Source organism: Janthinobacterium sp. JF4 (assembly GCF_059617925.1).
This window is the reverse complement of sequence record NZ_JCAQAV010000005.1, coordinates 229,465-273,036: the sequence shown is the minus strand read 5'-3', so window position 1 is coordinate 273,036 and position 43,572 is coordinate 229,465. Positions and strand designations below refer to the sequence as shown.

38 protein-coding genes and 1 tRNA gene (1 of these 39 only partly in view) are annotated in these 43,572 nt (G+C 65.0%); 21 read left to right on the top strand and 18 right to left on the bottom strand.

Annotated elements, in window-relative coordinates; all coding sequences use genetic code 11:
- Nucleotides 1-114: 114 nt before the first annotated feature.
- From AC54AF_RS07980 to AC54AF_RS07965, 4 genes are all read right to left on the bottom strand, one after another.
- Nucleotides 115-191, bottom strand: a tRNA-Met gene (locus AC54AF_RS07980).
- Nucleotides 192-282: 91 nt separating this feature from the next.
- The gene (gene miaA / locus AC54AF_RS07975; RefSeq protein WP_496636120.1) at nt 283-1,230 is read right to left on the bottom strand and encodes a tRNA (adenosine(37)-N6)-dimethylallyltransferase MiaA; all 948 of its coding nucleotides are present in this window, start codon (nt 1,228-1,230) and stop codon (nt 283-285) included.
- Nucleotides 1,231-1,328: 98 nt separating this feature from the next.
- Nucleotides 1,329-3,236: a DNA mismatch repair endonuclease MutL gene (mutL, locus tag AC54AF_RS07970; RefSeq protein ID WP_496636119.1), complete on the bottom strand. Its 1,908-nt coding sequence runs from the start codon at nt 3,234-3,236 to the stop codon at nt 1,329-1,331.
- Nucleotides 3,237-3,344: 108 nt separating this feature from the next.
- The gene (locus tag AC54AF_RS07965) at nt 3,345-4,283 is read right to left on the bottom strand and encodes a peptidylprolyl isomerase (protein ID WP_496636118.1); all 939 of its coding nucleotides are present in this window, start codon (nt 4,281-4,283) and stop codon (nt 3,345-3,347) included.
- Between the two features lie 248 nt (nt 4,284-4,531).
- On the opposite strand from AC54AF_RS07965, the gene AC54AF_RS07960 reads away from it, so the two are divergent.
- A complete protein-coding gene (locus AC54AF_RS07960) occupies nt 4,532-5,182 on the top strand; it encodes a VTT domain-containing protein (protein WP_496636117.1) in 651 nt (216 codons plus the stop codon).
- A gap of 99 nt (nt 5,183-5,281) precedes the next feature.
- Here AC54AF_RS07960 and AC54AF_RS07955 read toward each other — a convergent pair whose 3' ends face one another.
- Nucleotides 5,282-5,485, bottom strand: coding sequence for a hypothetical protein (locus AC54AF_RS07955; protein WP_496636116.1), 204 nt, complete (start codon nt 5,483-5,485; stop codon nt 5,282-5,284).
- Between AC54AF_RS07955 and AC54AF_RS07950 the strand changes: the two genes are divergently transcribed.
- The gene (locus tag AC54AF_RS07950; RefSeq protein ID WP_496636115.1) at nt 5,484-6,383 is read left to right on the top strand and encodes a carbonic anhydrase; all 900 of its coding nucleotides are present in this window, start codon (nt 5,484-5,486) and stop codon (nt 6,381-6,383) included. The genes AC54AF_RS07955 and AC54AF_RS07950 overlap by 2 nt on opposite strands.
- A gap of 98 nt (nt 6,384-6,481) precedes the next feature.
- Here the strand turns inward: AC54AF_RS07950 and AC54AF_RS07945 are convergent, their stop codons facing one another.
- From AC54AF_RS07945 to tsaE, 3 genes are read right to left on the bottom strand one after another with little or no spacing between them, the layout of a single operon-like run.
- Complete coding sequence (locus AC54AF_RS07945; RefSeq protein ID WP_496636114.1) at nt 6,482-7,318, bottom strand: D-hexose-6-phosphate mutarotase; 837 nt, start codon at nt 7,316-7,318, stop codon at nt 6,482-6,484.
- A gap of 14 nt (nt 7,319-7,332) precedes the next feature.
- On the bottom strand, nt 7,333-8,730 hold the full coding sequence (locus AC54AF_RS07940; protein WP_496636113.1) for an N-acetylmuramoyl-L-alanine amidase: 1,398 nt from the start codon (nt 8,728-8,730) through the stop codon (nt 7,333-7,335).
- A complete protein-coding gene (gene tsaE / locus AC54AF_RS07935; RefSeq protein WP_496636112.1) occupies nt 8,694-9,182 on the bottom strand; it encodes a tRNA (adenosine(37)-N6)-threonylcarbamoyltransferase complex ATPase subunit type 1 TsaE in 489 nt (162 codons plus the stop codon). The genes AC54AF_RS07940 and tsaE overlap by 37 nt, the downstream gene beginning before the upstream one ends.
- A gap of 78 nt (nt 9,183-9,260) precedes the next feature.
- Between tsaE and queG the strand changes: the two genes are divergently transcribed.
- From queG to AC54AF_RS07920, 3 genes are all read left to right on the top strand, one after another.
- Entirely contained in the window at nt 9,261-10,352 is a 1,092-nt protein-coding gene (gene queG, locus AC54AF_RS07930) for a tRNA epoxyqueuosine(34) reductase QueG (RefSeq protein WP_496636111.1), read from the top strand.
- A 176-nt stretch (nt 10,353-10,528) separates the two neighbouring features.
- Entirely contained in the window at nt 10,529-11,206 is a 678-nt protein-coding gene (locus AC54AF_RS07925) for a PadR family transcriptional regulator (RefSeq protein WP_496636110.1), read from the top strand.
- 22 nt (nt 11,207-11,228) lie between these two features.
- Nucleotides 11,229-12,056, top strand: coding sequence for a siderophore-interacting protein (locus tag AC54AF_RS07920; protein ID WP_496636109.1), 828 nt, complete (start codon nt 11,229-11,231; stop codon nt 12,054-12,056).
- 128 nt (nt 12,057-12,184) lie between these two features.
- Here AC54AF_RS07920 and AC54AF_RS07915 read toward each other — a convergent pair whose 3' ends face one another.
- The gene (locus AC54AF_RS07915; RefSeq protein WP_131685441.1) at nt 12,185-12,769 is read right to left on the bottom strand and encodes a response regulator; all 585 of its coding nucleotides are present in this window, start codon (nt 12,767-12,769) and stop codon (nt 12,185-12,187) included.
- Between the two features lie 32 nt (nt 12,770-12,801).
- Nucleotides 12,802-14,820 carry a sensor histidine kinase gene (locus AC54AF_RS07910; RefSeq protein ID WP_496636108.1) on the bottom strand — a complete coding sequence of 673 codons (2,019 nt, stop codon included), beginning with the start codon at nt 14,818-14,820 and terminating at the stop codon, nt 12,802-12,804.
- A gap of 137 nt (nt 14,821-14,957) precedes the next feature.
- On the opposite strand from AC54AF_RS07910, the gene AC54AF_RS07905 reads away from it, so the two are divergent.
- The 6 genes from AC54AF_RS07905 (at nt 14,958) to AC54AF_RS07880 (ending at nt 20,055) form a co-directional block, all read left to right on the top strand.
- The gene (locus AC54AF_RS07905) at nt 14,958-15,950 is read left to right on the top strand and encodes a TRAP transporter substrate-binding protein (protein WP_436509096.1); all 993 of its coding nucleotides are present in this window, start codon (nt 14,958-14,960) and stop codon (nt 15,948-15,950) included.
- A gap of 116 nt (nt 15,951-16,066) precedes the next feature.
- Nucleotides 16,067-16,639 carry a TRAP transporter small permease gene (locus AC54AF_RS07900; protein ID WP_496636107.1) on the top strand — a complete coding sequence of 191 codons (573 nt, stop codon included), beginning with the start codon at nt 16,067-16,069 and terminating at the stop codon, nt 16,637-16,639.
- Nucleotides 16,636-17,916: a TRAP transporter large permease gene (locus AC54AF_RS07895; protein ID WP_496636106.1), complete on the top strand. Its 1,281-nt coding sequence runs from the start codon at nt 16,636-16,638 to the stop codon at nt 17,914-17,916. The genes AC54AF_RS07900 and AC54AF_RS07895 overlap by 4 nt, the downstream gene beginning before the upstream one ends.
- A gap of 425 nt (nt 17,917-18,341) precedes the next feature.
- Nucleotides 18,342-18,854 (top strand): methylated-DNA--[protein]-cysteine S-methyltransferase, encoded by a 513-nt coding sequence (locus AC54AF_RS07890; protein ID WP_496636105.1) that lies wholly within the window; start codon nt 18,342-18,344, stop codon nt 18,852-18,854.
- Nucleotides 18,851-19,768, top strand: a complete 918-nt coding sequence (gene xerD / locus AC54AF_RS07885) for a site-specific tyrosine recombinase XerD (protein WP_496636104.1) — start codon at nt 18,851-18,853, stop codon at nt 19,766-19,768. Before AC54AF_RS07890 ends, xerD begins: the two co-directional genes overlap by 4 nt.
- A gap of 80 nt (nt 19,769-19,848) precedes the next feature.
- Entirely contained in the window at nt 19,849-20,055 is a 207-nt protein-coding gene (locus AC54AF_RS07880; protein WP_496636103.1) for a hypothetical protein, read from the top strand.
- A gap of 76 nt (nt 20,056-20,131) precedes the next feature.
- Here AC54AF_RS07880 and AC54AF_RS07875 read toward each other — a convergent pair whose 3' ends face one another.
- From AC54AF_RS07875 to AC54AF_RS07865, 3 genes are read right to left on the bottom strand one after another with little or no spacing between them, the layout of a single operon-like run.
- Nucleotides 20,132-21,409, bottom strand: a complete 1,278-nt coding sequence (locus tag AC54AF_RS07875) for a TolC family protein (protein WP_496636102.1) — start codon at nt 21,407-21,409, stop codon at nt 20,132-20,134.
- Nucleotides 21,396-24,497 (bottom strand): efflux RND transporter permease subunit, encoded by a 3,102-nt coding sequence (locus AC54AF_RS07870; RefSeq protein ID WP_496636101.1) that lies wholly within the window; start codon nt 24,495-24,497, stop codon nt 21,396-21,398. The genes AC54AF_RS07875 and AC54AF_RS07870 overlap by 14 nt, the downstream gene beginning before the upstream one ends.
- The gene (locus AC54AF_RS07865; protein ID WP_496636100.1) at nt 24,490-25,614 is read right to left on the bottom strand and encodes an efflux RND transporter periplasmic adaptor subunit; all 1,125 of its coding nucleotides are present in this window, start codon (nt 25,612-25,614) and stop codon (nt 24,490-24,492) included. Before AC54AF_RS07865 ends, AC54AF_RS07870 begins: the two co-directional genes overlap by 8 nt.
- 237 nt (nt 25,615-25,851) lie before the next feature.
- On the opposite strand from AC54AF_RS07865, the gene AC54AF_RS07860 reads away from it, so the two are divergent.
- Nucleotides 25,852-26,532, top strand: coding sequence for a response regulator transcription factor (locus tag AC54AF_RS07860; protein ID WP_496636099.1), 681 nt, complete (start codon nt 25,852-25,854; stop codon nt 26,530-26,532).
- Nucleotides 26,525-27,922, top strand: a complete 1,398-nt coding sequence (locus AC54AF_RS07855; RefSeq protein WP_496636098.1) for a sensor histidine kinase — start codon at nt 26,525-26,527, stop codon at nt 27,920-27,922. Before AC54AF_RS07860 ends, AC54AF_RS07855 begins: the two co-directional genes overlap by 8 nt.
- Here the strand turns inward: AC54AF_RS07855 and AC54AF_RS07850 are convergent.
- The 4 genes from AC54AF_RS07850 to AC54AF_RS07835 form a co-directional block, all read right to left on the bottom strand.
- Nucleotides 27,914-28,234 carry a hypothetical protein gene (locus AC54AF_RS07850; protein ID WP_496636097.1) on the bottom strand — a complete coding sequence of 107 codons (321 nt, stop codon included), beginning with the start codon at nt 28,232-28,234 and terminating at the stop codon, nt 27,914-27,916. The two genes, AC54AF_RS07855 and AC54AF_RS07850, sit on opposite strands and share 9 nt — an antisense overlap.
- Entirely contained in the window at nt 28,234-28,953 is a 720-nt protein-coding gene (locus tag AC54AF_RS07845) for an MgtC/SapB family protein (protein WP_496636122.1), read from the bottom strand. Before AC54AF_RS07845 ends, AC54AF_RS07850 begins: the two co-directional genes overlap by 1 nt.
- 365 nt (nt 28,954-29,318) lie before the next feature.
- Nucleotides 29,319-32,432, bottom strand: a complete 3,114-nt coding sequence (locus tag AC54AF_RS07840) for an efflux RND transporter permease subunit (RefSeq protein ID WP_496636096.1) — start codon at nt 32,430-32,432, stop codon at nt 29,319-29,321.
- Between the two features lie 3 nt (nt 32,433-32,435).
- Nucleotides 32,436-33,668 carry an efflux RND transporter periplasmic adaptor subunit gene (locus AC54AF_RS07835; protein ID WP_496636095.1) on the bottom strand — a complete coding sequence of 411 codons (1,233 nt, stop codon included), beginning with the start codon at nt 33,666-33,668 and terminating at the stop codon, nt 32,436-32,438.
- 394 nt (nt 33,669-34,062) lie between these two features.
- Between AC54AF_RS07835 and AC54AF_RS07830 the strand changes: the two genes are divergently transcribed.
- On the top strand, nt 34,063-36,597 hold the full coding sequence (locus tag AC54AF_RS07830) for a sensor domain-containing protein (RefSeq protein ID WP_496636094.1): 2,535 nt from the start codon (nt 34,063-34,065) through the stop codon (nt 36,595-36,597).
- On the opposite strand, the gene AC54AF_RS07825 is transcribed toward AC54AF_RS07830, so the two are convergent.
- Nucleotides 36,594-37,556 (bottom strand): endonuclease/exonuclease/phosphatase family protein, encoded by a 963-nt coding sequence (locus tag AC54AF_RS07825; RefSeq protein WP_496636093.1) that lies wholly within the window; start codon nt 37,554-37,556, stop codon nt 36,594-36,596. The genes AC54AF_RS07830 and AC54AF_RS07825 overlap by 4 nt on opposite strands.
- A gap of 37 nt (nt 37,557-37,593) precedes the next feature.
- Between AC54AF_RS07825 and ybaK the strand changes: the two genes are divergently transcribed.
- From ybaK to AC54AF_RS07790, 7 genes are all read left to right on the top strand, one after another.
- On the top strand, nt 37,594-38,085 hold the full coding sequence (gene ybaK, locus AC54AF_RS07820) for a Cys-tRNA(Pro) deacylase (RefSeq protein WP_496636092.1): 492 nt from the start codon (nt 37,594-37,596) through the stop codon (nt 38,083-38,085).
- Nucleotides 38,086-38,190: 105 nt separating this feature from the next.
- Nucleotides 38,191-38,835, top strand: coding sequence for a glycerol-3-phosphate 1-O-acyltransferase PlsY (gene plsY / locus AC54AF_RS07815; protein WP_496636091.1), 645 nt, complete (start codon nt 38,191-38,193; stop codon nt 38,833-38,835).
- Between the two features lie 128 nt (nt 38,836-38,963).
- The gene (locus AC54AF_RS07810; protein ID WP_496636090.1) at nt 38,964-39,626 is read left to right on the top strand and encodes a DsbA family oxidoreductase; all 663 of its coding nucleotides are present in this window, start codon (nt 38,964-38,966) and stop codon (nt 39,624-39,626) included.
- Between the two features lie 70 nt (nt 39,627-39,696).
- Nucleotides 39,697-39,987 (top strand): DUF427 domain-containing protein, encoded by a 291-nt coding sequence (locus AC54AF_RS07805; RefSeq protein ID WP_496636089.1) that lies wholly within the window; start codon nt 39,697-39,699, stop codon nt 39,985-39,987.
- Between the two features lie 33 nt (nt 39,988-40,020).
- The gene (locus AC54AF_RS07800) at nt 40,021-40,986 is read left to right on the top strand and encodes a DUF2157 domain-containing protein (RefSeq protein ID WP_496636088.1); all 966 of its coding nucleotides are present in this window, start codon (nt 40,021-40,023) and stop codon (nt 40,984-40,986) included.
- Nucleotides 40,983-42,638: a GDYXXLXY domain-containing protein gene (locus AC54AF_RS07795; protein ID WP_496636087.1), complete on the top strand. Its 1,656-nt coding sequence runs from the start codon at nt 40,983-40,985 to the stop codon at nt 42,636-42,638. The genes AC54AF_RS07800 and AC54AF_RS07795 overlap by 4 nt, the downstream gene beginning before the upstream one ends.
- 41 nt (nt 42,639-42,679) lie before the next feature.
- Nucleotides 42,680-43,572 carry the 5' portion of a metal-dependent hydrolase gene (locus tag AC54AF_RS07790; RefSeq protein ID WP_496636086.1) on the top strand. 352 nt of this gene lie beyond the right edge of the window, so the window shows 893 of its 1,245 coding nt (coding positions 1-893); it begins with the start codon at nt 42,680-42,682; the stop codon falls past the right edge of the window.

The window sequence follows — 43,572 nt, the reverse complement described above, 5'->3', positions numbered from 1 at the left end:
ACCACCGACCCCAGCATTATGAATGCTGTGCTCTAACCAACTGAGCTATATCACCAAACAGACCGGTCAGACCGGATGCTCGTTTTGACCAGGGGAAACCTGATCCATGTTCTTTGGTGGTGATAGGTGGACTTGAACCACCGACCCCAGCATTATGAATGCTGTGCTCTAACCAACTGAGCTATATCACCCAACAGCCGAGCATTATCCAGTCTTCGCATTTCCTTGTCAATGTCGGCGCAAAAAAATGTGCGGATTTTTTGCGTGCTGCAGCGTTCATGATTATTTCAGCAACGGCCGGATCTGCGCCAGCATGGCCGAGGCCGGATCGGCACCGAGGCAATCGATGACGCTGCGTTCCGGCATGGCACGCAGCCAGGTCAGCTGCCGTTTCGCCAGCTGGCGCGTGGCGATGATGCCCGTCTCGCGCAAGGTGGCGCGGTCGATGCGGCCATCGAGGTATTCCCAGGCCTGGCGGTAGCCCACGCAGCGCATCGAGGGCAAGCCCGGATGCAGGTCGCCGCGCCGGCGCAGCTGCTCCACTTCATCGAGCAGGGCATCGTCTTTCAGCATGAGGTCGAAGCGCGTGGCGATGCGCGCGTGCAGCACGGCGCGGTCCGACGGCTCCAGCGCGAACGATTGCAACTGGAACGGCAGCACGGTTTTTTCGCGCCGCGCCAGCAGGGCCGACATGGGCTGGCCGGACAGGGCGATGATTTCCAGCGCGCGGCCGATGCGCTGCGCGTCCTGCGGCGCCAAGCGCGCGGCCGTGATCGGGTCCTGCTGCGCCAGGCGCGCATGCATGGCGGGCCAGCCGATGGCGGCCGCGTCCTCTTCCAGCTGGGCGCGCAAGGCAGGATCGGCGCCGGGCAAGTCGTCGAGGCCGTCGGCCAGACCCTTGAAGTACAGCATGGTGCCGCCGACCAGCAGCGGCAGCTTGCCGCGCGCCGAGATCTCCGCCACCAGGCGCAGGGTATCGTTGCGGAACTGTGCCACGGAATACGCGTCGAGCGGGTCGATGATGTCGATCAAATGATGCGGTACCTGGGCCAGTTCTTCTTGCGACGGCTTGGCCGTGCCGATATCCATGCCGCGGTAAACGAGGGCGGAATCGACGGAGATGATCTCGGACGGAATGGCTTGCGCGATGGCCAGCGCACTGGCCGTCTTGCCGCTGGCCGTGGGGCCCATGATGGCGACGGCCAGGGGGAGGTGTGGGGTGTTTTGCATGTTGACTCTTGTAAGGTGGTGCGTAGGTCGGCTTAGCGCAAGCGTAAGCCGACGTGATGCCGCCGCTGCAGTGTCGGATTACGCTGCGCTAATCCGACCTACTGGCCGCGCAGGAACAGTTTATCGAGCGCGTTGATCTCGACCTGCACCCACGTGGGCCGGCCATGGTTGCACTGGTCGGCGCGTTCCGTGCTCTCCATCTGGCGCAGCAGGGCGTTCATTTCCTGCACCGACAAAATCCGGTTGGCGCGCACGGCCGTGTGGCAGGCCAGGGTGCCCAGCAATTCGTTCTGGCGCTCGATCAGCACGCGCGAGCCGCCATATTCGCGCACGTCGCGCAGCACGTCGCGGGCCAGCGTCTGCGCGTCCGCGTTTTTCAGCAGGGTCGGCACGCAGCGCACGGCCAGGGTGGTGGGCGACAGGGCGGCGATGTCGAAGCCCAGCGCTTTTAACGTGTCCTGGTTTTCATTTGCCGTCGACACTTCGATGGCGTCCGCGTAGAACGTCACGGGAATCAGCAGCGATTGCACCTGCATGTCCTGGCCTGACACTTGCGCCTGCAGCGCGTTTTTCAGCTGCTCGTACAGGATGCGCTCGTGCGCCGCGTGCATGTCGACCAGCACCAGGCCTTTGGTGTTTTGCGCCAGGATGTAGATGCCGTGCAGCTGGGCCAGGGCAAAGCCCAGCGGATATTCTTCGCGCGCCATCGCTTCGGGCGAGGCGATATACGGTTCGGCCTGCGTGATCGGCGAGGATGCGGTACCACCGCCGAACAGGGCGCCGTAGGCCGCCGTGTCTTGCCCCACGCCTGGCGCGTCGGCAAAGAAGGGGCGGGCCGCGCCGGGCGAAGCGGGCGCGAAGGTATTCGTGAATTGCGCGCCGAACGACGTCTGCGTCTGTTCGCGGCGCCAGATGCCTGGGCCACCGGAGGCGGCGCCAGCGTCGCCACTACCGAGGCTGGAAGCGGCCGGCAGGGGCGCGGGCACGCTGCCAAACGCCGTGGCCGACGTCTGCGCCAGCGCGCGCTGCACGGCGTGGAAGACGAACTGGTGCACGGAGCGGCTGTCGCGGAAGCGCACTTCGATCTTCGACGGGTGCACGTTGACGTCGACCAGGGCCGGGTCGAGGTCGAGCGCCAGCACATACGAGGGAAAGCGGTCGCCGTGCAGCACGTCCTGGTAGGCCATGCGCACGGCGTGCACCAGCAATTTGTCGCGCACGAAGCGCCCGTTGACATAAAAGAACTGGCCATCGGCGCGTGCCTTCGACGCCGTCGGCAAGCCGGCAAAGCCGTGAATGCGCAAGGTGCCGGCCGACTCATCCAGCGCCAGGCGCGCCTCGGCAAAGTCATTGCCGAGGATGTGGGCGCTGCGCTTGGCCAGTTCGCTGATATTCCACTGGTCGATGGTGCGCCCATTGTGCGACAGCGAGAACGACACGTCCGGCCGCGCCAGCGCGATGCGGCGCACGACTTCGGCGCAATGGCCGTATTCCGTCTGTTCGGACTTGAGGAATTTGCGCCGCGCGGGCGTGTTGAAGTACAGGTCTTGCACGTCGACCGTGGTGCCGTGCGCGCCCGACGACGGCGAGACGCTGCCATTGTGCGAACCGACGATTTCCCACGCATGGGCGGCGTCCGCCGTGCGCGAGGTCACGGTGACGGCTGCCACGGAAGCGATCGAGGCCAGCGCCTCGCCCCGAAAGCCCAGGGTGCCCACGTTTTCCAGGTCGTGCAGCGAGGCGATCTTCGAGGTGGCGTGGCGCGCCAGGGCCAGCGGCAGCTGATCCTTGTCGATGCCGCGCCCGTTATCGGTGATCGCGATGCGCTTCACGCCCCCTTCTTCCAGCCGCACCGTGATCTGCGTGGCGCCCGAGTCGAGCGCGTTTTCCAGCAGCTCCTTGACGACGGCCGAGGGCCGTTCGACCACCTCGCCGGCGGCGATTTGCGAAATCAACTGGTCAGGCAAGGCCTGGATCGGGCGGTGGGGCGTGATGGGAGCGTTCATGCGGTAATTATACCGGGGTCAAACCCGTCGGGGGGATACGCCCAAATGGGACGTATCCCGATCTCGAAGAGACTGACCCCAGCCCTTGTTCTTGGGCTAAAAGTTGGCCTACTTCCCCACCTCCCGCACCGGTATCGGCGCATTGCACAGGTCAATATGGCCGGCCGTGACCTTGCTCCACGGGCCGCCGCGGTGGCGCTGCGCTTCCAGCACGGCCTGGTAGGCGGCGCTGTCGGTGCGCATCACTTCCAGGTTCGCGCGCTCTGCCAAAGGCACGCTGGCGGCCAGGCGGATGGCCTTGATCGGCACGTTTTTTTCGGGGCTGTCATAAAATCCCATGGAGCCCGTGCCGCGCGGCAGGGTCGACAGCAATGGCATGCCGGAGACGACTCGGCCGACGACGGTGATGTCGCGGTCCAGGTGGCGCGGCGACTGGCCGATGACGGCGTACAGCTCGGTGCCGCCGCCGCTGTCGCTGGCGCTGTCGCGGCCCACGCCCACGGTGGCGTAGCAATGCGTGAGCCAGGCCGTGCCGGTTTTCGGATCGCGCGCGGACGGGAAACCGTTCGAATGGCCCACTTGCGGCGCATAGCCGTCGACGTCCGGCAAGCGCGTGAAGCTCTTGACGTTTTTCAAGGGCACGGTGAATTCGCCGGGCAGGGTGCGCTGGGCATGCAAGATGGGCTTGGGATTTTTCTCGTTCGGATCGCCCCATTGCGCCACCCAGTTGTCCTGCGCGCGCGTGATGGCCAGGCCGTCGTAATACTGTTCGGCCACCAGGGCCTTGATGTTGGCCACGTGCTTCGGTGCGAAGTCTGGCGCCAGTTCGATCACCACGCGGCCGGCGGGAATGTCGAGGTACAGGGTGTTGTCCGCATCCAGCGCACGCCAGTCGGACGGCTTCGAGGCCTTGATCGCGTCGGCCACGGTTGCCTTGGCGGGCAGTTCGGCGGGTGCCTTGATCTGGACGGGCGCCGCGTGGGCAGTCAGATGCGCAAGGCCCAGTACGGCGGCCATGGTCAGGCCGCTCAGTGGGTGTCGATACATGTTTTCTCCTGGTCGGCGCGGGTTGCGCCGTGCAGAAAGTGTATACCGGAATGGCAATATTTCGTTGGAAAAACATTGCATATGGCAATCCTGACGGGGGCCTGCCGCGACGGCGTTTCCTTAACCTTTACTTAAAATGCCACGCCGCCAAGGGCGCTGCCGAATTAATCACGAAATATCGGGCCGGGGACTGCCGTTGCACTGGCCGGGTGGTGTATGATTCCGCCGCTACCTTTAGGGAAAAATATATGGATTTTGTGCAATTCCTCGACATGATCGTGCATGTCGACAAGACGTTGGGTATCTTGATCGAGCAGTACGGCACCCTCGTGTATGCGGTGCTGTTCGCCATTATTTTTTGCGAGACAGGCCTCGTGGTGCTGTTTTTCTTCCCTGGGGATACCTTGTTGTTTATCGCCGGCGCGTTTTGCGCGACGGGACAGATGCACCTGGGCTTGCTGATCTTCCTGCTCGTCACGGCGGCCATCACGGGCAATACGCTCAATTACTGGATAGGCGAGGCCATCGGGCAAAGGGTGTTTACCCACGATTACCGCTGGATCAACAAGGATGCCATGCGCCGCACGCATGAGTTCTTTGAAAAGCATGGCGGCAAGACCATCATCCTGGCCCGTTTCGTGCCGGTGGTGCGTACCTTCGCGCCGTTCGTGGCCGGCATTTCCGACATGACGCATGTGCGCTTCCAGATGTACAACGTGACGGGCGCCCTGTTGTGGGTGGTCGGCCTGGTGACGGCGGGTTACTTCTTCGGCAATATCCCGTGGATCCGCGACCACCTGACCTTGATCGTGCTGATCGGTGTCGGCGCCGCCGTCGTGCCGGTGGTACTGGGCGGCTTGTGGAAACTCTACAAGCGCATGGTCGGCAAGTCGGCGTAAGGCCGCATGGATCCGGGGCAAGCGCGCTGCGGCACCGCCCGCAGCCGGCCCCGGATCCCGTTTTTCTCTGCCTTGTTTCTGTTTTACTCCCGCGCTGATTCAAGTTTTGTTGCTTTCCAGCCGTAAACCAGAGGGTATTCTCACTTTCTGGATTTCCATGCGACATTTGAGCGCCCTGTTAGCTTGCAGCCTTGCCGCGATGGCGGTCATGGCAAGCGCCAAAGATGCCCCCGCTTCGGCGACCGCCGCCGCATCCGCGCCTGCGAGCGCGCCCATGTCGGCGTCGGCGCGTGCGGCCGCCATGAAAACCCTGACCGAATCGGTGAAGGGCAAGGAGGCCAAGGCGCCTGTCGTCGTCGCGCCGACGGCGCGCGAGAAGGAAGAAGCGGCCGAAGTCGACCTGTCCGAACGCATCGCGGCGCGCCTGGCGGAAATGCGCGCGACCCAGGCGGCCCGCGCCGCCGCCCGCGCCAAGCGCGCCGCCGTCGTGAAGGCCGCGCCGCCGCCGCCACCGCCCGTGGCGCGCGGCACGCACTGGTCGTACGAGGGCGACAGCGGCCCGGCCCACTGGAGCAAGATCAATGTCGACTGGGCCAAGTGCGGCAATGGCAGCCGCCAGTCGCCGATCGATATCCGCGATGGCATGAAGGTGGAACTCGAACAGATCAGCTTTGACTACCGCCCGTCGTCATTCAATGTGCTCGATAACGGCCACACGGTGCAGGTGGGCGTGAGCGGCGGCAATTACATCACGGTGCAGAATCGCATGTTCGAACTGCAGCAATTCCATTTCCACCGTCCGTCCGAAGAGCGCATCAATGGCAAGGCATTCGAGATGGTGGTGCACCTGGTGCACCGCGATGCGGAAGGCCGGCAAGCCGTGCTGGCGCTGCTGCTGGAGCGGGGCGCGCCGCAAGCGACCATCCAGACCGTGTGGAACAATCTGCCGCTGGAGAAATTCGAGACCATGCAGCCCACCATCCTGCTTGACCCGGCCGAGATGCTGCCGGCGCGGCGCGATTACTACACCTACATGGGATCGATGACATCGCCGCCGTGCAGCGAGGGCGTACTGTGGCTGGTGATGAAGCAGCCGGTGCAGGCGTCGCCGGCGCAAATGGCGCTGTTCAGCCGCTTGTATCCCTTGAATGCGCGTCCGATTCAGCCGGCCAACGGACGCATCATCAAAGAGTCGAACTAAGAGCGCCTGAAAAAAGCCCATGGCGTTGTTGCCATGCCTCGTCGTACATGCGTACTGCCTTCGGCAAGGCGCCTAGCCCTGGACTTTTTCAGTCACTCTTACATAAATTCGAGGTGCTGGCGGCCGGTCCATTGCGCCCCTGCAGCGAGCGTATCGGGCTGGATCAGGGCCGGTTCGATGCAGATGAAGCGCCGGTATTCGTCGTCGGCCAGGTCGGGCAGGGCGGCCGCGTCTTGCGCGCCCGGGTTCCACACGACGGCGTCCGTAAAGCCCTGTTGCTCCAGGCGCAGGGTGTGGCTGCCGGACTGCAGGTGCAAGGCGCCCGGCAGCTGGTAATAGATGCGATCGAGCTTGTCGGCGAATTGCAGCACCTCTTCCGCCTGCAAGGCATCTTGCGGCGTCTCGTCCGAATAGCGCACGCGCTGCAAGCCGCCAACGCGCGCTTCGCTCAATTGATCAATCGCAAAATAGCTGTGCAGGGCGGCCGAAAACGGAAACGCCTGCTCGCCCGTGTTGTGCACGGACAGGCTCAGTTCCAGCGACTGCGCCTTGACGGCCAAGCGCAGGCGCAGGGTGAAGGCGTAGGCCCAGGTGGCGGCGATCGCATCCGGCAAGTCAGCCTGGGTCAGGGAAAATTGCGCCCACGCAGCGCCATCGGCGTTGCCGCTCGACTCCAGCTGCCAGGTCGCCACGCGCGCAAAGCCGTGGCGCATGCCCGTGCCGCGCGCGCCGAACTGGGGAAAGATCACGGGCACGCCGCCACGGATGGCACGGCTGCCATCGAGGCTGGATGCGCGGCTGCAGAACAGGCGTTCCTGGCCATCGCTGGTCCGCCACGAGACCAGGTGGCCGCCGTACAGGGTGACGCTCGCTTGCGCGCCGTCGGCGGCACGGATGGTCACGGCCGGCAGCTCGCCAAAGATACTCTCGCTCATGCTAGGCTTTCATGTCAGGTCAGGCGGCTTTTCGCCAGCGGCGGATTCTTGGCAAAGTAATTCTTGATGCCCGTGACGATGGCGTCGGCCATCTGGTCCTGGTAGCCGTTGTCGGTCAGCTTGGCTTCTTCTTCCGGATTCGAGATGAAAGCCGTCTCGATCAGGATGGAGGGAATATCGGGCGCTTTGAGCACGGCGAAGCCGGCCTGCTCGACGGAGCCCTTGTGCAGGCGGTTGATGCCGCCGATTTCGCGCAGCACGGCCTTGCCCAGCTTCATGCTGTCATTGATCTGCGCCGTCGTCGACAGGTCGAGCAGCACGCTGGCCAGTTGCTTGTCGTGGTTCTTCACGTTCACGCCGCCGATCAGGTCGGCCTGGTTTTCCTTGTTGGCCAGCCAGCGCGCGGCCGTCGAGGTGGCGCCCTTTTCGGACAGCACGAAGACGGACGAGCCGCGCGCCGTCGGCTGGATGAAGGCATCGGCATGGATCGAGACGAACAGGTCGGCCTGCACCTTGCGTGCCTTTTCCACGCGCATGCCCAGCGGGACGAAGAAGTCGGCGTCCCGCGTAAGCATGACGCGCATGTTCGGCTGCAGTTCCAGCTTGGTCTTGAGGCGCTTGGCGATGGCCAGCACCACGTCTTTTTCGCGGCTGCCCCGGCTGCCCATGGCGCCCGGGTCTTCGCCGCCGTGGCCGGGGTCGAGCGCGATGGTAATCATGCGCACCACCTTCTGACCCGGCAGCGGGCGCGCTGCGGGGCGCTGTTCCGGGCGGAGTTCGGGCACGGGCGGCACGATGGCCGCCACCGGTGGCGCGACGGCCACGGGCGGCTTGCCGCTCTCGGGCAGGGGCAGCGCGGGCGGCGGCGTATGCGTGTCGGACATCAAGGGCTTGGCGGGGTCGCTCGACCAGTCGCCCTTTTCGATCATCTGCGCGATCAGGTCCGGCTCGCGCACGGGATACAGGTCGAAGATCAGGCGGTGGTTGTAGGAGCCGGCCGGCGGCAGGGTAAACAGCTGCGGCGTGACTTCCTCTTTCAGGTCGAACACCAGGCGCACCACGTTGGGCCGGTTCTGGCCCACGCGCACCTGCTTGATGTACGGGTCGTTCGACTGGATCTTCGCCACCAGGCCCTTCAAGGTGGGATTGAGTTCCAGCCCTTCGATGTCGACCACCAGCCGTTCCGGATCCTTGACGATGAAGTGGGTCGCCTTGAGGATGCTGTCGTTTTCCAGGGTGACGCGGGTGTAGTCCTCGGCCGGCCAGACGCGCACGGCGAGAATTTGCGCCGCCATCGCCGACATGGGCGCGAACACGGACAACAGCAGGGTGCCGCCGGCCTTGAGGACCGTGCGCCGGGTGATGGGCGAGGAGATCAAAGGTTCGGGGCGAATTTGAGACGGTGAAGGCATGACAGACCCAATTCAGAAGACGCTTGCAATTCTACATCACGTCCTGTACCCGCAACGTTCAAATAAATATTCAGGTCGGCCGGCGGCAGCACCGGCTCGGCTTTCTCCGGCCATTCGACGATGCAGATATTGCGGCCGTCGAAGTCTTCGCGAAAGCCGGCGTCGAGGAATTCCTCGGCGCTGCCCATGCGGTACAGGTCGAAGTGGATGACGTTGACACGCTTGCCGTCGAGTTGCACCGTGTACGGTTCGGACAAGGTGTAGGTGGGGCTTTTCACGTGGCCCGCATGGCCGGCCGCGTGCAGCAAGGCGCGCGTGAGGGCCGTCTTGCCGGCGCCCAGGTCGCCGTGCAGGTAGATCGCCAGGCCCGGCGCCAGCGCGCGCGCCAGCGCGGCGCCCAGCGCGGCGGTGCCGGCTTCGTCGTGGAGGTGGGCTTTGAAGTGTTCGGTCATTATCTTCGGTATCGCATAAAATGGAGGCTGCTGTCATTGTAACCGCCCGCGCGCCTGCCGTTTTCCGTAAAGTCCCCTATGTCCGCCACCGTCACCGATCTCGCCGTCCTGGCGCGCACCATCAAAGAATGGGGGCGCGAGCTGGGTTTTGCCGAGGTGCGCATCGCCGACGTCGACCTGTCGCACATGGAAGCGCCCCTGCAAGCCTGGCTAGCTGCAGGGTACCACGGCGAAATGGATTACATGGCCAGCCACGGCATGAAGCGCGCGCGCCCTGCCGAACTGGTGCCGGGCACGGTGCGCGCCATCAGCGCACGCATGAATTATTTACCGCCGGCGCTGGGGCCCGACTGGCGCACGCACGAGGCGGCGCGCGACGCCGATCCCGCAGCAGCCGTAATCTCCGTGTATGCGCGGGGCCGCGACTATCACAAGGTGATGCGTTCGCGCCTGCAGCAGCTGGCTGAGCGCATCAAGGGCGAGATCGGCGACTTCGGCTACCGCGTGTTCAGCGATTCGGCGCCCGTGATGGAAGTCGAGCTGGCGCAAAAGGGCGGCTTGGGCTGGCGCGGCAAGCACACCTTGCTGATCAACCGCCAGGGAGGCTCCTTCTTTTTCCTGGGCGAGATACTCATCGACGTGCCGCTGCCCGTCGACCCGCCGGAGACCCCGCGCTGCGGCCAGTGCTCGGCGTGCATCACGGTGTGCCCCACGCAAGCCATCCTGGGCCCGTACCAGCTCGATGCGCGCCGCTGCATCTCCTACCTGACGATCGAATTGAAGGGCGCCATTCCCGTCGAGATGCGCCCCCTGATCGGCAACAAGGTGTACGGCTGCGACGATTGCCAGACCGTCTGCCCGTGGAACAAGTTCGCCCAGCGCGCCGTGGTGCCGGACTTCGACGAGCGCCACAGCCTGGGCAGCGCCGGCATGGTGGAACTGTTCGCCTGGACGGAAGAGGAATTCAACCGCCGCATGGAAGGCAGCGCGATCCGCCGCATCGGCCACGAACGCTGGCTGCGCAACCTGGCCGTCGGCATGGGCAATGCGGCCGCCAAGGCCCGTGGCCAGGCCGACATCGTCGCGGCCCTGCTGTCGCGCCGCGAGCACCCGTCGGCCATCGTGCGCGAACATGTCGAATGGGCGCTGGCCCTGCACGGCATCGCCTAGAGCTGTTCGAGGCGCAGCACCTGCGCAATTTCATCTACTTTTTTCAGCGATGGTGTTGTCGGGCCTGGTGGGCTGGCTGATGATGAAAAAACGAGCATGACAAACTCTCCTTGACTTATCGATATATCGTTATAAAATGACGATACCTACTAACGATATATCTTTAGAGAGAAAACATGAGAAACTCACACCACGCAGAACACGGCCAGCATGGCCATCACCATCATCACGGCCATTGCGGCCAGCATCGCCATCATGGCGAGCATCGTCACGACCACCGCCATGAGCACCGCAGTGACTACTACCTGCATGGCCGCGGCCCGCGCGGCTTCGACGAGCGCGGCGACGGCATGAGCGGCGGTCCTGGCGGGCGCGGCGGGCGCGGCGAACGGGCCGAACGCGTCTTCGGCCGCGGCGACTTGCCGCTGATCGTGCTGGCGCTGATCGAGATCAGCCCCCGCCACGGCTATGAAATCATCAAGGCCATCGAAGAGCGTTGCGGCGGCGCCTACGCCCCCAGCCCGGGCGCCGTGTATCCGACATTGACCCTGCTGGAAGAGCAGGACCACGTGACGTCCTCCGAAAGCGCCAGCGGCAAGAAGCTCTACACGATCACGGACCTGGGCCGCGCATATCTCGACGAGAACCGCGCCCAGGTGGACGGCATCCTGGCCCGCCTCGACATGTTTGCCCGCGTCCAGGCGAAAAACGCCTTGCCCGAGCGCGTGCGCCAGGCCATGCATACCCTGAAACATGCGCTGTTGCTGAACAAGACCAACTGGAGCGACGCGGAAGCCGAGCGCGTCTCCGCCGTGCTGGAACAGGCGGCGAACGCCATCGTCGACGGCCACTGAGCCCACTTTACAAGGATAAGCAATGACTACTGCATCACCTGCAACACCACGCCCGCATGCCATCGAGCGCGTGCGGCATGACTTGACACTGCGCGTGCTTACCGTCGTGCGCACCGAGCAGCTGACGCCGCACATGCGCCGCATCACCCTGGCGGGCGACGACCTGGAAGGCTTTGTCTCGCCGGCGCACGATGACCACGTGAAACTGTTCTTCCCCGCTCCCGGCGAGGACAAGCCCGTGTTCCCCGTACTGGGCAATGGCCCGAATCCCATCCAGTACGCCGAAGGCGCGCGTCCCATCGCCCGCAATTACACGCCGCGCCGCTACGACCCTGCGCGCCGCGAGCTGGACATCGACTTCGTGCTGCATGGCGACGGTCCTGCGGCCAGCTGGGCGGCGCAAGCCGCGCCTGGCCAGACCGTGGGCGTGGGTGGTCCGCGCGGCTCGATGCTGGTGCCGCTCGACTTCGACTGGTATGTGCTGGTGGGCGACCAGACGGCCTTGCCGGCGATTGCCCGCCGCCTGGAGCAGTTGCCGGCCACGGCGCGGGCGATGGCCGTGATCGAGATCGTCGAAGACGGCGAACAGATCGCCTTGGAGTCCGCCGCGCAGCTGGACGTGCGCTGGGTGGCGCGCCATGGCCGCAAGGGGCCGCTGCTGCTCGACGCCTTGCGCCAGATCGCGCTGCCGTCAGAGGGCGACGGCTATGTCTGGGTGGCGTGCGAGCATGCGCAGGTGCAGGGCTTGCGCGGGCATTTTATTGACGCAGGTGTGCCGAAGCAGCATTTGCACGTGGCCAGTTACTGGAAGCATGGGGCGGCGGAGCACCACGAGCACCATGATGAGTGATGGCGGTGGTGGTGGTGTCGGGTTACGCGCGTTGCGCTAACTCGACCTACCCCGACCTACCCCGACCTACATTGCAATGTAGGTTGGATTAGCGGCGCGCCAGCGCCGCGTAATCCAACATTGCTGCATTACTTCAACAACCCCGCCAGCTCCACCGCCGTCTTGACCTGCATCTTGTCGAAGATATGCGCGCGGTGGACTTCCACGGTGCGCATGCTGATACCCAGCTTGTCGGCTACCACCTTGTTCATCTTGCCCGCCAAAATCAGCTCCAGCACTTCGCGTTCGCGCGTCGACAGGGTGGCCAGGCGCGCGTGCACGGCGGCCAGTTCGCCCGCCTGGCGCGAGTTGGCCAGGCCCTGCTGCACGCGGTCCATCAGGTCGTTGTCGTTGAACGGCTTTTCAAAGAAATCGAAGGCGCCCCGTTTCAGGCTGTCGACGGCCATCGGCACGTCGCCGTGGCCGGTGAGGAAGATCACGGGCAGGCGCGCCGTCAGGTCGCGCTTGACCAGCTGGTCGAACAGGGCGATGCCGTTCATGTCGGGCATGCGCACATCGAGCAGCACGCAGTCGCCGGCGGCGTCGAAGCTGCCGTCCAGGCTATCGAGGAATTGCTGGGCGCTGGCGTAGCTGCGCGCCTCGATGCTGCGCGAGGCGGCCAGCCAGGACAGGGAGTCGCGCACGACCTCTTCGTCGTCAATGATGTGTAGCATGGTGTCTCCGGCTCGTCGTTATGCGTTATTGGTTAATGCGAGTGTGGCGCGCGCGGCGCGGCCGGCACGCTGAATGTAAAGATCGTACCGCCTGCGGGGTTGGCGCCGAAGGTCAGCGCGCCGCCGTGAAATTCGATGGCGGTGCGGCAGATGTTCAGGCCCATGCCCATGCCTTCGGACTTGGTCGAGAAAAACGGCGAAAACAGCCGCTCGGCCACGTCCTGCGGGATGCCATGGCCATGGTCGATCACGTCCACCGTCACCATGCCTTGCTGCGCGTCGTGACTGGCCCGCAGGCGCATGATACGCCGTCCCGGCGCCGCGTCCTGCATGGACTCGATGGCGTTGCGCGTCAGGTTCAGCAGCACCTGCTCGATCATCACGGGATCGGCGCGCAGCAGCGGCAGGTCTGGCGGCAGCTCTTCCTGGATGGTGACATAGTATTTGCGCGCCTGCAGGTCGATCAGCGCGCGTATGCCGTCGATCAGGGTGCGGATGGCGATGTCCTGGCGTTGCGGTTCGCTCTTGCGCACGAAATCGTGCACGCTGCGGATGATCTGGCCGGCGCGCTGCGCCTGCGCGCTGGCCTGCTCCAGCGCCGGCTTCAGGGTGCCCGGATCGACGGGGGCGTCATGCTCGATGGCGCGGCGGATCAGGTTCAGCGCGCCCGTGGTGTAGCTGGAAATGGCCGCCAGCGGCTGGTTCAGCTCATGCGCCAGCATCGACGCCAGCTCGCCCATGGTGGCCAGGCGCGAACTCGTTTGCAGTTTTTCCTGCTGCTGGCGATTCAGTTCCTCGACGCGCTTGCGGTCCGAGATATCGAGCACGGAACCCATCCAGCCCGTTTGCCGGCCGTTCTTGTCCACCAGCGGCGCTTCGAAGATCAGCACCGCCACGCGGGTGCCGTCGGGGCGCTGGAAATAGGTTTCGAACTGCGGCGTGGGATTGCCGGCCAGCGCCTTGACGAAGCGCTGCTGGTATTCTTCCAGCGCCTCGGGCACCCAGTAGGGCATGGGTGGCAAACGCCCCAGGATTTCCTCGGGCGGATAGCCGACGATCTGGCAAAACGCGGGATTCACATAGGTGACGCGCCCCTCCAGGTCACGCGCGCGCATGCCCGTCACCAGCGAGTTTTCCATCGCCGTGCGAAACAGCATCTGCTGGCGCAGCGCGCCCTCGGCCACCAGGCGGCGCGAAATATGCCGCCACAGGGCCAGCAAGCTCCACAGCAATCCCAGCGACAGGGCGATGACGGAGCCGACCAGCAGATTGGGCAGCAGCTTGGGCTGGCTTTTCACGCTGTCGGTAAACAGGGTGATGGTGGCGCCGGGCACGTCGAGCGCGCGCTTGTGCGTGTACACGCCGTGGCCGGGGCCGGCGGCGGCGCGCCGCGCCAGCACCTTGTCGTCGCGGTCGATCAGCGAAATCTGGTTGTCCTGGGCGAACCACCACGGCACCATTTCATCGAGCAGGCTGCTGATCTGGTAGGTGGCCACCAGGCTGCCCACGTAGCGCTGGCCATCGAACAGGGGCTGGTGGTAATCCATCAGCATGGCGCCCGGCGGCGCGTCGGGAAAGCCCGTCTGCTGCGAAGGTTGGGCGTACTGGCCCCGGTGCAGGCGGCGCGCATTGTCGGCCGCCGTCAGCGAGGCCGGGGAAAACGACAGAGCGTGCGGCAGGCTGTTGTCGCTGGTGGCCAGGACCTTGCCGCTGGTGTCGAGCCACAGCACGCGCTGCAATTCGCGGCCGTTGCGCAGCATTTGCTGCAGCCGTTCGTGCACTTTTTCCGCGCCCAGCGAGGCGCTGGCGATGTCCGCGCCCAGGTTGAACAGGCTTTCCTCGTTGCGCGCCAGCTGGAAGCGGATGGTTTGCTCCACCCACAGGGTGTCGGCGATCAATTGCTCCTGGCGCTCGTTGCTTTCCATCTGGCGCGCCTGCCAGGGCAGCCAGAACAGGATGGACAGGAACAGCAGCAGCAGGATGACGGGCAGCAGCCAGCGCATCGGGCTCGATAGCTTGAAGCGGCGTGCAAGGGTGGGGGGAGTCGGCATGGCTGGCAGGGTAGCGGCTTATCGGCGGCCGGCTATTGTGGTTAACCACAATAGCCGAAGCAGTTTCTTTGGCACAGTATCCAAGTAGACAAATAATAAAGTTTTTTTCAAAAACCATCCAGGAGACAAAAATGCAGATGAAAACCATGTTCGTCGCGCTGTGCGCGGCCATTGGCGCCACCGCCGGCGTTCACGCTTACGCGCAAGCCCCCATCGTCATCAAGTTCAGCCACGTCGTGGCCACCGACACGCCGAAAGGCCAGGCCGCCGAACGCTTCAAGCAGCTGGCCGAGAAAGCCACGAATGGCAAGGTCAAGGTCGAACTGTACCCGAACAGCCAGCTGTACAAGGACAAGGAAGAACTCGAAGCGCTGCAGCTGGGCGCCGTGCAGATGCTGGCGCCCTCGCTGGCCAAGTTCGGCCCGCTGGGCGTGAAGGAATTCGAAGCCTTCGACCTGCCCTACATCTTTCCCACCAAGACGGCGCTGTACAACGTCACCGAAGGCGAAATCGGCAAGAGCCTGCTGAAAAAACTGGAACCCAAGGGTATCACGGGCCTGGCCTACTGGGACAATGGCTTCAAGGTGATGTCGGCCAACAAGCCGCTGCACAACCCGGCCGACTTCAAGGGCCTGAAAATGCGCATCCAGTCGTCCAAGGTACTCGACGCGCAGATGCGCGCGCTGGGCGCCAATCCGCAAGTGCTGGCCTTCTCGGAAGTGTATCAGGCGCTGCAGACGGGCGTGGTCGACGGCACGGAAAATCCGCCATCGAACATGTACACGCAAAAGATGCATGAAGTGCAAAAGCACGTGACCGTGTCGAACCACGGCTACCTGGGCTATGCCGTCATCGTCAACAAGAAATTCTGGGATGGCTTGCCGCCCGATATACGCGGCCAGCTGGAAAAAGCCATGCGCGAGGCGACCACGTTTGAAAAAGCCATCGCCCAGCGCGACAACGACCAGGCCCTCGACGCCATCAAGAAAGCGGGCAAGACGCAGATCTATACCCTGACGGTGCAGGAACAGGCCGAGTGGCGCCGCGCGCTGGCGCCCGTGCAAAAGACCATGGAAGCGCGCATCGGCAAGGATCTGATCTCGGCCATCAACAAGGAAAGCGCGAAGTAGCAGCGCTGGCCGCGCCACCCGGCGCGGCTGCCAGGGACAGCCCTGTCTTTCTGTCGCAACGGCACCGGCGCGTCCTGCGCGGGTGCCAGCGTACCCGCATTCTTTGAAAGTCCACCATGAAATTTCTGGATCACCTGGAAGAGTGGCTGATCGCGACCCTGATGGGCGCAGCCACCGTCATTATCTTCGTCGCGGTCGTGCACCGCTACCTGTCCGGCTTGCCGATACCGGTCGTGCAAGACTTCCTGATTCAAATCAATACCAGCTGGGCCCAGGAACTGTGCATCTACATGTTCGTCTGGATGGCCAAGTTCGGCGCCGCGTATGGCGTGCGCACGGGCATCCACGTGGGCGTCGACGTCTTGATCAACCGCATGAACCCGCGCTGGCGCGACCGCTTCATCATCTTCGGCCTGAGCGCCGGTGCCTTGTTTACGGGCATCGTCGGGACCCTGGGCGCCAGCTTCGTGTGGTCGATTGGCCACACGGACCAGACCTCGGCCGACATGGAAGTGCCGATGTGGCTGGTCTACCTGGCCGTGCCGCTCGGTTCCTACCTGATGTGCTTCCGCTTCCTGCAGGTGATGCTGCATTTCATCAAGACGGGCGCCTTGCCAAAACACGACCATTCGCATGTTGAGGGGCTGGAAGAGGAATTGACGGCTGAAGAAAAAGGAGCCAAGGCATGAACGCGCTGATCATTTTTGTATTGCTGCTGGGGCTGATGCTGACCGGCATGCCGATTTCCATTTCGCTGGGACTGACGGTGCTCACGTTCCTGTTTACCATGACCAGCGTGCCTATCGAATCGGTAGCCCTGAAGATTTTCACGGGCATCGAAAAGTTCGAGATCATGGCCATCCCGTTCTTCATTTTGGCGGGTAACTTCCTCACGCATGGCGGAGTGGCGCGGCGCATGATCAACTTCGCCAGCTCCATGGTCGGCCACTGGCATGGCGGCCTGGCGCTCGCTGGCGTGATGGCCTGCGCGCTGTTTGCCGCCGTTTCCGGCTCCAGCCCCGCCACGGTGGTGGCGATCGGTTCCATCATCCTGCCGGCCATGGTCAAGCAGGGCTATCCGCGCGGTTTCGGCGCTGGCGTCATCACCACTTCGGGCGCGCTGGGCATTTTGATACCGCCATCGATCGTGATGGTGATGTATTCCGTCAGCACGAACACCTCGGTGGGCAAGCTGTTCATGGCAGGCGTGATTCCCGGCATGATGCTGGCCATGCTGCTGGGCCTGACCACATGGTTTTTGGCGCGCAAGCACAATTATCCGCGCATGAAAAAGGCCAGCTGGGGCGAGCGCTTCTTGACGTTCAAGAAGAGCGCCTGGGGCTTGCTCTTGATCGTCATCGTCATGGGCGGCATCTATTCGGGCGCCTTCACGCCGACGGAAGCGGCCGCCATGGCTGCCGTGTACGCCTTCATCATCGCCGTCTTCGTCTACAAGGACTTGAAGATCAAGCAAGTGGGCAAGGTCTTGCTCGATTCGGCCGCCATGTCGGCGATGCTGTTGTACATCATCACCAATGCCGTGCTGTTCTCGTTCCTGATGACCAGTGAAAACATCCCGCAAGCGATGGCCGAATGGATCACGGGCAAGGGCCTGGGCGTGATCAGCTTCCTGCTGGTGGTCAACGTGCTGCTGTTGTTGGCAGGTAACGTCATGGAACCGTCGTCCATCGTGCTGATCATGGCGCCCATCCTGTTCCCCGTCGCCATGAAGCTGGGCATCGATCCTGTGCACTTCGGCATCTTGATCGTGGTCAATATGGAAGTCGGCATGTGCCATCCGCCCGTGGGCCTGAACCTGTACGTGGCGTCCGGCATCACCAAGATGGGCATCTCGGAGCTGACCGTGGCCGTGATGCCGTGGCTGCTGACGATGCTGGCTTTCCTGGGCTTGATTACCTACGTACCACAAATCTCGCTGTGGTTGCCAAATTTAATTTACAACTAAAACAGTTGTCCCCGTCATGGTGCAAAAAAAGTCGATCCGGCCGAATAAATGCGCTATGATGGGCAGCCTTAAGGGGAAACACGTATATGCTTATACGCCCAGGTAGCAAGGCTGAAAGACAGAATTGGCAATAAAGTTAGTGGGGGAGTGGTCTATAAAAACGGTATTGATACCGGGGATATATTGAGGAGACACACGTTTCACAGAAGTTGTTGAGTCATAGCTGTCTGCGGCCACAAGCCGGCACCGGCGGACCCAAATGACCGGGAACGTGAAGCAATATTTGAAGCGCACCGACTGGTGCGCTTTTTTTTCGTGCGCGGGAAACGTCCGCCGGCACGCTCAAAGTCGGTGCATAATTCCCGTGGCGCTGTTTGCGGCGCCGGCAGGTTGCATATATGCCACACTTGAATAATGATCAGCAGATGAAAAAACAACAGGGCAGTGAACTGTTCAGCGCCATCGTGGCCGCGCCGTTCGGCGCCATGGGCGTGCGCGCGCAGGACGGCCAGTTATGCGAACTGGTCTATCTGCCGCCGCACTTTGCGGAAAAAGACGCGCAGGATGCCGTCTCCGAGCAGGCCTGCCAGCAACTGGCGCGCTATTTCCGCGATCCCGATCATGTCTTCGACTTGCCGCTGGCTAACTCGGGCAGCGCCTACCAGCAACGGGTCTGGACGGCGATTTGTGGCATTGCGCGCGGCCAGGTGCGCACGTATGGCGACGTGGCGCGCCTGATCGGCTCGGCCCCGCGGGCCGTGGGCCAGGCCTGCGGCGCCAACTGGTTTCCCGTGGTCATACCCTGTCACCGGGTCACGGCCGCTGGCGGCCTGGGCGGCTTTGCCCACCACGACGATGCCAGCGGTTTCCACTTGGGGGTCAAGCGCTGGCTGCTGGCGCATGAAGGCGTGGCGGGCATGGGGTGGCCAACACGATGATGAACAGCCTGCTGGCGCCCGACAACGCTACCCTGATCGACGAGTTCTGCGACAGCCTGTGGCTGGAAGACGGCTTGTCGAAAAACTCGCTGGACGCCTACCGGCGCGACATGCGGCTGTTTTCGCGCTGGCTGGAAGTGGCGCGGCCCGGGCGCGAGGGCCTGTACGACGTGTCCACGGCCGACATCGAGGCATATTTTGCCGCCCGCCACGACGAGAGCAAGGCCACGTCGTCGAACCGGCGCCTGTCCGTGCTCAAGCGTTTTTACCAACTGGCCCTGCGGCACAAACATATTGCTGCCGACCCGTGCCTGAAGATGGTCTCGGCCAAGCAGCCGGTGCGCTTCGTACACACCTTGAGCGAAGCGCAGGTGGAAGCCTTGCTGGCGGCGCCCGACGTGAGCACGCCGCTGGGCTTGCGCGAGCGCACGATGCTGGAACTCATGTATGCGAGCGGCTTGCGCGTGTCGGAACTGGTGGACTTGCAATCCGTTGAACTGAGCTTGAACGATGGCGTGCTGCGCATCACGGGCAAGGGCAGCAAGACGCGCCTGGTGCCGTTCGGTGAGCAGGCGCGGCTGTGGATCGAGCGCTACCTGAAGGAGGCGCGCGGCGTGATTCTCGACGGCCAGATGGACGATGCGCTGTTCGTCACGCGGCGCGGCGGCGCCATGACGCGGCAAATGTTCTGGGTCATCATCAAGAAACACGCGCTGAGCGCCGGCATCACGGCGCCGCTGTCGCCGCACACCCTGCGCCATGCGTTCGCCACGCATTTGCTGAACCATGGCGCGGACTTGCGTGTTGTGCAATTGTTACTGGGGCACTCCGATATTTCCACCACGCAGATTTACACGCATGTGGCCCGGGAACGGCTGAAACTGCTGCATGCGCAGCATCATCCGCGAGGCTAAACATTTGGTGTTTGGTTCAATTACGTCATAATGTGCCTTATGTGCTTATCTGTAACATCTAAAAACTAAAGAGGTAGTAAATGGCCAAGACAAATTTCCAATACGAAAAACGGCAAAAAGAGCTGGAAAAGAAGAAGAAAGCCGAGGAAAAAGCCAGACGCAAGCTGGAAGCGAAGAACAATCCGAAGCCGGCCGATGGCAGCGAGGGCGATGAGCCGGAAGCGGACGACGCCGACGTCGACGCAGATCCGGCCGCCGAAGGCGACGCACCCGTCCAGCCCCAGTAATTCCCCGTTCCTGACGACCGGTGCGGCGTCGCCGCGCCGGTATCCCCTCGTTCTACCCGTTCTCTCTTCCCTTCCGCTACAAGCGCGGCCGCTGGCCAAGCGCCAGTTGCAGCTGCGTCCTGGCGATGGCCGCATCGGCGCGCGCCTGCACAAAGCCCTGGTACGCCTCATCGGCCGAACGCTGCGCCGCCAGCCATTCCAGCAGAGACGCATTGCCTTTGACGTAAGACAGGCGCATGCCATCGACCACCTTTTGCGCATCGGCCAGCACGCCGTCGCGGTAGCGCGCCAGCCTGTCCTGCGCCGCACGCAGCTGCCGCTGCGCCGTGCGCACTTGCGTTTCCGCCGTCAGTTCCGCCTGGCGCAGGGCCAGCATCGCTTGCGTGACGCCGGCCTCGGCCTGCACCACGTCGCCCTTGTCGCGCCGCGACAGGGGGATGGGGATGGCCAGCGACAGGCTCAATGCGCGCGAACGGGGCGACCCGTCGACGGGATTGCCGCTGGCGTCAAAGCCGTCCTGGTAGCCGCGCACGGCGGCCAGGCCCAGCGTCACGGTCGGATCGACGGCGCGGTTGGCGCGCACCAGCGCCGCGCCGTCGCGCAGATTGTCCAAGGTGGCGCGGGCGATGCGCACGTCGCTGCGGGCGCCGAGCGCTTGCGGCACCAGCACGCTGGCATCCTGGTTCTCGTCCGCGGCGAAGTCGCAGGCCAGCTGCGCATCGGGAAACAGCGCGTCGAACTGACGTCCCAGCGGCGGCGACAGGGCTAGCATGGCGCTGTCCGCCTCGCTGCGCGCCTGCGCCAGGTCGGCCTGGAACTGGTCGCGTTCCACGCGCGACTGCAGCAGCTCGATGCCGCCCACGTCGCCCGCCTTGCGCCGCACGGCATTCGCCTCCACCACTTGCGACAGGGCCGCCATGGTCTGCTCCTTGCGCGCGGCCACGTCGCGCGTGCGGCACGCTTCCGTGAACGCCGCCGCGGCCGTGCCATAGAGTGCGCTCCTGAAACCGGCCACCGTTTCCTCGGCCAGCGCGACATTGCTCTGTGCGGCCTTGACGCGCGCGGTGCGCTTGCCGCCCGTCTCGATGGCCATGCTGATGGCCGGGTTCCACGTGATGGGGCGGTGCCCGACGCTGCGCACCGTCTCGCGCGTGGCGCCCAGCGTGAATTCGGGATCGGGGCGCAGGCCGGCGATGCCGATGCCCGCCCTGGCCGACGTGATGCCTTCCTGCTGCGCCTGCAGTTCCAGGCTGTGGCTTTCCACGGCGGACAAATAGCTTTCAAAGCTCAAGGGCGCGGCGAAGGCGCAGGGGGCCAGCAGCCAGGCCGCCAGCAGCAGATTACAACGTGTCATGGTTTACTCCTTTGTCGGTCTGGCGCCTGTGTACGTGCGCCTCGATCAGGTAATACAGGGCCGGCAACAGCAGCAGGGTCAGCGCCGTCGCCGTCACCAGGCCGCCCACCACGACGGTGGCCAGCGGGCGCTGCACGTCGCTGCCCAGGCCCGTTGCCAGCATGGCCGGCGTCAAACCCAGGGCGGCTACGCTGGCCGTCATCAGCACGGGGCGCATGCGGTCGCGCGCGCCTTCCAGCACGGCCTCGCGCAAACTGCGGCCTTCGTCGGCGCGCAAGCGGTTGATCTGCGCCAGCATCAGGACGGCATTCAGGACCGCCACGCCGAACAGGGCGATGAAGCCGACGGCGCTCGACACGTTCAAGGTCATGCCGCGCAGGTGCAGCGCGGCCAGGCCGCCCAGCATGGCCAGCGGCACGGCCAGCAAGACCAGCGCGGGCTGTCGCAGGTTGCGGAACTGGCCAAACAGCAGCAGGAACATGGCGCCCAGGGTCATCGGCAGGATCAGGGCCAATCGGCTTTGCGCGCGCTGCAGGTTTTCGAACTGGCCGCCCCATTCGACGCTGATGCGCTGGTGCTCGCCTGCCACGGCTTGCGCCACCAGCGGGCGCGCCTCGGCCAGGAAGCCAGCCAGGTCGCGCCCGCGGGCATTCAGGCGCACGATGATGTGGCGCCGTCCCATTTCGCGCACGATGACGCTTTCGCCCGAGGTGGTGCTGATTGCCGCCACCTGCGCCAGCGGAATCCTGGCGCCGTTGGCGGCCGTCAGCTTCAGGTTGGCGACGGCGTCCGGGCTGGAACGCGCGGCCGGCGGGAAGCGCACGGCGATGTCGTAGCTTTTCTCGCCGACATACACCTGGCCGATGGGCGCGCCGCCGATGCCGGTGGCAATCAGGTCGGCCACGTCGGCCGCGTTGATGCCGTAGCGGGCCGCCTTCGCGCGGTCCAGTTCCACCTTCAGGTTGGGCAGCGGCGGCTCGACGTCCACGGCCACGTCGGAGGCGCCGGGGACACCTTTCAATACGTGCACCACCTTGCCGGCGATGGCGCGCACTTCATCGAGGTCGTCGCCGAAGATTTTCACCGTCAGGTCGCTGTGCGCGCCCGACAATTTATCCTGCACGCCATCGATCATCGGCTGCATGAAGGCCACCGTGACACCGGGCATGCGGGCGAAGCGCTCATTCATTTTCGCGATCAGCTGCTGCTTGCTCATGCCCGACTTCCAGCTCTTGTAAGGATGCAGGCCTACGCTCGCCTCGATGTGCGACGGCGTCCAGTAATCGGTGCCGTCGTCGTTGCGCCCCGTCTGCGTGACGATGGCCGATACTTCCGGGAACTCCAGCGCGGCGCGCCGCAGTTCACTGGCCATCCCGGACGCCTTGTCCAGGGTGATCCCGGGCGGCATCTGCACCTGCAGCCACAGCGAACCTTCATCGAGGTAGGGCAGGAAGTCGCGCCCGATGCCCCCGCCCAGGATGGCAAGCGCTGCGAGCGATCCTGCGCACACCAGCGCCACCCAGCGCTTCCTGCCCACCATGCGTTCGAGGAAGCGCCCATACGCGCGCGCCAGCTTGTCCAGCGCGCGGTTGTGAAAAGTGCGGCGCGGCTTGCGCAAGGACAGCCAGGCCAGGCCGGGGATCAGCACCAGCGCCACCACCAGCGCGCCCACGAGCGCCGCGCTCACCGCATACGCCATCGGCGAGAACAGCTTGTATTCGATGCGCTGGAAGGCGAACAGGGGCAGATAGGCGGCGATGATGACGGCCATGCCGAACAGGATGGGGCGCGCCACCTGCAGGGTCGCCTCGATGGCGTCTTGCAGCGTCAGGGGCCGCTCCTGTTCGCGCTCGCGGCGGCGCAGCATGTTTTCCAGCACCACCACGGAACCGTCGACGAGGATGCCGAAGTCGATCGCCCCCAGGGACAGCAGGTTGGCGGGAATTCTGAAATGGTGCATGAAGATGAAGGCGATCAGCAGGGCCAGTGGAATCGTCAGCGCGACGATGGCGGCCGCGCGCGGGCTGCCCAAAAACAGCAGCAGCACCAGGGCGACCAGCAGCATGCCTTCGCCCAAGGTATAGCTGACCGTGTGCAGGGTGGCGTCGATCAGCGAGCTGCGGTCCAGGTAGGGCACGACCTTGACGTCCTTCGGCAGCACATTGGCGTTCAAGTCGTCCACTGCCGCATGGATGCCGGCCAGCGCCTCGGACGGATTGAAATCCTTCAGCAGCAGGGTGATGCCTTCGATGGTGTCGGGGTTGTCATCCTTGCCGAGGATGCCGCGCCGCTCCACGTTGCCGTAAGCGAGCTTGCCCAGGTCCTTCACCAGCACGGGCACGCCATCCTTGCTGCTGACGACGACGTTGCCCATGTCGTCCAGCGAATGCAGCAAGCCCACGCCGCGCACCACGTATGATTGCTGGCCGCGGTCGATGACGCTGCCGCCGCCGCTGATGTTGTTGGCGTTGATGGCGTCCTTGACCTGCGCCAGCGAGAAGCCGTAGCTGTCGAGTTTTGCGGGGTCGAGTTCCAGCATGAATTGCGTGGTGAGGCCGCCGAAATTGCTGACGTCGGCCACGCCGCGCACTTGCTGCAGGCGCGGGATCACGGTCCAGAACTGCAGCTCGGACAGTTCGCGCAGGGAGCGTGTTGGCGATTCCAGCGTATAGCGGTAGATCTCGCCCGTCGGCGAGGTGTAGGGATCGAGCCCCGGCTTGGCGTCGTACGGCAGGTTCACGCTGGCCAGGCGCTCCTGCAGCCGCTCGCGCGTGAAGTAGCCGTCGCTGCCATCCTCGAACACGACCGTGATCAGCGACAGCGCGAACAGGCTGCGCGTGCGCAGCACGTGCATGCCCGGCGTGCCGAGCAGGGCGCGTTCGAGCGGAATGGTGATCTGCTGCTCGATTTCCTCGGCGCCCAGGCCCGGCACCTGCGTGACGATCTGCGAGGTGACGTCGGCGATGTCGGGGTAGGCTTCGATGGGCAGCTGCTTCCAGCAATACACGCCGTAGGCGGCGACGAACAGCAGTACCAGCCAGACGATGCCGCGCCGCTGGCAGCAGGTGGCGATGAAACGGTCAATCATTGAGCAGCACTCCTTCCTTGACGACGATGCGTTCGCCCGCGCGCAAGCCCGAGACGATTTCCACCTGGTCTCCATGGCTGGCGCCCACCTCCACCGTGCGCGGCGTGAACACCAGCGCGCCGCGTTCCACCATCACGCGCGTCGAGAGTCCGCTTTGCAGCACGGCGGACGTGGGCACGAGGAGGGCGCGGCGGGGCGCGCCAGCGAATCCCGCGTGGGCGAACATGCCGGGCTTGAAGGCGCCGGCGCGGTTGTCGATGGCCACGCGCACCTTCACCGTGCGCGTCTCGGGATCGAGCACGGCGCCCACATACGCGACCTTGCCCTCAAAAGCCTTGCCGGGCCAGGCGTCGACGGCGATGCGCGCCGTCTGTCCCACTGCCACCTGCGCCAGGTCCCTTTCGGCCACGTTGGCCGACAGCCACACGGTGGACAGGTCGGCCACCGTCATGACGGGCGCGTTGATATCGTTCCAGTAGCCGCCCTGAGCGCCTTCCATGGCGATCACGGTGCCGGCGATCGGCGAACGCAACACATAGTCGCGGCGCGAACCGCGCGCGCCGGCGCCGTACTGCGCCAGCTTGTCGGCGCTGGCCCGGGCGTCGCTGCCGGCCTGCGCAAAGGCTGCCTGCGCCGCTTCGTACTCCTTGCGCGCGGCGATTTCCGCCTCGAACAGGGTTTTCTGGCGCTCCAGTTCCTGGCGCGCCTGCAGCAGGGCGGACTTCGCCTTGCTGTCGTCCGCGTAGGCGGCGCTCAGTTCCGCGGAATCGAGCGTGAACAGCGGATCGCCCGCCTTGACGCTGTCGCCCAGGGCGCGCTGCAATCGCGTGATGCGCCCGGCCAGGGGCGGCGTGATCTTCACCAGTTTTTCCGGCATGGCTTCGATGCTGCCCGGCGCCTCCGTCTGCGTGGCGATGTCCTGTTCCTGCACGGCGGCGATCTGCAGGCGCTGGCGCAGCGGCGACATCTTGTCGACGGCGATGCTGCCATCGGCCAGGTGGCGCGATTGAGCTGCGGGCGTTGTCGCTGGCGTCGGTTTGGCGCAGCCGGCCAGCGCCGAGCAGGCGAGAGCGAGGGCGCAGCTGGCGCCCAGGGCGTTGCGGGTGGTCGTGTTCATCCCGTGTTTCCTTGTTATTGATGGTGATGGGGCATGCGTGGATGCCGTGCCCAGACGGGCGGTCAGAGGGGGCGCTGGCAGAGATATGACAGCGCCGGGAAAGCATAGCAATGTGGTCCTGAAGAAGCGCCCAAGAATGCCTGAATCATTCTTCAGGTTCGGCGTGCGCGCGGTGGAGCGCGGTAAAATACCGGCATGAAGAACACGGAAAAACGTGTGCAAACGGGAAAGGCAGGCATGAGAATTCTTCTGGTGGAAGACGACCACAAGGCGGCGCGCCTGCTGGCCCGTGGCTTGCAGGAAGAAGGTTTTGTCGTCGACGTGGCGCATAGCGCCGAGGAAGGCGAGGACGAAAGCTACGCCGTCGATTACGACGCGATCGTGCTGGACTGGATGTTGCCGGGCAAGCAGGGCATCGACTTTTGCCGCGACTTGCGCGCGCGTGGCATCCAGACGCCCGTGCTGATGCTCACGGCGCGCGACGCCACTGCCGACCGGGTGGCGGGCCTGAACACGGGCGCCGACGATTACCTGACCAAACCGTTCGAATTCGAGGAACTGCTGGCGCGCATCCGCGCTCTGCTGCGCCGCTCCGACATCAGCCGTCCGCTGGTGCTGGCGCTGGCCGATTTGACGCTCGATCCCGTCAGCCACCAGGCGACGCGCGCCGGCGCGCCGCTGGTGCTGACACCCAAGGAATATGCGATCCTGCTGATTCTGCTGCGCCAGGCGGGCGAGGTGGTCAGCCGCGCGCGCCTGGCCGAGCAGATCTGGCAGGCAGATTTGATCGGCATCGACAACCTGATCGACGTCCACGTGCGCAACCTGCGGGGAAAAGTGGATGCGCCGGGCTTGCCGCCATTGATCCACACGGTGCGCGGACGCGGTTTCCGCCTGGCGGAAAACAACGGTGGCTAGCTTTCGCAAGCGACTGCTGCTGGTGCACCTGGCCGTCATCCTCGCCATCGTCGCCTGCACGGCGCTGGCCGGCTACTGGGGCCTGTCGCGCGCCGTGCATGGCCAGCTCGATGCGGCCCTGCTGGCGCTGGCCGAAACGGAAATGGCGATGTTGCCGGCCGCGCCGCGCCAGCCCGTGCAGGTACACGAGGTGGCGTCGGGCCTGGCGCCGCCGTCGTTGACGCGCCTGGACCGCCTGGTGCAGATCATCGATGGCGAAGGCCGCGTGCTGGCGCGCAGCCGCAACCTGGAGGCGGCGCAGCTGCCGGCGCCTGCTTCCCTGCTGGCGCGCCTGGCGGCCGGCGACACCGTATTCGAGACCCTGCCCAAGTTTGGCGAGGAGCCGCTGCGCATGGTGTCCATCCCCGTACCCGCATCCGGCGCGCGCCTGGCGGTGCAGGTGGCCGGTTCGCTCGATGACGCCAATCGCGTGCTGGCCGCGGCCACGGTGCTGTTTGGCGCCATGGCGCTGGCCTTGCTGGCGGCCGTGGGGCTGGCTGGCGAAATGCTCACGCGCCGCGTGCTGGGCGCCATCGACGACGTGGTGGACCAGGCCCATTCGATCGGCGAAGCCAGCCTGCACCAGCGCCTGCCCCATCCCGGCACGCAGGACGAAATCGGCCGCCTGGTCGATACCCTGAACGCCATGCTGGACCGCCTGGAACACGGCTACGATGCGCAGCGCCGCTTCACGGCCGACGCCTCGCACGAATTGCGCTCGCCCCTGTCGCGCCTGCGCACGGAAATCGAAATCACCCTGCGCCGCCCGCGCGAGTCGCACGAGTATGTCGATGCGCTGGCGTCCTGCCTCGATGAAGTGCGGCGCCTGACGACCCTGGTGGAAGAACTCTTGATGCTCACGCGCCTGGACGTGGGCCAGGAGCGCAATGCCGTGGAAACGGTCGCGCTCAATCCGCTCGTGCGGGCTGCCGCGCAGCGCCTGGAAAAGGCGGCAGCGCAGCGCGGCATCCGTATCGTCTTCGATGAAGGTGTGGCCGTGCACGCGCGGGTGGCGGCCGGCCCGGTGGACCTGGTGCTGGCCAATCTGCTCGATAACGCCGTGAAGTTTTCGCCGCCCGGCAGCAGCATCACCATGTATGTGGCGCGCGAGGGCGAGCATGCGCTGGTGGGTGTGAGCGATGCGGGACCGGGCATCGGCGTGGAAGACTTGCCGCATCTGTTCGAGCGTTTTTACCGGGGCGCCCAGGCGCGCGCGGGCGAGGCGCCCGGCTTCGGCCTGGGCCTGGCTCTGTCGCAAGCCATCGTGCATGCATACGGCGGCAGTATCGAGGCGCGCAACCGCCCGCAAGGCGGCGCGCTGTTCCTGCTGCGCCTGCCCGTCTCAAGCTGAGGGCGCAACGCCTTCCCAGCGCACTTGCCGCACTTGCGGCCAGGCGCCCGCGCGGTTGACGAAACGCACCAGCACGGCGCGCTGCATGGCCTGGCACAGTACCGTGGCGATCAGCTGCACCACCTGCCTGGCCGCGTCCCAGCTGCGCAGCATCTGCGACGGCGCCAGGCCCGCGCCTTGCAGTTCGGCCAGCAGCAGGCGCGCCACGTGGTCCGCTTGCGCCGCAGGGCAGGTGACGGTCAGGCGGTAGGTGGCAAATGTGGGCCGGGCAGGAGCGCGCCGGGCAAACCAATGGAAGAATTTTCTCATCATCACACTCCCCGTTCTGCGACAAATTCCGCGTTATTCACCAGCGCCCAGCGCACGGCCGAAACGCTGCCCTCCAGGCTGACCTGGCTGACGATCTGCTCCAGCAATCCCAGGCTGGACAATGGCGTGAGCAGGTCTGCGCGCACTTCGATGCGCCCGGCGTGTGCGGCATCCTCGCTGTGCAAGGATTGCAGCATCAGGGCCGGCATGCCGCTGATCAAGCGCAGCATCAGCTTGCGCACCTGGACTTCCTGCTCCGCCTCGCACACGGCCGTGACGCGGTAGATGCTTTCCGTCTCGATGCCCGCGTCGCTGCCGTGGGCGTTGATGCGCTGCGCCAGGTGGCGCAGCAGCAGGTTGGCGATGAGCACGAAGCCCGTGCCGATGGCCGCTTCCAGCGCAAAACCCAGGCCGCACAGGATGCCGATGGCGGCCGAGCACCACAGGGTGGCGGCCGTGTTCAGGCCGCGCACCGTCATGCCTTCGCGCATGATGACGCCGGCGCCCAGAAAGCCGATGCCCGACACCACCTGCGCGGCGATGCGCATGTGGCCGGCGCTATCGCCTTCGAGCACGGAAACCATCACGAACAGCGAGGCGCCGACGGATACCAGCGCGTTCGTGCGCAGGCCCGCCATGCGCTGGCGCAGCTGGCGTTCGGCGCCGATCATGGCGCCCAGGGTCAATGCCGCGGCAACGCGCAGCGCAAAGTCAAATACCACCATCATTTCTCCCGGCTGGGGAGGAACAGGCGAGTGCAAGGGCGAAGACAATCCGCCCGCAAGGGGGGCAGCAGACGACAACGGAGGAACGATGAGGGGGAAGTGGCGGCGAATGGACATCGCCGCTGGTAAAGCCACGCCTTGCCAAAGGCAGGGCGGGCGGAATGCGCGCGTCTTGCCTAAGGCCGATCGCCGATGGTCAATCGACTGCTGTCACTGGAACAAGCACCCACGAGTCACTCCATATCATTGATAACGGGGACAGTCTAGCCAGTGGGGCTGCTTTGGTCAACTGAAGCTCTCTTCAGGCAGCCGCCGCGTCGTCCCCGCCAATGCGGGGACGGTGAAGGCGACCAGTCAAAAGCTTAGTGCGTGGCGCTGGCGGCGTCGGCATCCGCGTGGGCATGGGCGCCGCCGCCAAAGAAGCGCGCGGCGCGCTTGCCCAGGCTATCGAGGTAGGTGTAGGCGACGGGCACCACCACCAGTGTCAGCAAGGTCGAGGTGATGACGCCGCCGATCACGGCGCGGCCCATCGGCGCCTGCGATTCGCCGCCGTCACCCATGCCGATGGCCATCGGCAGCATGCCGAAGACCATCGCCAGGGTCGTCATCAGGATGGGACGCAGCCGCACTTGCCCCGCTTCCATCAGCGCCTCGAATTGCCCCAGGCCTTCGCGCTGGCGCTGGTTGGTGAAGTCGACCAGCAAGATCGCATTCTTGGTGACCAGGCCCATCAGCATGATGAAGCCGATCACGGAAAAGATGTTCAGGGTGCTGCCCGTAATGAGGAGTGCCAGTAGCACGCCGATCAGCGACAGCGGCAAGGACACCATGATGGCGATCGGCTGCAAAAAGCTGCCGAACTGCGACGCGAGCACCAGGTAGATGAAGATCACGGCGATCCCCAGCGCCATCATCGCGCCGCCCATGGTTTCGGCCATCTGCTGCGCATTGCCGGCCACGTCGAAGCGCACGCCGGGCGGCAAGTCGATGGACTTGATGGCTTTCTGCACGTCGGCGTCGACGTCGCCGGCAGGGCGGCCTTGCACGCCCGCATAGATGGCCACGCGGCGCTGCAATGCCTGGCGTTTCAGTACCTGCGGGCTCGATGACGGCACGAATTCGACCACCTGGCGCAGCGGAATCATGATCGGCTTGCCATTCGCATCGAGCTTGCTGGACGCCAGCGACAGGTCGGCCAGGTTGGCCACCTTTTGCCGGCCCGACTTGGGCAGCTGCACGTTGACGTCGTAGTTTTGCCCGTCGCTGGCCAGCCAGTGGCTGACCGTGTCGCCCGCGACAAAAGGCCGCAGGGCATTGCCGATCTGCTGCACCGACAAGCCCAGGTCGCTGGCCAGCTCGTTGTTGATCTTCACGGTGGTCGACGGATTGGCGCCTTCCTGGCTGTATTCCATGTCGGCCAGGCCTTTGATGGCGCGCATCTTGTCCATCAGGCGGTGCGCCACTTCATCGAGCTTGCCTTCATCCGTGCCCAGGATGGCGATGAAGATGGGGCGGTTGCCGACCGACAGGGTGATGCCGGCGATCGGCGCCAGGCGTTCGCGGATCAGCTTTTCCAGCTCCTGCTGCGAGCGCCGCTTGTGCGTCTTGATGTCCGTCAGCTTCAGGTTCACCTCGGCCGCGTTGCGTCCTTCCTCGGTGCCGATATTGGCGACGAGGCTGTCGATCTCGGGGAATTCCTTCAATGCCGTTTCGATCTGGCGCACCTTGGAATCGGTGTATGCCAGGCTGGAGCCGACAGGCGTCTTGAAGCGCAGGTTGACCCAGCCCTGGTCCGTCTCGGGGAACATCTCACCGCCGATCATCGGCACGAGCATCAGGCTGCCCGCGAACAGCGCCACGGCGGTCGCCAGGGTGGTCTTGCGCCAGCGCAGGGCCACTTTCAATACCTTGCCGTACCAGACGTGCAGGCAGTCGATGCCGGTTTCGATCCATGCCATGAAGCGGCCCAGCCACGGCGCGTACTTGAAGCGGTCCTTGACGGGGTCGCGCCAGACGGACGACAGCATGGGGTCGAGCGTGAAGCTGACGAACAGTGACACCAGCACGGCGACGGCGACGGTGATGCCGAACTGCAGGAAGAAGCGGCCGATGATGCCGTCCATGAAAGCGACAGGGACGAACACGGCGACGATGGCGAACGTGGTGGCCATCACGGCCAGGCCGATTTCATTGGTGCCGTCGTTGGCCGCCTTGTAGTGATTCTTGCCCATGCCCAGGTGGCGCACGATGTTTTCGCGCACGACGATGGCGTCGTCGATCAACAGGCCGATGCACAAGGACAGCGCCATCAGGGTCAGGAAGTTCAGGGTAAAGCCGAAGGCTTTCATGGCGATGAAGCTGGCCAGCACGGAGATCGGCAAGGTCAATCCCGTGATGATGGTCGAGCGCCACGAGTGCAGGAACAGGAAGACGATCACCATGGTCAGCACGGCGCCTTCGATGATGGTGCGCTTGACGTTATTGAGCTGGCTTTGCACGCGTTCCGATTCGTCGTCCAGCACGCGCAGGGTGATATCGGGCGGCAGCGTCTTTTGCAGGTCCGCCGCCACTTTCAGGATGCCGGTGCCCACTTCCACCACGTTGGCGTCCTGCACCTTGGTGATTTCCATCGTCACGGCTTGCTGGCCGTTCATGCGCGAGATCGACAGTTCTTCCTGCTCGCCGTCGACCACGGTGGCTACCTGGTCCAGGTAGACGGGGCCGATGGCGCGGCGCGCGACGATGATCTTGCCGAATTCGCGCGCATCCTTGATCTTGCCTTCCACGCGCACCAGCTGTTCGGCCGCGCCATGGCTGATCGAGCCGGCCGGCAGATTGGTATTCGTGGCCTGGATGGCGCGAATCACTTCATCGACGCCGATGCCCTGGGCATTGAGTTCGATCGGCTTCATGCTGATGAGGATCTGGCGCGCGCGCAGGCCGCGCAGCTTGACTTGTCCCACGCCGGCCACGCCCTGGAAGCGCTTGCTGATGATCTGCTCCGTCATGGTCGACAGCGAACGCAGGTCATGCCCGGACGAGGTCAGCACGATGGTGGCGATGGGGCGTTCGTTGTCGCCTTCGGCGCGCGCGATGAACGGGTCCTTGGCTTCTTTCGGGAAGCGCGGGCGCACCAGGGCCACCTTGTCGCGCAGGTCCTGCATGGCCTTGTCCATGTTCGTCGACAGCTCGAATTCCAGGTAGACGCCGGCGCGCCCTTCCCACGAGTTGGCGCGGATGGTCTTGATGCCGCTGACGGTGTTGACGGCGTCCTCGATGGGGCGCGTGATGTCGTTTTCCACGGCTTCGGGCGAGGCGCCCGGGTAGTTCACTTCAATGGCGGCGAACGGGAACTGCACGCTGGGCATGCTTTCCACGCCCAGGCCCCGGTAGGAGAAGATGCCCAGCACCACCAGCGCCACCATGACCATGGTGGCGAAGACGGGATTTTGAATACTGACTTTGGTCATCCACATGGCTTAATCCTTCCGTGCCAGCACGGCTGCCGGCGCGGCGGGCGCACTGGCCGGTGCGGCGAAGGTCACGCCGTGGCCAGGTTTCACGCCATCGAGTTTGGCGATGATGACTTTCGCGCCCGGCACCAGGCCCGATTTGACTTCCGCATAGCCTTCATCCTCGTTGCGCAGTCCCAAGGTGACGGCTTGCGCGACGACCTTGTTGTTCACCAGCGCATACACGACGGTACCCTGCTTTTCATTGCGCAAGGCCGTCAACGGAACCAGCGGCGCCACCGGAGAGCGTTCGGTGACGATGCTGCCCTTGGCGAACATGCCGCCGCGCAGCGCGCCATCGCCATTGTCGACGGCGATGTAGACCAGCATGGCGCGCGAGCCGCTCTCGGTGGTGGGATTGATGCGCGTGACCTTGCCGGCGAAGTCGCGCGCGCCGAAGCCGTCGACCTTGAAGTGCACGTCCTGGCCCAGCTTGATGCGGGGAATGTCCGCGCTGGGCACGGGCGCTTCCAGGGTCAACTGGGCCAGGTTGACGATGGTGTAGACGGGCATGTCGGGCGAGACTTTTTCACCGGCCTGCAGGTGGCGCTTGCTGACGATGCCGGCCATCGGCGCGCGGATCACCGTGTCGGCCAGCGCGATGCGGGCGATATCGACCATGGCGGCGGCGGACTTGACGCTGGCGCGCGCCAGGTCGACCGAGTTTTGCGTCGTGTCGTAAGCCGTCTGCGAAATGTATTTCTGTTTGAGCAGCGCCTGGCTATTGGTTTCATTCTTGCTGGCCATCGACAGGCGCGCCTGCGCTTCGTCGAGCATGGCTTGCTGCTGCGTCAGGCGCGCGCGCTGGTCGGCCGCGTCCAGGCGCACGAGGATTTGCCCATTTGCCACTTGCTGGCCTTCCTGCAAGGTCGTTTCCTGGATCACGCCGGAGACCTTGGCCTTGATGGTGGCCTGGGTCACGGGCGCCAGCGAGCCGGACAGGGGCAGGCTGATTGCCAGCGCGCGCGCATCGATGGCGGCCACGTCGCCCTGCGCCAGTTCATGCACGGGCGTCTTGGCCTGCTCCTTTTTCTTGCTCGCTTGCAGCTCGGCAGCCTTGGCGGCTTGCTGCTTCGATTGCATCACCGTCCAGCCGCCGCCGGCCAGGCCCAGCACGACCAGGATCAGCACGGGGGTGCGCCAGCGCCGGCGGCGCGTGGCGGCAAGGGGGGAGGCGGGGGGCAGGGTCTCGTTTTTCATAGGTTTTTTCGTCAGGAGCGGCGCAGGGGTTCGGCGCCAGGTCTCGGTGCGGCCCCGGCCTGTCGCTGGCCGGGGGGAATTCGGGTAGCGCATCGCCGTGGCGGCCGCAGGCAGCACGCCTGCCGCTGCGGCCGTTCACGGCGATGCGCATGTTGCCACTTTAGGAAGATTCAAGTCGGGCCGCCAGCGCCGTGCGACAGATTGCACAAAATCGGGGCTGGAATGCAAAAAACGGCGACCGGAACCACCGCCAGCATGCCTGCGGTGCGCGTCACGATGCTTGCGCATCCTCAAGAAGCCGATTCGCCAGCGCGCAAGAATGGTCTGGATGGTTGCGCCACCGGACAGGCCATTCGCCCGCCGGTTGCCGCGCGGCCGCGCCACGGGGGGCTGGATGTCTGATCGGATTGCCGGAGCCGCCCCGTCGCCGGGCCGTTTGCTGGCCGCTGCCGAACCGCAGGCGGGGCCGGCCGGCAAGGCGCTCGATTTGCTGTCCATCATCGTTGCCGCCGTCGAACAGGCGCCGGGCCTGGCCGTGCGCGGCATCGACCGCGATGGCATCGTGCGCTACTGGAGCTTGGGGGCGGCGCGCATGTATGGCGTGACGGCGGAGCTGGCGCTGGGCCAGCCGTGGGCCAGGGTGGCCGCTTCGCTGCCGGACGCCGCCACCGTGGCCGATGAGGTTGCCGGTGAACTGGCGGCCGTGTGGGACAGCGGCAAGGCGCGCAGCACGCGTCTGTGGAAGCTCGGCGCCGATGGGGCCGCGCCGCGCTGCATCTGTTCCACCGTGTTCCCTGTCATGCAGTCCGGGCGCGTGCGGCAAGTGGTCTGCATCGATGTCGACATCACGGCCAGCGGCCAGGATGGCGCCGCGCAGGGGGCCTTGTTGCTGATGGGTGACAATTTCCGTCAGCTGTACGAGAAATCCGCCGATGCCATCCTGCTGCTGCGCGACGAGCATATCGCCGAGGCGAATCCGGCCGCCATTGCCCTGTTTCAATGCGAAGACCGGCAACGCCTGCTGGGGCGCCGTCTCAGCGACTTTTCTCCCTTGCGCCAGCCTGATGGAACATTGTCTTCGCTGCGCGGCACGCAGCTGGCGGCGCAGGCCCACGCCGATGGCAACTGCCGCTACGACTGGCGCTATCAGACGTGCGCGGGCCAGCTGTTCTGGGGCGAAGTGCTGCTTACGTCCGTCACGCTCGACCACACCTATCTGTTTTATGCCGTGATCCGCGATATTTCCTCGCGCAAACTGGCCGAGCGGGCCCTGTACCTGTCGATGCAGGTCATCGAGCATGCAAGTGTCGCGATCGTCGTGATGGACCCGCAGCAGCGGGTTGTCAGCATGAATCCCGCGTACAGCGAGATCAGCGGCTACAGTCTGGACGACATGCTGGGCAAACCCTTCATCCTGCACGGCGTGGAGCCGGACGCGCCCGCGTTTTTCGACCACGTGTGGGACGAAGTCGATGCGAACGGCTATTGGCAGGGCGATATTGTCGGCCAGCGCAAGGCGGGCGGACGCTATCCGGCCTGGCTGTCGCTGACGGCCATCCGCGACTCGCAAGGGCAATTGAGCAATTATCTGGCCATTCTCAGCGATATCAGCGAGCGCAAGAAAAACGAGGAACACACGCGCCACCTGGCCGAGCACGATTTTCTCACCGACCTGCCGAACCGGGTGCTGTTGCTGGACCGGCTGTCGCTGGCCCTGGCGGCCGCGCGGCGCAAGCTGAACATGTTGGCCGTTTTGTACCTGGATCTCGACTACTTCAAGCACATCAACGACAGCATGGGCCACCACGTGGGCGATTTGCTGCTCAAGGAAGTGGCGCGGCGCCTGGTGCGCTGCGTGCGCGGCGTCGACACGGTCAGCCGGCATGGCGGCGACGAGTTCGTCATCATCCTGGCCGAGGTGGGCGGCATCGACCAGGTGGCCCACGTGGCGGCCAGCCTGCTGCACGCCGTGACGCAGGTGTACCGGCTGGGCGACTACGAGCTGCATGTGTCGACCTCGATCGGCGTGGCCATCTTTCCCAGTGATGGCGACAGCGTCGATACCCTCGTGCACAACGCTGACATCGCCATGTACCACGCCAAGGAAAGCGGGCGTAACAATTTCCAGTTTTTCAATGCCGAGATGAATGCGCAAATCGTCGAGCGGGCCAGCCTGGAGCAGGGTTTGCGCGAGGCGCTGGGCCGCGATGAATTCGTGCTGGAGTTCCAGCCCGCGCTCGATGTTGCCAGCGGGCAGATCGTCGGTGCCGAAGCGCTGCTGCGCTGGCGCCACCCGCAACTGGGCGTGCTGCCGCCCGAGCGCTTCATCGCCGTGGCCGAGGAATGCGGCTTGATGGTGTCGATTGGCAACTGGGTGCTGCGCCACGCCTGCCTGCGCGCGCGCGCCTGGCACGATGCGGGCCATGCCTGGCGCGTGGCCGTGAATCTGTCGGCGGCGCAATGCCTGCACAATAACTTATTGCTTAGCGTACAAGAAGCGCTGGCCGTGTCGGGTCTGCCTGCCGGCTGCCTGGAACTGGAAGTGACGGAGTCCTTGCTGATGAAGGGCGGCGCCCGCCTGGCCGGGGTGCTGGCGCAGCTGCGCGCGCTGGGCGCCAGGCTGGCCATCGATGACTTCGGCACCGGCTATTCGCGCCTGGCCAATCTGCGCCATTACCCGGTGGATAAACTCAAGATCGATCCATCGTTCCTGCCCGCTGCGGTGGACGGCGCGGCAGGCGAGTCGGACACGATGGTCGCCGCCACCATCATCGCCATGGCGCGCGAGCTGCAATTGACGGTGATTGCCGAAGGCGTGGAAACGGCGCAGCAACTGGCGTATCTGCGGGGGCAGGGCTGCCAGCAATACCAGGGACGCTATGCCAGCGCGCAAGTCGCGGGTAGCGCGCTGGCGGCGCTGTTGAACTAATGAATGTTTCCCAGCAGCTTGATGCGTGCCAGCACCTGGCCGTGGTCGGACGCGTGCGGCAGACCCAGCAGCAAATGATCGTTGAGATAAGTCACTTCCTGCAGCACGCCGATGGCGCGCGGCGAGGCGGGATGGAAATGTTCGGACACGAGAATGTGGTCGATCGTCATGTAGGTGCTGTCGTGGATGTTCGTGTAACCCATGTGGCGCAAGGCATCCTGGCGCTGCTGGATGGCGCTGGCGTCGTACAGGCGCGCGCGCATTTCCATGCCGGGTTCGCACGGCGCGCCCGCCCCCATGACGATGGCCGTGGTGACGGCATTGGCGATGTCGTTGAAGTCGCCCAGCACGATGCGGGGACGACCGCTGTGGCCCAGTTCGCTTGCCAGCACGCGCAGGGCCACGGCTTCCGCGCCGCGCCGCTGGAGCGAGCGCAGGTTGGCCAGCGCATAGGCGGCCGCATCGTTGCCGTCGCCATGACGGTAGTCGGGCCGGCGCGATTTCAAATGCACGACGACCACGTCCGTGAGTTGTCCTCCAGGCAAGAGCACCTGCACATGCAGGGGCGCGCGGGCGAAGCGGCCAGCATTGTCCTCGGCAGGCACGCTCACGCCGGCGGGAAAATTCGCCCAGGCAACACCGGCGCCGGCCAGCGGCAGGCGCGACACGAGCGCCACCGTGGGCAGCATGCGCCCGGCGGCATCCACCGCGTCGTAGCCGGCCAGGGTGGCTGCGCGGTAATGGCGCGTGCGCGACAGCACGTCGTGCAGGGCCGCCTGCGAGAAAATTTCCTGGAATCCGATCACGTCGGCGTCGAGCAGGTCGATCTGCCGCGCCGTCCATTCCGCCTTGGCTTCGTATTGCGCCGGGCTCAACGGTTCCAGGTTGTCATACAGTTTCGCCCCGGCGGGGGCAAGGTTGCAGACATTGAATGTGGCAAAGCGGATTTCTTCCTGCATAATTAGCACTCCTCACTGAACGATCAGCGTATCACGCATGGCTAAAAAAGAGCATATTTCCGAAACTCAGGCGACGCAGCTGCTGCGCAAGCATCACGTTTCCTTCGAAGAACACCCGTATCCGTACGAGGAGCACGGCGGCACCAGCGTCTCGGCGCGCGAGCTGGGAGTGCCCGAGCACGCGGTGATCAAGACCCTGGTGATGCAGGACGAGGCGGCCAAGCCGATGATCGTACTCATGCATGGCGATTGCAAGGTGTCGACCAAGAACCTGGCGCGCGGCATCGGCTGCAAGTCCGTCGAGCCGTGCAAGCCCGAGGTGGCGCAGCGCCATTCCGGCTACATGATCGGCGGCACGTCGCCGTTCGGCACGAAGAAGGCCATGCCCGTGTATGTGGAGCAATCCATCCTGGCGCTCGACCGCATCTACATCAATGGCGGGCGGCGCGGTTTCCTCGTCTCGCTGGCGCCGCAGGTGCTGCTCGATTTACTGAACGCCAAGCCGGTGCAGTGCGCCTTGCAGGATTAAGAAATTGAGAAAACCAGACCCCGCCCTGTCCGCAGGCGGGGCGCTGGTGTATATTCTGCTGCGCCAGCCTCGATGCTGGTGTAATAAACACAATAAAGGGAAGAAATGAATCCAGTAATCACAACCGTGGCAATGACAGTGGCCGCTTACTTGCTCGGCTCGATATCGTTTGCCGTGGTGATGAGCAAGGTCTACGGCATTGCCGATCCGCGCACCTACGGCTCGAAAAATCCGGGCGCCACCAATGTGCTGCGCAGCGGCAACAAGGGCGCGGCCATCATGACCCTGCTGGGCGATGGCGCCAAGGGCTGGCTGGCCGTGTTCCTGGCCGACCATTTTTCCACCGCGCTGGGCGTGGGCGACGTGGCCGTGGCCCTGGTCGCCATCGCCGTCTTCCTCGGCCATTTGTGGCCCGTGTTCTTCCGCTTTGTCGGCGGCAAGGGCGTGGCCACGGCCCTCGGTGTGTTGCTGGGCATCAATCCCTGGCTGGGCCTGGCCACCCTGGCCACCTGGCTGATCATCGCCTATGCCTTCCGCTATTCCTCGCTGGCAGCGCTGGTGGCGGCCCTGTTCGCGCCGTTTTACTATGGCTTGCTGTTCGGCGTCGATCCCATCTTGCTGTCCGTCATCATCATGAGCGTGCTGCTCGCTTACCGTCACAGCCAGAACATCGCTAACTTGCTCTCTGGCAAGGAAAGCAAGATCGGCGGCAAGAAGGATGGGGCCAAGGTGCCCGCGAAGAAGAAGTAAAATGCCGGGGTCAGACCCGCCGGGGGTAAGCGGCCTAATAGGGCGCATACCGATTCCGAAGGAACTGACCCCAACCTTGCGGCGCCGCGCGGTGCGGTCGCCACCGACCCGCGCAAAGGCTGCCCCCCATGACTGTTTCCGCCACACCCACTCCCATCCGTATCGATTTCGTTTCCGACGTTTCCTGTCCCTGGTGCGTGATCGGCCTGAAGTCGCTGGAGCAGGCGCTGGCCAAGCTGCAAGACACCGTCCAGGCCGAGATCCACTTCCAGCCTTTCGAACTGAACGCCAATATGCCGGCCGAAGGCGAGGATATCGGCGAACACATCGCCCGCAAATACGGTTCCACCCCGGAACAGATGGCGCAATCGCGCGAAGCGATCCGCGCGCGCGGCGAGCAGCTGGGCTTTACCTTCGCCATGGACAAGCGCGGCCGCATCTACAACACGTTTGATGCGCACCGTCTGCTGCACTGGGCCGGACTGGAAGGGCGCCAGAAAGAACTCAAGATGGCGCTGTTCGATGCGTATTTCACGCAAGGACAGGATCCGTCCTCGCACGCGGTCTTGCTGGCCGTGGCCGGCAGGGTGGGCCTGGACAGCGTGAAAGCGGCCGAGGTGCTGGCGTCCGGTACCTATGCGGACGAGGTGCGCGCGCAGGAGCAGTTCTACCAGCAGAACGGCATCAATTCGGTGCCCGCCGTCATCATCAACGAGCGCCACCTGATTTCCGGCGGCCAGCCGCCCGAAGTGTTCGAGCAAGCCTTGCGCCAGATCATCAGCGGCGGCTGAACGGAGCGCCAACGGCGCGCGCCATGGCGGACTTTTTGCGCTACACTCGGCGCAGAGGGAGGATAGTCAAATGCCAACAGCCAGCTGGAATGGCGCCGTCATCGCGCAAGCCACCGATGCACAGGTGCAAGTCGTTGAAAACAATGTATATTTTCCTTTCGCTACAGTGGCGCAGGCCTGCCTGCGTCCCAGCAGTCACACGAGCACCTGCCCGTGGAAGGGCACGGCCAGCTATTACGACCTCGTCGTCGATGGCCAGACGAACGCCAACGCGGCCTGGTATTACCCCCAGCCCAAGGATGCCGCCAAGCAAATTGCCGGCCACGTCGCCTTCTGGCGCGGCGTGAGCGTCGAGCGCTGACGCGCCATACTAAAAATCAATAGAAAGCAGACGATGGATTTACGCCTCGCCGTGTACCAACTCGCCTCGGCCAACGCGCTCGATGCCCAACAAACCCGGCAGTTGCAGGAAGTGGCCGGCTTCCAGCGCGAGCCGGCGCGCCTGGCCTACTGGCTGCCGCGCGGCGTGGCCGTGCTGGGTGCCGCGCTGCTGGGCATGGGTTTGATCTGCTGGGTCGCCGCCAACTGGGAAGAGCTGGGGCGCATGGGCCGTTTTGCCCTGCTGCAAGGTGTATTCGCCGCCGCCTGCGTGGGCGCGTTTGCCGTGCCCAAGGCCCGCGTGCCCTTGCTGCTGCTGGCCTTGCTGGCCATCGGCGGCCTGTTCGCGTATTTCGGCCAGACCTATCAGACGGGCGCCGATCCGTGGCAGCTGTTCGCCCTGTGGGCCGCGCTGGCCTTGCCCCTGTGCCTGGTGGCGCGCAGCGACGTGCTGTGGACGCCGTGGGTGCTGATCGTGTCGACGGCCGCCACCCTGTGGATGCAGGCGCATGCGCGCCATAGCTGGCGCATCGATTCGACCGATTTGTCCATTTTTGTCAGCGGCTGGCTGACTGTGCTGATTGCCTGTGCGTTTGTCTCGCCCCTGCTGGCGCGCTGGACGGGCGCGGGCAGCTGGGCCTTGCGTCTGGGTCTGGTGCTGGCCACCATCCTCGTCACGGGCACGGCCGTCAGCGCCCTGTTCGGCAGCGAGGTCGAATCGCCGTACTGGGCGGGTTTGGCCTTGCTGGCCATCGCCGCCATCGTACTGGCCACGCGCCGGTTCTTTGACGTGTTCGGCCTGAGCGCCGTCGCGCTGGGCGTCAACACCTTGCTGGTGGGCGGCCTGGCGCGCGTGCTGCTCAACGGAGGTGGGAATGGCGATGGCGTCGGCAGACTGGCCATGCTGGGTTTGTTTGCTGCCGTGCTGCTGGCGCTGACCGTGCAAGGCATCCTGTGGCGCACGCGCCGGGAGGCAGCATGAGTAACGTGAACCGCGCTGATGCGCTCGCCACCCTGATCGACGACGCCACGCGCGCCGGTTTGTTGCCGTCGGGTACCAGCCGTCCCGTGCAGGATGTCCGGCCGTGGCCGCTGGTACTGATGACGGCCTTCGGCGCCTGGCTGGCCGCCATTCCCCTGATGATTGCCTTGGGTGTGGGCCTGGAAAGCGTGGTGCGCCACGGCCCCGGCGCGTATGTCGTGGCCGCCATCGTGCTGGTGGTGGCCGTGCTGCTGATCCGCACGCGCGGCGTGGCGCTGTTTGTCGAGCAACTGGCCGTGCCTTGCCTGCTGGTAGGCGGCGGCTTGCTCGGTTATGCCCTGTACCGCGACTATTCCACGCAGATGGCTTCCTCGCTGCTGTGCCTGGCGTGCCTGGTGGTGGCAGCCGCCTTGCCGCGCGACTGGCTGCGCGTGCTGCTGGGCGTGGTCTCCTGCGGCTTGCTGGCGCTGGGCATCGTCGATAGCGGGACCGACTGGCTTTTCGAGAACGACCCCACGCTACTGTATCTGGCCTGGATGCTGGCCCTGGCATTCTGGCTGGGCGTGCACTGGCTGCAAAAACAGGCTTTCAACGATGGCCGCGGCGCGCCCGTCGCCACCTTCCTGGAATCGCTGTCGACGGGCTGGGTGCTGGCCATCTTGCTGGGCCTGGTCTTCTGGTCCGGCATGACCTTCATGCTGGGCGGCGCCTTGGGCGGTGGTTTTGCCGGCGACGTGGCGCGCGAAGTGACCCGGCACCAGGCTGGCGCCTGGTATGCGCAGGCATTGAACGGGGTGTCGCTCGTGCTGGCCTTGGCGGCCGCCGTTTGGACGGGCTGGCGCTGGCCGGCGCTGCGCCAGTTGCCCGCCATCGGCGTGGCGCTGGTGCTGGTCGTGCTGTCCTGGTTCATGCCGGCGCTCGGTCCCGTGCTGCTGATCCTCGCGTATTGTCTGACGAGCGGGCGCACGCGCGTGGCCGTGGCGGCCGCGCTGGCGGCAGCGTGGATACTCGGCAGCTTTTATTATCAGCTGGCCTGGCCGCTGGCCAGCAAGGCGGCACTGCTGGCCGTGGCCGGCGCCGTGCTGTGCGCCCTGTCGTGGCTGGCCATGCGCGGCGGCGTGCTGCACCTGGTGGAAAGCAAACCGGTGAGCGCAGTGGCCGAACACCGCGCCGTGCGCCTGGGCCTGCTGGGCGGCTTGCTGCTGGTGTTGCTGGTCGCCAATGGCGGCATCTGGCAGAAAGAGCAGCTGATTGCCAAGGGGGAAGCTATCTTCGTGGCGCTGGAACCCGTCGATCCCCGCTCACTGATGCAGGGCGACTACATGCGCCTCAATTTCGTCAACCTGGGCGTCCTCTCCACTCTGGCCAGCGTGGACAGGGCGCCAGGCCGGCCCCTCGTGGTGGCCACGCGCGATGCGCGCGGGGTGGCAGAACTGCTGCGTCCGTACACCAGGGAGGCGCTGGCGCCCGGCGAATTCCTGCTCGAACTGACGCCGAAAGATGGCAACTGGGTGCTCGTCAGCGACGCCTGGTTCTTCAAGGAAGGCGAGGCGGCGCGCTGGGAAAAGGCCCGTTATGGCGAGTTCCGCGTGCTGCCCGATGGCCGCGCCTTGCTGGTGGGCATGCGCGGGCCGGAGCTGGAAAAGCTGTAGCGCACGCGCACGCGGGGGCGGGCGTCCTGTAAAATTGCCCGATGGATAATATTACGCATTCGGTCATCGGCCTCGGGGTCGGCGAACTGGTACACCGCAGCCTGCCGCCCGAGCCGCAAGCCCCCGCACAGCGCACCCGGCGCGCGCTGTTTCTGTTTTCGGCATGGTTTGCCAGCAACGCGCCCGACCTGGACCTGGTGCTGACCAGGCTGTTGCCGCGCCCGTTCGGCTATATGCTGCACCACCGGGGCCACACGCATACCTTGCTGCTGGCTGTGCCCCAGGCGCTGCTGTTGCTGGCCCTGTTGTGGCTGCTATGGCCGGGCGCGCGCCGCCTGCTGAAAGGCAGCGTGCCCGCCCGCATCGGCCTGGCGGCTTGCCTGCTGCTGGGCTTCTGTTTGCACATGGGCATGGATTTCCTTAATTCCTATGGCTTGCACCCGTTTTACCCGTTTGACAGCCGCTGGCTGTATGGCGACATGGTCTTCATTGTCGAACCGATGTTCTGGGTGCTGCTGGGCGTGCCCGTGATCATGTCCTTGCGCTACGGCATCGTCAAAAGCGTGCTGCTGGCGGGGCTGGCGGCGGCCCTGTGTTTCTTCACCTATAAAACCTATCTGGCGACGGCCTCGCTGGCCATTCTGCTGGGGCTGGGCGTGGTGCTGGCTGTGCTGCAAGGACGGGCCGGCGAGCGGGGACGCGGAGCGTTGCTGCTGGCCTTCGCGCTGGCCGCCACTTTCATCGGCACGCAGGGCGTGGCCTCGGCCCTCGGCCGTGCGCGCATCGAGGCGGTCGTGCAGCGGCTGGACCCCGGCACGCGCGTGTGGGATGTGGCGATGACGGCGTTCCCCAGCAACCCCCTGTGCTGGATCTATGTCTCGCTCGACAGCAAGACGGACGCCAAGGCGGATGTCTACACCTTGCGGCGCGGCAC

Coding starts and splice junctions, on each gene's coding strand:
- miaA (WP_496636120.1), bottom strand. CDS start 1,230: ATGCAAAACACCCCACACCTCCCCCTGGCCGTCGCCATCATGGGCCCC.
- mutL (WP_496636119.1), bottom strand. CDS start 3,236: ATGAACGCTCCCATCACGCCCCACCGCCCGATCCAGGCCTTGCCTGAC.
- AC54AF_RS07965 (WP_496636118.1), bottom strand. CDS start 4,283: ATGTATCGACACCCACTGAGCGGCCTGACCATGGCCGCCGTACTGGGC.
- AC54AF_RS07960 (WP_496636117.1), top strand. CDS start 4,532: ATGGATTTTGTGCAATTCCTCGACATGATCGTGCATGTCGACAAGACG.
- AC54AF_RS07950 (WP_496636115.1), top strand. CDS start 5,484: ATGAAAACCCTGACCGAATCGGTGAAGGGCAAGGAGGCCAAGGCGCCT.
- AC54AF_RS07955 (WP_496636116.1), bottom strand. CDS start 5,485: ATGGCGGCCGCACGCGCCGACGCCGACATGGGCGCGCTCGCAGGCGCG.
- AC54AF_RS07945 (WP_496636114.1), bottom strand. CDS start 7,318: ATGAGCGAGAGTATCTTTGGCGAGCTGCCGGCCGTGACCATCCGTGCC.
- AC54AF_RS07940 (WP_496636113.1), bottom strand. CDS start 8,730: ATGCCTTCACCGTCTCAAATTCGCCCCGAACCTTTGATCTCCTCGCCC.
- tsaE (WP_496636112.1), bottom strand. CDS start 9,182: ATGACCGAACACTTCAAAGCCCACCTCCACGACGAAGCCGGCACCGCC.
- queG (WP_496636111.1), top strand. CDS start 9,261: ATGTCCGCCACCGTCACCGATCTCGCCGTCCTGGCGCGCACCATCAAA.
- AC54AF_RS07925 (WP_496636110.1), top strand. CDS start 10,529: ATGAGAAACTCACACCACGCAGAACACGGCCAGCATGGCCATCACCAT.
- AC54AF_RS07920 (WP_496636109.1), top strand. CDS start 11,229: ATGACTACTGCATCACCTGCAACACCACGCCCGCATGCCATCGAGCGC.
- AC54AF_RS07915 (WP_131685441.1), bottom strand. CDS start 12,769: ATGCTACACATCATTGACGACGAAGAGGTCGTGCGCGACTCCCTGTCC.
- AC54AF_RS07910 (WP_496636108.1), bottom strand. CDS start 14,820: ATGCCGACTCCCCCCACCCTTGCACGCCGCTTCAAGCTATCGAGCCCG.
- AC54AF_RS07905 (WP_436509096.1), top strand. CDS start 14,958: ATGAAAACCATGTTCGTCGCGCTGTGCGCGGCCATTGGCGCCACCGCC.
- AC54AF_RS07900 (WP_496636107.1), top strand. CDS start 16,067: ATGAAATTTCTGGATCACCTGGAAGAGTGGCTGATCGCGACCCTGATG.
- AC54AF_RS07895 (WP_496636106.1), top strand. CDS start 16,636: ATGAACGCGCTGATCATTTTTGTATTGCTGCTGGGGCTGATGCTGACC.
- AC54AF_RS07890 (WP_496636105.1), top strand. CDS start 18,342: ATGAAAAAACAACAGGGCAGTGAACTGTTCAGCGCCATCGTGGCCGCG.
- xerD (WP_496636104.1), top strand. CDS start 18,851: ATGATGAACAGCCTGCTGGCGCCCGACAACGCTACCCTGATCGACGAG.
- AC54AF_RS07880 (WP_496636103.1), top strand. CDS start 19,849: ATGGCCAAGACAAATTTCCAATACGAAAAACGGCAAAAAGAGCTGGAA.
- AC54AF_RS07875 (WP_496636102.1), bottom strand. CDS start 21,409: ATGACACGTTGTAATCTGCTGCTGGCGGCCTGGCTGCTGGCCCCCTGC.
- AC54AF_RS07870 (WP_496636101.1), bottom strand. CDS start 24,497: ATGATTGACCGTTTCATCGCCACCTGCTGCCAGCGGCGCGGCATCGTC.
- AC54AF_RS07865 (WP_496636100.1), bottom strand. CDS start 25,614: ATGAACACGACCACCCGCAACGCCCTGGGCGCCAGCTGCGCCCTCGCT.
- AC54AF_RS07860 (WP_496636099.1), top strand. CDS start 25,852: ATGAGAATTCTTCTGGTGGAAGACGACCACAAGGCGGCGCGCCTGCTG.
- AC54AF_RS07850 (WP_496636097.1), bottom strand. CDS start 28,234: ATGATGAGAAAATTCTTCCATTGGTTTGCCCGGCGCGCTCCTGCCCGG.
- AC54AF_RS07840 (WP_496636096.1), bottom strand. CDS start 32,432: ATGTGGATGACCAAAGTCAGTATTCAAAATCCCGTCTTCGCCACCATG.
- AC54AF_RS07835 (WP_496636095.1), bottom strand. CDS start 33,668: ATGAAAAACGAGACCCTGCCCCCCGCCTCCCCCCTTGCCGCCACGCGC.
- AC54AF_RS07830 (WP_496636094.1), top strand. CDS start 34,063: ATGTCTGATCGGATTGCCGGAGCCGCCCCGTCGCCGGGCCGTTTGCTG.
- AC54AF_RS07825 (WP_496636093.1), bottom strand. CDS start 37,556: ATGCAGGAAGAAATCCGCTTTGCCACATTCAATGTCTGCAACCTTGCC.
- ybaK (WP_496636092.1), top strand. CDS start 37,594: ATGGCTAAAAAAGAGCATATTTCCGAAACTCAGGCGACGCAGCTGCTG.
- plsY (WP_496636091.1), top strand. CDS start 38,191: ATGAATCCAGTAATCACAACCGTGGCAATGACAGTGGCCGCTTACTTG.
- AC54AF_RS07810 (WP_496636090.1), top strand. CDS start 38,964: ATGACTGTTTCCGCCACACCCACTCCCATCCGTATCGATTTCGTTTCC.
- AC54AF_RS07805 (WP_496636089.1), top strand. CDS start 39,697: ATGCCAACAGCCAGCTGGAATGGCGCCGTCATCGCGCAAGCCACCGAT.
- AC54AF_RS07800 (WP_496636088.1), top strand. CDS start 40,021: ATGGATTTACGCCTCGCCGTGTACCAACTCGCCTCGGCCAACGCGCTC.
- AC54AF_RS07795 (WP_496636087.1), top strand. CDS start 40,983: ATGAGTAACGTGAACCGCGCTGATGCGCTCGCCACCCTGATCGACGAC.